We start from the raw sequence: 57,671 nt of genomic DNA, 5'->3' as shown, positions 1-57,671 counted from the left end.
AGGCATACGACCTAGAAGTGCTGATACTTCAGTACCTGCTAGTGTATAACGGTAGATGTTATCTACGAAGAATAGTACGTCACGACCTTCGTCACGGAACTTCTCAGCCATTGTAAGACCAGTTAGTGCAACACGTAGACGGTTACCCGGTGGCTCGTTCATCTGACCATATACTAGCGATACTTTGTCTAGTACGTTTGAGTCGTTCATCTCATGGTAGAAGTCATTACCCTCACGAGTACGCTCACCAACACCTGCGAATACTGAGTAACCGCTGTGCTCGATTGCGATGTTACGGATAAGTTCCATCATGTTTACGGTTTTACCTACACCCGCACCACCGAATAGACCAACTTTACCACCTTTAGCGAATGGACATACAAGGTCGATAACCTTGATACCAGTCTCTAGAAGTTCAACTGAGTTGCTCTGATCTTCGTATGATGGTGCTGCACGGTGAATAGACCAACGCTCTTCTTCACCAATAGGGCCTGCTTCATCAATTGCATCACCAAGTACGTTCATGATACGACCTAGTGTTGCTGTACCAACTGGAACCTTAATTGGCTCAGCTGTACCTTGTACTGGAGTACCACGACGTAGACCGTCAGTACTACCTAGTGCGATACCACGTACCACACCGCCACCTAGCTGCTGTTGCACTTCTAGTGTCAAACCAGCTAAGTCGCCTTCTGTAACTTTTAGTGCGTCATATACGGCTGGCACGTTGTCTTGTGGAAACTCGATGTCCACAACGGCGCCGATAATTTGGACGACCTTACCTAAACTCATGTCTATTCCTCTTATTAAACTTTGCCGAAGCGTTATACGGCAGCCGAACCGCTCACAATCTCACTAATTTCTTGTGTGATTGCGGCCTGACGTGCCTTGTTGTATACCAGCTGTAGCTCATCAATCAGGCCACCTGCATTATCTGTTGCGGCTTTCATCGCAACCATACGGGCAGCTTGTTCAGAGGCAGCATTCTCAACTACACCTTGGTAGACCTGAGACTCAATAAAGCGCACTAATAGTGTCTCTAAAATCGCCTCTGGGCTTGGCTCATATAGATAATCCCAAGCGTGAGCTGATACATCTTCTTCAGCTTTTGGCAAAGGTAATAACTGATCGATAACAGGCTCTTGTTTCATTGTGTTGACAAACTGGTTGTACACAACGAATAAGCGGTCAATTTTGCCTTCTTCAAATGCTTTAAGCATTACTTTTACAGGACCAATAATATCCTGAACTGAAGGCGTATCTCCTAACCCGGTCTTCTTGGCTTCTAGCTCACCGCCAAAACGCTTAAAGAAACCAGCAGCTTTGCTGCCTAGAGCTGCGAACGTTGCCTCAACCCCTTTGTCTTTCCACGCTTTTGCGTCTCTTACTACTTTTTTGAACTCGTTTGAGTTCAAACCACCACATAGACCACGGTCTGTAGAGATAACAATGTAACCAACTCGCTTCACTTCGCGTTCTTGTAAGAACGGGTGAGTGAAGTCAAGATTAGCCTGAGCAACACGACCGATCACTTTGCGTAAGTTTTCAGCGTATGGACGACTAGACGCTACGCGTTCTTGTGCCTTCTTCATTTTAGAAGCGGCAACCATCTCCATTGCGCTGGTGATCTTTTGAGTATTCTTGATACTCCCGATCTTGCTTTTTATCTCTTTTCCGCTGGCCATGACTCTCTCTCCGAATCTCGGTGAGTAGTTCCCTACTCACCTTAATAACACATTACCAAGTTTGCGTAGATTTGAACTTCTCTAGAAGTTCTTTAAGCTGCGCTTCGATCTCGGCGTTGTAGTTACCAGTTTCATTGATTTGAGCCATTAGCTCTGCGTACTCGCTCTTAGCAAATGCGATTAGGCTTGCTTCAAAATCAAGGATCTTGTTGATTTCGATGCCTTTTAAGAAGCCTTTCTCTACTGCAAATAGCGATAATGACATATCAGCAACAGACATTGGTGCGTACTGTTTCTGCTTCATTAGCTCTGTTACACGCTCACCGTGTTCAAGCTGTGCACGAGTTGCATCGTCAAGGTCAGAAGCGAACTGAGAGAACGCCGCTAGTTCACGGTACTGAGCTAGCGCTAGACGGATACCACCACCTAGTTTCTTAACAATTTTAGTTTGCGCTGCACCACCTACACGAGATACCGAGATACCAGCGTTAACCGCTGGACGGATACCTGCGTTGAACAAGTCAGTTTCCAAGAAGATCTGACCGTCAGTGATTGAGATAACGTTGGTAGGTACGAATGCAGAAACGTCACCACCTTGAGTTTCAATGATTGGCAATGCCGTCAATGAACCTGTTTTACCTTTAACTTCACCATTTGTGAACTTCTCAACGTAGTCAGCGTTTACACGTGACGCACGCTCTAGAAGACGTGAGTGAAGGTAGAATACGTCACCTGGGTATGCTTCACGGCCTGGTGGGCGCTTAAGTAGTAGTGAGATTTGACGGTAAGCAACAGCTTGCTTAGACAAATCATCATATACGATTAGTGCATCTTCACCACGGTCACGGAAGTATTCACCCATAGTACAACCAGAGAATGGCGCTAGGAACTGAAGTGCTGCTGATTCTGACGCCGAAGCAACAACAACAATCGTGTTCTCAAGTGCACCGTGCTCTTCTAGTTTACGTACTACGTTTGCAATTGTTGACGCTTTTTGACCAACCGCTACGTACACACACTTAACGCCTGTGTCTTTTTGGTTGATGATAGCATCGATTGCTAGTGCTGTTTTACCAGTCTGACGGTCACCGATCACAAGCTCACGCTGACCACGACCAACTGGGATCATCGCATCGATAGACTTATAACCAGTTTGTACTGGCTCATCTACTGATTGACGCTCGATTACGCCAGGTGCGATTTTTTCAACTGGTTCAAAACCATCGTTATCAACAGCGCCTTTACCGTCGATTGGCTCACCAAGTGTGTTAACAACACGACCAAGTAGACCACGGCCTACTGGTACTTCAAGGATACGACCAGTTGATTTAACTTTTACGCCTTCTTTAAGGTCTGCGTATGGACCCATTACTACAGCACCTACTGAGTCACGCTCAAGGTTTAGTGCGATAGCATAACGGTTGCCAGGAAGCTCAATCATCTCACCCTGCATACAGTCAGCAAGACCGTGGATGCGGATGATACCGTCGGTAACAGATACGATAGTACCTTCGTTACGCGCTTCACTTACAACTTCAAACTGTTCAATGCGTTGCTTGATCAGTGCAGAAATTTCTGTGGAATTAAGTTGCATGCTCTTTTTCCCAATTACGATTGTAGCGACGTCGCAAGACGATCTAACTTGCCGCGAACAGAACCGTCAATTACGGTGTCACCGGCTTTAATCACTAGGCCACTTACAATGGCTTCGTCGATGCTACAATTCAGCTTAACTTTGCGTGCGAAACGTTTCTCAAGTGCCGCGACCAATTTTGCTTGCGCATCATCCGCAAGCGCTGTTGCCGAAACCACATCTACTTCGATTTCTTTGTCATAATCTGCTTTAAATTCAGCAAACAATTCTGCAACAGCTGGAATGGCAGCTAAACGCTCATTTTCGGCCATCAGCTTGATAAGGTTTTGACCTTGTTCGTTGAGTTGCTCAGCACATAACTTGATAATGATTTCAGACTGCTGTGTTTCAGTAGCAATGCTACCTAGTAGTGCCTGAACCTGCTCATCGCTGGTAACTTGACCAGCGAAGAACAGCATTTCATTCCAAGCTTCAACTGTGCCTTTTTCAACGGCAAGTTCAAAAGCCGCTTTAGCGTATGGGCGAGCGATAGTAGTCAATTCAGACATGCTCATACCCCCTGCTTAAAGCTCAGCGACAAGTTTTTCAACGATGTCACTGTGTGTGGCTTGATTGATTTCACGTTCTAAAATCTTCTCAGCGCCTGCGATAGAAAGTGCAGCGACTTGTGAACGCAGCTCTTCTTTCACACGGTTGCGCTCAGACTCAATTTCAGAGTGTCCCTGAGCAATGATTTTTTCACGCTCTTGCTGACCACGAGTTGTCTCTTCGTCAACAATTAGCGCAGCACGCTTCTTAGCTTGTTCGATGATTTCAGCCGCTTGTGCTTTCGCTTCTTTGAGCTGTTCAGCGCCTTGTGCACGTACGCGCTCAAGTTCTTTTTCAGCTTCATCAGATGCTGCTAAACCATCTTCGATTTTCTTTTGGCGAGCTTCAATCGCACCATTTAGTGGTGGCCATACGAACTTCATACAGAACCATACGAAGACCACAAATGCGATTAATTCACCTATTAGAGTGGCGTTTAAGTTCACGACCGCTCCTCCTTACTTGACAGTTGTTCGTTTCAGGTATTTTGCAATATTAAAGAGCGAACAACATGTACATAGCGATACCTACACCGATCATTGCAACGGCATCGATAAGACCAGCTAGGATGAACATTTTAACTTGTAGTGAAGGCGCAAGCTCAGGTTGACGAGCACATGCTTCTAGGAACTTACCACCCATGTTACCGAAGCCTAGTGCAGTACCGATAGCACCAAAACCGATTAGTAGTGCAACAGCGATAAGTTTAATAGCAACTGCGATTTCCATTTTTATCTCCAAAGTTTCAATAGTAAATTAAAGTTAAAGTTTAAATTTAAGTATAAAAAATCTTTATTATTCAGCTGATTAGTGACTTTCTGTACTAGCCATGCTGAGGTAAACGATAGTTAGCATCATAAATACAAATGCTTGCAGTACGATTACCATAATGTGGAATACTGCCCACACGAAGTGCAGTGGTAACTGCATTAAACCAATTGCACCGATAAGGATGAAAATCATCTCACCAGCGTACAAGTTACCAAACAAACGCAGTGCTAGTGAGAATGGCTTAGCCACTAGTGCGATTGTCTCAAGTAACAAGTTAAATGGAATTAAGATTGCCATCATTAGCTTGTTCTTAGAGCTAAATGGGTGCAATGTTAATTCTGCAATAAAGCCACCGATGCCTTTGATTTTAATTGAATAACCGATCATCAGAATAAACACACCTAGCGCCAGTGCCGCAGTCATATTTAAGTCTGTTGTAGGTACAATCTTCATGTATACATCGTGTGAGTCCATACCAAATGCTTGTTCACCAACAAAGCCGGCAAATGCAGGTAGGAAGTCAACTGGAACTAAGTCCATCAAGTTCATTAGGAATACCCAAACGAAAATCGTTAGGGCCAAAGGTGCAACTAACTTGCTGTTACCGTGATAAGTATCGCGAACGTTGGCACCAACGAACTCAACAACCATTTCGATAAAGCACTGGAATTTACCAGGAACACCTATAGTGGATTTTTTAGCGGCACTTCGGAAGATCCATAAAAATATCAGACCTAAACCGATTGACCATGCGAGGGTATCTACATGCCATGTCCAGAAACCACTATCCGCACATGCTTTGTTGAAGGCAAGACCGGCATCGGTCGAGCACATCTTGGCATTGGTCAAGTGGTGCTGAATATGGCTTGATAGAGTAACTTCTTCTGCAGCCATGTTTTATCCCAAAAGTTAATGATTAAAAAAAATCAGGACTAACCATTGTGTTAGCATCACGAGCATATACACACCAAAGAATGGCAGCATCATTACTGAAAAATGCTTAAAAATCAGTGCAAAGAGCACAACAGTTAGCAAAAATTTTAATCCATTTCCTCGTTTTATCGAGGAATATACTTGATTTGCTTTGCTCGCGCCCATAAAACGAAAAGCATAAGCAGCAAATACAAAATTAGGGAGTACTAACACAGCCCCGCCAGCTAATGCTGAAACTCCGGCTTGTACTCCCCAACCCATAAAAACGATTACTGCAGCAATTAATGCTACGATACCCTGAATCAAAACACCTTTTAATGCGGCTCGCCGATATGGACGGGCTAACGAATGAGTCACTTTATATTAACCTTAATGACGTTAAATTTTATCAGGGTATGAAAACTGGCGAAATTATACTTGTTTCTGCTTAATTTGCAACTTGACGCGATGAAATGTGACGTTTTTTGGACTCCAAATAGGTCATATTTTGTTAAGTAAGAGCACGTAGATTGGTCGCACTTCGAAGGTAATTGCTTTTACAGCGAAGCTCTGTTGTTTGGGGCTGCACAATAAACTGTAAAGACGGTAATGTGATGTCTGACTCAACACCACATTACCAGTTAGGCTAGGGGGCTTAGCTAGTTGGACTCAAACACAAAAAATAGCAGTGCTTTTAGTCAACATTTTAATCTTAATTGGCATCGTTCATCTCAGGGTTAATACGCCCTAAGATACCATCGAGTTCATCTAAGCTCGCATAAGAGATAACCAGTTTACCTTTGCCTTTTTGGTTATAGTTAATCTCAACTTTTGCACCCAGGTTTTCCTGTAGTTGCTGTTCCAATAGCTTCACATCAGGATCTTTTTGCTTAACAGCTTTTTCCTCAACTGGTTCTAGAATTGTACGTACCAGTTTTTCGGTTTCCCTAACCGTTAACCCCTTAGCAACAGCCGTTCTAGCAGCTTCTGATTGGGCTTCACCACTGAGTGCTAACAAACAACGCGCGTGACCCATTTCAATATCACCATGCTCTAACAATACTTTTACATCGTCATTGAGATTGTTTAAGCGCAGTAAGTTAGTCACTGTGGTACGAGATTTACCCACAGCATCTGCCACTTGTTGATGTGTTAGCTCAAATTCATTTAATAACCTATCAAGTGCTATTGCCTCTTCCATCGCATTAAGATCTTCACGCTGAATGTTTTCGATCAATGCAATGGCAACCGCGGCTTCATCAGGAACATCTTTAACTAAGCAAGGGACTGTGTCTTGCTTGGCTAACTGCGCAGCACGCCAACGTCGCTCACCGGCGATGATCTCGAACTGTTGAGCTGACACTTTACGCACCACGATAGGTTGCAAAATTCCCTGAGATCGAATTGAGCTGGCAAGTTCTTCCAGTGCCTGTTCAGACATATCTTTACGCGGCTGGTATTTACCCGGCACTAGCCACTCTATGGGTAAACGTTGTAACTCTTGCTCGATAACTGGCTCTGCACTAGGTTCACTTTCGGCAGTCACCGGCTGCTCAGCGGCCGTAGCAGGTGCAGATGCACTTGGATTAGGTTTCGCCGAACTCAAAAGGGCATCCAACCCTCGGCCTAAACCTCGTTTTTTAACCGACATGTTCTTTTTATCCTCTTAGGCAACCGCAGCTGCTTGCTTTTCTTTGCGTCTTAACATTTCCCCTGCAAGAGCAAGATAGGCTTTTGCACCACTGGATGCTCTATCATAATACATCGCTGGAGCACCAAAACTTGGTGCTTCCGCCAAGCGCACATTCCGTGGGATCACAGTACGATACACTTTATCGCCAAAGTGCTGCTTTAGCTGTTCGGATACATCGTTTGCAAGGCGATTACGCGGATCGTACATGGTGCGTAAAATACCTTCAATTTGCAATCCAGGATTTACCAATTTGCCCAATTGAGTGATGGTATCCATCAAGGCGGTCAACCCTTCAAGTGCATAATACTCACACTGCATAGGCACTAACACCGCATCAGCTGCTGCCATCGCATTAACCGTGAGCATATTGAGAGAAGGTGGGCAGTCAATAAATATATATTCATATTTATCTTTGACGGTTTCTAACGCATTGCGCAATCTAACTTCACGGGCAAATAACTCCATTAGTTTGACTTCAGCTGCCGTTACATCGCCATTCGCTGCGATCAAATGATACTCACCGCTAGTTTCAGTTGAGATGACTTGATCGATAGGTGACTCTTCTATCAACAGATCATACACCGTCGCCACATCACCATATTTATCGACACCGCTTCCCATCGTTGCATTACCTTGAGGATCGAGATCGATCAGTAATACTTTACGTTTTGTCGCCGCCATGGACGCGGCCAAATTCACCGCAGTGGTTGTTTTACCAACACCACCTTTTTGGTTTGCTATTGCAATGATTCTTGCCACATTGTCCTCGACAATTAATCTTTAGAAAGAATGATTAAATGGCGCTCACCGTCTAGTTTAGGCACCACTAAGCTAATATCTTGCGATAAACTCACACCGTTTGGTAGCTTTTCTAGCTCATCAGCAGGGTACTGTCCCTTAAGCGCTAAGAATACACCTTGGTCATCGATTAAATGCGAGCACCACTGGATCATATCTTGTAGTGATGCAAAAGCACGGCTGAGTACACCGTCTAATTTAACACTTGGTTGATATTCTTCAACACGAGACTGCACAGGGGTGACATTATCAATGCCAAGCCCATGTTTTACCTGCATTAAAAATCGGACTCTTTTACCAAGGCTATCAAGAAGAACAAAATTGATGTCCGGTCTAGCAATCGCTAACACCATGCCAGGTAAACCAGGACCTGTGCCAACATCAATATAATTGCTACCTGTTAAATGCGGTGCGACGACTAAAGAATCCATGATGTGTTTCACCATCATTTCTTTAGGGTCTCGAACGGAAGTGAGATTGTAAGCTTTATTCCATTTATCCAGCAGTTGGACATAGTCGACCAACTGCTGCTTTTGTTGTTCGCTGAGCTCGATTGAGGTATCAGCGAGTAATTCATTCAATTGTTCTAATAACACAGTGTTCCACTGCTATTACGCCGACTTACGCAATAGCCCTTGCTTTTTCAGATACACTAATAATAGCGAAATAGCAGCAGGGGTGATACCAGAAATACGTGAAGCTTGGCCAATCGTTTGTGGACGCGCATCAGTTAGCTTTGCCACAACCTCATTTGACAGGCCACTTACCTGGCTATAATCAAAATCCACTGGCAATACTGTTTCTTCATGACGTAGCTGTTTATTTATCTCATCCTGCTGACGCGCAATGTAGCCTGCGTACTTAGTCTGGATCTCAACTTGCTCAAGAGCAGGGATGTTATCAAACTCAGATCCTAGCCCTTCTATTGACATGAGATCATGGTAATTAACTTCCGGGCGACGGATTAAATCTTCAAGACTGGCTTCGCGTACGAGTGGCTTTTTCAGCAGTTCGTTTACCGCATCAAGTGCTGGATGATCTTTATGGATCCAAGTGTTGCGTAAACGCTGTGCTTCTTGTTCCATGACTTCAAGCTTTTCATTGTAAGCTGCCCAGCGTTCATCATTAACAAGACCTAGCTCGCGGCCTTTTTCAGTTAATCGTAAATCTGCATTATCTTCACGTAATAACAAGCGGTACTCTGCACGGGAAGTAAACATACGATAAGGTTCTTTGGTGCCTAATGTTGCTAAGTCATCAATCAGCACACCGGCATAAGCTTCATCACGGCGAGGAGTCCATGCTTCACGACCTTGAACCTGAAGTGCCGCGTTCATACCCGCGATCAGGCCCTGAGCACCAGCTTCTTCATAACCAGTGGTACCATTGATTTGACCAGCAAAGAACAGGCCATTGATAAACTTTGTTTCTAGTGACTGTTTAAGGTCACGTGGATCGAAGAAATCATATTCTATTGCATAACCAGGACGGCAGATATGAGCATTTTCAAAACCTTGGATCGAACGCACGATCTCTAGCTGAATATCAAATGGTAAGCTGGTGGAAATACCATTTGGATATAACTCGTAAGAAGTTAGCCCCTCAGGCTCAACAAATATCTGATGCTTTTCTTTATCAGCAAAACGTACAATTTTATCTTCAATAGAAGGGCAGTAACGTGGACCTATACCTTCAATCACACCAGCATACATAGGTGAGCGATGCAAATTATTGCGGATCACTTCATGAGTTTTTTCATTGGTATAGGTGATATAGCATGGGATCTGTTTTGGATGATCAGACACTTTACCCATAAATGAGAAAACCGGAGTAGGGGTATCGCCTGGTTGCTCTTGCATCACTGAAAAATCAACCGTTCGTGCGTCGATACGTGGTGGTGTACCCGTTTTTAGACGATCAACGCGGAATGGCATTTCACGTAAACGTTCAGCTAGGGCAATAGAAGGTGGATCGCCAGCACGGCCGCCTTTAAAGTTTTCTAAACCAATATGGATCTGACCACCCAAGAAGGTACCAACCGTTAGCACCACAGAAGAAGCACTAAAACGTAATCCCATCTGTGTCACAACACCTTTGACCTGATCCCCTTCAACAATGAGATCATCACAAGATTGTTGGAAGATCTTTAAGTTATCTTGGTGTTGTAAAATATCTTGGATCGCGGCTTTATATAATGCGCGATCTGCTTGAGCCCGAGTTGCCCGTACCGCTGGACCTTTAGATGAATTTAATGTTCTAAACTGGATCCCACCTTTGTCGATAGCCGTGGCCATTGCACCGCCAAGTGCATCGATCTCTTTTACTAAATGACCTTTACCAATTCCACCAATTGCCGGGTTACATGACATTTGGCCTAAGGTATCCATATTGTGTGTTAACAATAAGGTATTCATACCCATTCGGGCTGCTGCGAGTGCAGCTTCTGTGCCTGCGTGTCCACCACCAACAACGATGACATCAAAATGTTCATGATAAATCATTTACGGGATCCTACTTAAAACAACCGAGCAAATTTAGAAAGGATGCGTATTCTACCTAGAATTAACCAGAAGTGAAATGGTTAAACTTTAGACAACGCAAAAAAGAGATCTCTTAAAATATATAAGGATCTTTTTAAAGATCTTTATTGATCTTACTATTACTGATCCTATGATCTGTGAATAGTTTTGTATTCCTTTTTAGATCCAACTGCTTAGCTTAGATCAATTGATGTGAATTAGATCGGATCAACAGGCTTAAAACCTTTGATCAACTTGGCACTTTATTCACAGGCTTAGATCTTGATTATTTTATCCAATGGATAAGTAACCTTAGATCTGCAGTTAGATCAGAGGTTATCCACAATGCGATCTAAAATAGACTAAATTTGTGTATAACTTCTGTGTATTTATGATCGCCTCATTAAGCGATGCTGTCGATAAACTTAGGTAGCCAAGCAATAGCGGTATCTTCTGGTAGATCAGGCTGTAATACATCGATCTTTTCCACGTCGACCAGCAATGTCGCTCCTTTCTCTTTTAACAAGGCTGCAAGATTAAGTGCTGCATAGTTAAAGGTGTCATAACTTGAGTCGCCAATCCCTATCACTGCAAAGCGCAGGCCTTGGAGATCTGTTGTATCGTTTAGGGCTGATATAAAAGGCAATAGGTTTTCAGGATAGTCTCCAGCACCATAGGTTGATGTGACCACCAGCCATAGTGTTTGTTGACATGCCTCAAGCTCTGGCTGCTCATGTAGGTTCACTGCAATGCCATGGGATTCAAGTGACTCTACTACTTGTTCTGCAACATATTCTGCTGACCCCATTTGACTACCAACGATCAGATCTAAAGTTTGCATTATTACCTTACCTAAGCTTCTAGTGCGCGACATCTTAGCGATTAACGTGAATATGTAAAGAGTAACACTTACGTTGTGGGAATTTTTTTTGCTCAAATTCTGTTTGATTTTTTAGTTTTTTAATTATGGCTATGAATTTAAAGAAGAAAATAAAATATTCCTTATGGTTTGTAGGTGATTTACTTGTGGATAATCTATGAGCCAGTTGAGTTTAACTGTACGTAGCCTAGGTGATGTTTTGCATTAATAAGTGGTTGATATCGCCATTATGGATGCAAGCAGTAAGGTTGTGGATTAGCGATTGTGGATAACGATCTAAATGGTTGAAGTTGATCGGTTTTTTTAGATCTATATAGTTAGATCCATATAATAAAAGAATCTAAAAAAACCGGGAGATCTAGCCATTAATTTAATTTGACTGCCATGTTATGCCGACAGAGTGTTCAAATAAGAAGTCAACTGTTGCTTCTTTAAGCATCCTTTTAGTTACTGACACCTGCTGCGCTATCACGTGATCGCTCAGTGCATTTCCGGATGAGATACGTTTGACGCCCAATTCTGTGAGCTGCTGTTTATCACTTAGTCCGAGCATCAACATTACGTTAACTGGAATCGAAAGTAGAGTAGTCAGGCGCTTTATCGTGACAAGTTCAGTTAAACCGGGAATAAAAAAGCCATCGCAACCCGCTTCTTGATAAGCGAGTGCACGTTTAAGTAATGCTGTTTCATTCCATTGTGGTTGTAAGCAAAGATCGCAACGTGCATTGATAAAAAAGTGTTTAAAACCAGCGTCACGTAATGCTTGCCTGATAGCATATAGTAATGACTGGTGTGCTTGAATATCACGTAAATCGTTCTGATGACTGGGCGTGTCTTCAATATTGATACCTGCAACACCAAGATCTGCCAATTGAATAATATGCTTGATGATCTGACTTTGATCCGCGCTGTAGCCTGCCTCAATATCAACGCTTAAGGGAATAGTGATCACCTTAAGAATGGCACTGACTATTTGTAGCACATGATCAAATGTGAGTTGTTCTCCATCTTTAAAGCCTTGGTGATTAGACATGCCCCAACTTGTTGTTGCAACTGCTTGGCCACCAGCTTGCTCAATAATAAGTGCCGATAAAGGATCCCAACAATTAGCAATAAAGAGGGGGTTGGGGTTTTGATGAAGGGCTTTAAAAATTGTTCGTTTATTCATTTTATTTCTCGTAAGTTTAAATACTTAGCATAAATATTCTTGTCAGAACAAACCGGCCACATTCGGCACTCAACATTTTTATACGTATTTTCACAAAAAAGTAAGGTGAGTCGCTTACTTGAAAAATATGTATGATTTTCATACATGTGAAGAAGTTTTCAACAATTCCCGTATTTTTATAAAATTTTATGTCATTGATAAATAAACTTTTTGTTTATTTTCTCATTATTTGTTATCCCATTCGCTTTGATGTTAATACTGATTGTGAATTGTACAAAATAGCAAGGATTGCTTTGGTAAACGTTTTTACTTTTACATCAAAACTGGATTTTGCTTGGGCAATGAGATGTTTTATCGATTTATTCTCATTCCAGATAAGTCGATATAAACAAGGTGCTTATTACTAGCCGTTACATAACCGTAAAGTTAAGGAAAAAACATGAAAAAATTAATTGAAAAAAGTGTGCTATCTAGTATTTCTGGTGGTAGTGGTGTTTTGGATCCATTAGACCCAGCGTCGTCTGTTTTACATCCTGTTAGACCTGAATCTTCAGTACTGCACCCAGTGAGACCTGAGTCTTCAGTATTACACCCTGTTAGACCTGAATCTTCGGTACTACACCCTGTTAAGCCCATCTAATACATAGATTTAATATCGTTGGTATATGTGTTGTTGCCAACGATATTACCTTATACTTTACTTTTTATTAATATAATTCAAAGACTTAATTTTATATGTTGTATTGACCTCATGATTAAGATTGGAAATAATGCTTTCGACTTTAAGGAACATTAAAAGGTAAAGCATGGAGAAGAAACTGCGCATCAGTGCCGCTAAAGATTGGTATTCATTTCGTATTAGCGCTTCTGGAGAGCTGGAATTTAAACGTGTTGCACTATGGGCCGCCGATAAACATGGTTCAGTAACAGGACTTGTCTCTGGTACTGTGAGCAAAAAGTTCGCCAACTATTTATACAAGTCATCATACACACATGGTGGTTATATTCATTGGGATGATATGACACCCGATCAACAGAAAAAGGCAAAGCAGGACTGCCAAATAGACGTCGACAGGTTAAAAGAGCTACAAGAGGACGATACTAGCTCGTAATCGACACCCGCTGCTTTTTAATATTTACTTGAAATCACCGCAGTTTACATAACTGTGCTTCATTATTTTTTCTACTCTATAGTCCGATTAGTGCGGCTATACGTTAAATCCAATTAGAAATAACGACATGAATCAATTCGATAAAAACCAGATTATCACGCTGGATATTCAAGACCCGCAACAAATCAAATTAGCATTAACACAATATAAAGCTTTATTAGATGAGGATAGGGCTTTTAGCGATAGTCAATTTGATATTGAATTTAAGCAACGGGGAAAAGACGGTGATCGCCGCCTACAACCACAAGACAGCGGCAACAACCTTAAGTTGCTACAATCTGCATTAAACTTAGGCCAAGAAGGTGGCTCTCACCACTATAATCATCCGATAGATGATGATACTGAAACTTATATTTCTGAGGTTATTCTGTTTGCAGCTGCGCTGCAATATTCCGAAATTAAAGAGGTTGTTGTAGAAACTGCCAAAGCCATCGTCGCTTATAGTCGACGCCAAAACAATACAGATGAAATGTGGCTAGATGATATGCGGGTATTTGGCGTAGAAGCATTATATATGCTTGCAAAGACAGATATACGATATGCCTACTTGCTTGCACAGTTTTTTGTGCCTTATTGGGATGATGAACATGCCTGCGGTTACGAAAGCTATTTAAGTTCGTTACTTCATGAGCATGGCTGGCACAATGAAATAATCAAAGCATTTATATGGTGTGACAACGATAGCTTTAGATCTGGTATGTTCCAAAATGATCAATATAGTGATGATTGTAGTCACCAGCCTCTGGGGGAATATTTATGCCAGCACCCGGAGTTCTATGAACCGTTTAAAGCGTTAGTTATTGCACGTTTCAAAGCTGAACCTGCATTACTTGAGCGTATCGATACTATGTGCGATGAAGGTGAAGAAGAAGACTTAAGTGCTTATCAACCCGTCGTGTCTCTATACCAATCGCTATTCCCTCATACCTGTTTTTATGACGATGAAGAAGCCAAAGATAGCTTTATGGCAATGCCGTTTTTTGGCAACACGCTCGAAAATGAAGCGTATGATTTACAGCAAAAAGTCCAATCACAGGTTGTAGGGCCGCTCGTTAAAATAGCACAAAGTGCTATTACTGCGCGTGCAAACTATCGCGCCTATCTCGCCAGAGACGAGAGAAAATATGAGCTTAACTACGGTAGCAATTTATTGAAGCCCTTAGTGCTAGCTATGCCACAAGGTGAGTCATTGTGGCGCTATATTGAAAGTGGTGAGCCACACACAGTGTTAGAAACACTCTGTGAAGTAGATGTATTTGAATTAGCAAAAGTGCATGCCAGTGATATGGCTGAGCATTTTGTTGATCAATTGGTTAGTTTCGAGCACAACAACCAAGGCATAGCCAACGAGTTGAAATCGGTGCTCAATCTTGTACGGGGCGATCTACTGACTGATCACTTCAGTGAAGAAGTTGAATGTACACAACCAAATGGTTTGGTATTGACGCTTACGGTACGCAAAGATACAGAAACTAACTTACTACAAGCTCGTGCTCAGCAATACTTGCGCGTGATTGACGTATTTTACCATGCTCTAGGCAAACGTGAGTTTAGTAAATATATGATGGCATCACTTACCGAAGGTGATGAGGCGCTACTTTCTAGAGAAGCCTATTATCAGCGCTACACTCAACTCTCCTTATCTGATATTGAAAGCGCAGTAGAAAGTGCTAAAGCCAAAAATATTCAATCGATATTTCGCCACTTTACTAATCACGATGAATTACTGTGTCGCAAGCATCTAAAGTTGGTTGACGAGCATTTTCGCTCATCTCGTGCGCTTTGCCATCCAGAGCAGTGGCCGCAATTGGATATGGGCTTAATGACACTGGCCAGTTATCACCTTCACAGTGATTACAATCAGCGTATTGGCGATGATATTACAGAGGCACTGGTAACTTATCTTAACGATAATCATATTTGGCAACTCGCTGCCCAGCACATAATTAAAAAATGTCATAAAAAGTCAGACCGTTATAACCCCGAAAATCTGGGATTATCTGAGGAGCAAATAGCGCGGATCTGCGAACACTTTACTGCAGACACGCCGCAAGATGATTTGACCAGTATATTGGCACTAGTACAGCCACACTTGTATCGAGATGAGTGCTGTCTCGGCGACCTTTACTTAAACAAATTTAGTGAGCAGCAACCCAGCTATCAGCTTTTTAAAGATCATGATGATGACTTTCAGCGCTTTACCTTAGCCGCATTTTGGTTGCGGCAATTACCTTTACCCTTACAAAATAAAGCAGATCGTTTGTGGCAATTTATTATTGCACTGGCGCCTGTTAGGGTTGCACGCAATGTGCTTCGTGCTTATTCAGATGATCATTGGGATATAGAGTTTAACAATATACTCGATGGGATTGATGTCTATGAGCACTTAACTAAAGCTGGAATAGATAGCGGTATTCTGAATGCCTATGAAATGAGTTATCAACGTTATGACTTCGGGCGTTACGTAAATTGGATAGAGATTTACAGCGAAATAGTCAGTGATGATACCAGTATGTTTGGCAGCATGGGGCGTAAAAAAGCCAAAGCCATGGAACGGGGACTTGCGTATATTAATGAGCGCACGAAAGTTGAGTTTTTACATCATGTATCACTCAAACATCCTGAAGTTGCAGTGGACTTTGATCATGACTTGCGCCGTACGATAGATATTTTTGTGCAATTAAATCTGCACTCTTGGGAGCATGCGCTGGCACATGAGTCAGGTAAGGATTGTCTGTATTTCGGTGAAGGTGAAAAGTTACCAAAGAAGCTGTATAAAACCATTGTGGCAGATAGCCTTTCAATACATGATAAACCTTGTCATGTTGATGGTCGAAGTTGGGAAGCCTGCACTGTGTTGCAGCAGCAAGGAGACAATTACGTGATTGTGATGGCCGATCATGAGGTGCCGCTTGCTTGGTATGAAGACAGACTGCCATCGGGACCCTTATTGGTATTCTCAGAGCAGGTTGAACGTGCTGCTATTGTAAAGCGCGTTGCTGAACTTCAAGTGCAGTGCAATCGTATTAACGGGATTGTTGAACAAACGATGGCTTATCTAGATAACGAAATAGAGTTTGACGCCATGGCTGCGCTGTTCAAAGAGCAAATATTCACCGAGTTTATGCGTATCGATGCCGATGAATACCACATGTATAGTCTGCGTCAATTTGTGTGGATGCTAGATGTTAAGCGTCGAAACAAACTGGTACGTCTGCTGCTCAATCATGACTATCGCGGCTTTAAATTAATTGAAGCGCAAATGGAGCAACCTTGGTTGTTACATCAACTGGCACACAATGAAATTGATTTTGAGACTTACCTATCAACCAGCGATGAGTATGAAGGTGAAGCATCCGAGACCGGTATGGCATTTTTACTTGCCTGGTTATTTGAGATCGGCATTAAACCTGAACACTTGGTGCTGTTTTGTATTAAGCGCAGCCATTTTGATGTGTGTCGTGAGTTTATTGTGGCACATGCCCGTGGCCAATATGGCAGTTTTAAACAGAGTTTGAGCTACTTACACGCAGGTCGCCGCGCTGAACTTCCTGAAATATTAAGCCAAGAAGCAGATGCTGAAGTATTGCTAGCTCCATTGAAAAAAGACAAATCTCGTAAGGTAAAAGAAGCAGTCAGCCATTACTGTAGCTAACCTGAGTTCAGCTCATTCCTTATCCAAACCTCAGGTTAGCTAGTGTGTAACCATACGCCCGAACATCGGGCGTATGGCGACTCAAATATTTGGATTATTTATCCGAAGCTCAGGTTATTTACCAATACAGAATGAACTAAAGATTTTGCCTAGCAAATCATCTGAGGTGAATTCGCCGGTGATCTCATTGAGGTATTGCTGGGTAAGGCGCAGCTCTTCTGCCAGAATTTCACCGGCAATGTGCATCTCTAGCTGAGTTTGGCCTATTTCTAGGTGCTCAGCAGCGCGTTCTAGGGCGTCTAAATGACGACGACGAGCCATAAAGCCACCCTCAGTTGCACCTGTGAATCCTATACAGGCTTTTAGGTGTTCTCTCAATAAATCAATGCCTTGAATATCCTTGGCACTCAGGCGAATAAGAGTATGGCCATCACTCGTGGTCGTGCCAATGGCTTCACCGCTCAAATCGACTTTATTGCGGATCACCGTAATCTCCATACCTTGCGGTAGTTGCTCAATAAAATCAGGCCAGATCTTCGCAGGATCGGTTTCGTGGGTTTCTGTGCCATCTACCATAAATAGTACATGATCGGCACCACGGATCTCTTCCCAAGCACGCTCTATGCCTATCTGTTCTACTTTATCTGGACTATCACGAAGTCCTGCAGTGTCGATAATATGAAGCGGCATACCATCGATATGAATGTGCTCACGCAGTACATCCCTTGTGGTACCTGCAATGTCTGTAACAATCGCGGCTTCACGGCCAGCTAAGGCATTGAGTAGCGATGATTTACCTGCGTTAGGACGACCTGCAATCACCACGCGCATACCTTCACGCATAATACTGCCTTGCTTGGCTTGTTTACGCACTTCAGCGAGTTGCTGAATAATGCTCTCAAGATCCCCTGCGACTTTACCGTCTGATAGAAAATCAATTTCTTCATCGGGGAAATCAATTGCAGCCTCTACATACATACGAAGGTGAATTACTTTTTCGACTAATGCGTTGATATGTTTAGAGAAGTCACCTTGCAGCGAATGTAGCGCACTTTTTGCAGCTTGCTCGCTGGTGGCATTGATCAAGTCTGCGATGGCTTCTGCTTGCGTTAAGTCTAGCTTGTCGTTCATAAAAGCACGTTCTGAAAACTCACCAGGCTTTGCCAAGCGCACTTGCTCGATTTGGCTTATCTCCTTTAGCAGCATATCAAGGACAACCGGGCCACCGTGGCCTTGTAGCTCAAGCACATCTTCTCCTGTGAATGAGTTTGGTCCTTGAAAGAACAGCGCAATGCCTTGGTCAAGCTGTTCACCTGCTAAGGTATTGAATGGCAGGTATTCGGCATAGCGAGTTTTTGGGCATTTACCTAAGATTTGCTCGGCGACCGCTTTGGCTTTACTACCTGATACGCGAATAATACCAACGCCACCGCGACCCGGAGCGGTAGCTTGTGCTGCTATGGTGTCTTGTGCAATCATGATGACTCTTTAGACTGTCTGGTTAATAGACATAATTGTACAGCAATTGATATATCTCAGGTATAGCTGCTAGATAATATCTACAAGTGTTGGTTCCCTTGCGATTTTGTTTTTGTTCTTCGGAGTGTACTGTGGCTATAGCGTTTGACTTGTCGCTTCGTGGTTCAAGCGATAATTGAGCGATATGGATTTGACCTGGTGTTGGTAACAATCAAGTTGGAAAGGTTGGCTTAACTTCATTTTAGCAGTTAGATGACTTTGCTTAGGATTAGTCGTGTTTGTTAGTTATAGTATAGGTACAATACTTACTGGATACTTCTGGTAATAGGTTTGTATAAGGGAAATAAACACCGTGTTGTACTTCTTACATTTTCGCTTTGATCCAATGACATTGTGCTTATATCGTGATGCTGTGCAAGTTCCATTGCGGCCAAAGGTTGCACAGCTATTGGCATATTTTTTAACGCATCCAAATCAAGTTGTTGCACGTGAAACATTACTAAGCAGCCTCTGGCAACATGGCGAGTTTAGAGAAACCGCACTCACTCAAAGCATTACAGAGCTCAGGCAAGCACTGAGCGACAGTCCCCAAAATCCAACGTTTATCAAAACTATCCCACAGCAAGGGTATTTGTGGATTTGTCCTGTTGAACAGCCGCATTCAAAAAGCCTAATTTCACATGTTACTAAGCTAGGGAAGAAAGCCACAATATTGCTCACTGCGGTTGGCTTAATAGCGATTGTTAGTACAGTCAGCTTATATTTTTTATCTGCACCAAAGCCGGTTTCAAGCAAGGCTAGTGTCACATTGCCGACACTTATTATCCCACCTATGGCTAATGAAACGGGTGTACAAGCAAATGCGTGGTGGGGGTATGCGTTGGAAGCCGCACTACGGCAACAGCTGCAATCTAGTTATCACTTAGTACCCAAAAGCCAGTATCCAGAGCTTTCTAACAGTGATAAAACTAAAAAGCTCACGCTTTCTCTTAAACCGTTACAACAACGATTTCTATTAACGGCTAGTTTAGCAAGCGAGCGCACCGAGCTGATAGTCGAACAGCTAGATGAAAACTTTACAGCTATTGCAATGCAAGTCATAACACAACTAGCACTTAAAACTGAAGCGATAGATATGGCTCCTTTTAATCGTGGTATGCGTGACTATTATCGCGGTGTCCAAGCGTTAAATGAGCAAGGTCCAAAGCTAGCTAAAGCATACTTTGAAGCGGCGGTTATGCAAATGCCAGATCATATAGAAAGTCAGCTTGAGCTTGCACAAATTTGCTGGTGGCTTGGGGATATACAGTCTGCACATAAGCAGTTTGAGCATATCTCACTGAGCACAGCATCTATCGCGACGCAGGCTCGCTATCACTTGTATTATGGCGAGTTTTTAAAAGCAACAGGACAAGCGCAGCAGGCCTTGCAACAAGCGAAATTGGCATTGGATGTTGCACAGCAAAGTCAACAGGTTGAATTAATAGCATCTGCTTATCAACTTCAGGCGGACGCCTATTGGAGCCTTCAGCGCTGGGATGAATATAAACAAGCAATGAATTCAGCGCATGTTTTGGTGGGGAGTCGCTCTTTTGCCTACAGCGAAGCGCAGCGCAGCTTTTATTTAGCTAATCCACCCGCAGCAGGGCCAATAGAAAAGACTTTACTCAACTTAGAAAAAAGTAAGCCAGTCCTTGCTCAAGCGATCACTTACTATCAGCAAACGGCACAAAAATTAAGCTTAATTAAGGCATTATTTGCTTACGGACAAAACTATTTAGTGCCTGTTAGTGAGAGTGAGCCAAGCTTATTAAACGCGTTGGAATTGGCGCAACAGGGCGGCTATCACCATCTAGAAATGCAAGTACTAACTTACTTGGGGTTTTTCTATATTCAGCTTCATCAAGGGGAAAAAGCGCTTGATTACCTAAAGCAAATTACACCCGAACCACGTTTTGTGCCTAGTTATGAACAGCAGCAATTACTGATAGGCATGGCGCAAATGGATATTGCACTGCAAACGGGTGATGAAGAAGCAATGCAAAGCGCAATTTTACAATACCAAGCATTGCTCAAAAGTGATGATATATCTGTCGTGACGCGGGCGAACGTTAAGTTATTACTCAGTTGGACATTGATAAAAGCAGGAGAGCTTGAGTCTGCCGAGCAGCTTTCATTGGAGGCTATGCAAGCGTATCAAACGCTACAACTACAGGAGGTTGAAACCTATGCGCTTTATACTCAAATGTATATACATCTTTTAAATGGTGAGCCACAACAAGCACTTGATATTATTAGTTCACAGCAACACCCCAGCTCGCATCTTTTGCTACTTTATGGTGCTGTAGCCGCTGATATGGCGAAAGAGGAAGCGTTACAGCAAGACTTTTCAGATAAACTCACTGAGCTTGAAAATAGTCAATTATTACAGTTGCAGTTGCAGCAGTTACGACAGCAAAGCCGCATCGATAAACGCTTTATTGCTGAGCTTATTGATGCGCCGTATAGCGTATATTGTCAAAGTAAATGGACGATAAATTAGCTCGAGATCTCCCTAAATTTACAATCTTGTTGAGCAGCCAGTCTTCGCTCAAGCTGGCTGCGACAGGGAATTAGTCTAGGCTCGGTGGTTGATTACCGCGATATACCACTTTGCCCTGTTTGTCTTGTACCAACCAATAAGGTAATTCTCGTACATCAAAAGTACTGAATACTTCATTGTGGTGATCGAACACAATATCGTGTTTGATATTAAAGCGCTTTTGATAGGCATAAGCACTTTGCTCGTCGACGTAAAATGGCTTAATTATCGTTAGCACGGGATAATCGCTGACTGCTGCGAGGTGATTATTCATTTCAATCTTCATTTCGCATGCTGGAATATGTTGAAATGGACATAAGCTATCACTGAAAAATAGCACTCGGTATTGGCTATTAACTGTTTCAATAGAGAAAGGCGTACCGGCTAATGTTTTTAAAGGGGTGTTTGTCTTTTCTTCTTTGCTGGCAACGGTTGCCGTAGACAATTGCTCTCGTTGGATAACTTTACCGTTTTCAACGAGTATGCGCATGGGGGTTTGCCTCACTGAAAACTGCAGCATTAACTGGTTTTGCTTATCAATTTTGATATTACCGTAACTAGGGTAAGCTGCTTTAAACTGCTCTAGACTTGCATCATCAATATTGATATCTGGCTGCAACATAACTCTCGGAGCTGATGGTGCGGGTAATGAGGTTGGCTGCACATACTCATCCCAAATATTGATAAAGATATACTCTTGTGTGCTCGCCTGCGCAGACATACTTAAATAGATGGTAATGGGCACAAGTAGTAATTTGATTAGTGACATTAGTTTACTCCTTGTAGTGTGTTTAGGTGCTGCTGTAGCTCATCGGTAAATAGTGCACTGCGATAAATTTCTTTACCGTTTTCATCAATTAAGATGTGCTGCGGTGTACCTAATACTTGAAACTGTTGGGTTATCTTACCGCTTTCATCAAATACCGTTGGAAATTGATAATTATGTTTATCAAGATAGGCTTTGATACCTTTTTCTGACTGATTGAAGCCGATATTAATGGCGATAACCTGATAGTGGTCATTGGCTTGTTGGTAGCTTTGTTCAAGTAGCGGCATCTCCTCAATACAGTAAGCGCACCAAGTTGCCCAAAATTTTAAATAAGTGATCTTCCCTTTGCTTGTAATCACATTGTTGGTCAGTGTACTAGCATTCAGTATGGGGTATTCCTTAGCCGTCGATGTGGTGCTCAATAAAGTGAGTAGCAAATAAAAAATGACTCTGTTCATGGTAGTTCCTTCACTGTTATAGCCAGCTTTTGCCAGCTTGAATAAGAAAATATTGCGCCATTGCGACTAAGAGTAGTGCTGTGACTGTGGTGATGTGATTAAGCCATGCCCCTGATTTTGGCAACTTATCTAAAAATCGTGTGCTAAACCCAGCAAGCAACAGCAAGGTGCTCATTCCCAGGGCAAAACTAAATAGCAACATACCGCCCAATAAGGGCTGCTGAGCATTGGCCACGAACAATAACAGACCGCCCAGCACAGGTGATGTGCAAGGTGCTGCAACAAAGGCGCTGGCCATGCCCATGAGTAGCGGAGCAGAGGCTGTATTACTGAAGGCTGTGGAGAATGCAGGCAAGGGGAGTAACCCTTTTGATACTGCTGCAAAGTAAAGTAGCAGATTTGCAAAAATCAGTAGCACCCAAGGGTTCGTGGCAATTTGGCCGAAAAAGCTACCTGTGAGTGCGGCTACGAACCCAAGTGCTGCATAGACAGCTGCAAAGCCAATAGCGTACAACATAGGTGCAAGGCGGATATGACGTTGCTGACTCAACGTAGCAAGAGTAATAGGTAAGATAGGATAGACACAGGGAGTAAAACTGGTGAGAACACCTATTAGCAAGGCGAGGGGGATTAACCACCAGCTTGTTTCCGCACTAGAAAGTGCCTGTAGTAACGTTGATTCAAACATCGTCTTCTCTTTGCGTGCTGTATTTGCAAATTAGCATGACGGATAGTGTCTATCTGACCTATCAAATTAGCATAAAATTACCATAAAATATTATCAAGTTATTGTTTTTAAGACATAAAAAAACGGCTCATTAGAGAGCCGTTTTTTCTGAATACGGGGAATTAACCGCGTACTTTCATGCCTTTTTTCTCCATACCACGGTAGATAATTAGCATCTGCGCGATAGAGATAAGGTTTGAAACCAACCAGTAAAGTACTAGACCTGATGGGAACCAGATAAAGAAGATAGAGAACACAACTGGCATGTAAGTCATCATCTTTTGCTGCATTGGATCAGTCACAGTCATTGGCTGTAACTTTTGAGTAAGGAACATACTTGCGCCAAATAGCACAGGTAGTACATAGTAAGGGTCCATTGCAGATAAGTCAGTTAGCCATAAGACAAATTCAGCATGACGTAACTCTGTTGACTCAAGGAAAACGTAAAACAGCGCAAGGAAGATTGGCATTTGTAGTAATAATGGGAAGCAGCCACCCATAGGGTTTACTTTTTCCTTACGGTACATCTCCATCATCGCTTGACCGAACTTCTGACGGTCATCGCCATAACGCTCTTTTAATGCCTGCATTTTTGGTTGCAGCATGCGCATTTTAGCCATTGAAGTGTATTGTGCTTTGGTCAGTGGATACAAAGCGGTTTTTACAATCAATGTAATCGCGATAATAGCCAGACCCCAGTTACCCAAAATACCATAAAGGAACTTAAGTAGTGTGAGTAATGGCTGTGAGATAAACCATAACCAGCCGTAGTCTACAGTTAGGTCTAAGTCTTCTTGAATAGCCTCTAGCGCCTCTGTGTCTTTAGGTCCCATATAATACGTTGCTGTAATCGTTGCAGCGGTATTTGCTTGAACATTGGTCGGTTCACTCTTCATGCCAATAATGCCGTTACCGTTTCTTAGTGTTGTGTACACAGTATTATTGGTTTGCTGATCAGGAACCCAAGCGCTTACAAAGTAGTGCTGTAGAAATGCGACATAACCACCTTGGGTATTTTTATTAAGGTTTGCTTCAGCCATATCTGAGAAGCTGTATTTCTCGTAAGGCTCTTCCGCTGTACCATAGGCTGCACCAAGGTAAGTTTGGTCAACCATGCTGCCTTTATCCTGACGAGTACGCTTGATTTGTGTGTAAAGCTGCACTTGTACGGGATCTGCCGTGGTATTGTTGACATGATACTCTAGGCCAACGTCATATTTACCAGCATTGAAGATGTAGGTTTTGGTGTACTGTACGCCTTTTTCATCAGTAAAAGTAAGAGGTACGCGTAATGTATCGCCTGCTAACTCATAGTGAGTTTGAGTTGACTTGTACACTGGGCGGCCTGATTTATTCGCGTCAGGGCCGTTTAAACCAATTAAGCCACTTTGTGAAATATACTGCTTAGCATCAAATTCACCAAGTAACAGGTAAGGCTGATCGCTGCCATGGGTTTCTGCATGTTGGAGTAATTTAGCTTCAACGATGTCGCCGCCTTTAGTATCAACTTTTACCGCAAGTACATCGGTAGTAATACTAATAACAGAACGTGTCGCCTGAGTTGCCACAACAGGCACATCGGATTGGCTAGACGCTGGAACATCAGTTTGATCTTCTGTTGGGGTTGAGTTCGCCACTTGATGTGCGGCGGCACTGGTACCAGTTTGAGGCTGGTTTTGTTCTTGTGTCCACTCTTGGAACAATAGGAACGAAACAAGCAACAAACCGATAAATAAAAACGTGCGTTGCGATTCCATAACAGCTCTTATTTCTCGTGTTGTTTAACTTTAGTTGACTTCACAGGTACAGGATCATCTCCACCTGCGCTCAAAGGGTGACATTTTAATATGCGTTTAACCGCTAACCAACTCCCTTTTGCAATTCCATGTAAATTAATTGCTTGAATTGCATAGCTCGAACAGGTTGGATTAAATCGACAATGAGGTCCAAGTAGGGGACTGATCCATTGTTGATAACCTCGTATCAGTAAAATAAGGAGATGCTTGGGTAGCGAACTCACTAATTTGAACTGACGCCTGATTTTGCCATGCCCTGAAGTTGAATTCATGGCATTGTAGATATCAATTTCCTCAATTTACTGCTTCAACCCAAGTGGGAAAAAACAGACTATTTTTCCATTGATATAGCTGATTAAAAGGTGAGCTAACCTTACCTTAATTGAGGTAAAATTACTACGTTGGCAAGGGTAAATGCGGCTTAAAAAGAAATGCGAAAAGCGAATTATTGCTTTTTCGCGTTCCCTTGAGGTTTTTTTGAACGCTTTTGCTGTCTTGGCTTAAAAGCAGGCTTTGGTGCTCCTGGTTTACAACGTTCATTTATTTTACGCCACATCTTAGTTAGCTGTTTTGTTAGCTCTTCATTAGATTGCTCATCAACACCGGTCTTGACCATCAACACAATATCGATGTTATCCAGTTTATGACGATTTAGACGAAAGCTTTCTCTGGCAAGACGTTTAATGCGATTTCGTTGACACGCTTTTTTACAGCGCTTTTTAGCAACTGTTAAACCGAGTCTGGGATGACCAACATCATTTGGTTTTGCAAGTAGAGTAAAATAAGGTGTAGCAGCGCGAGCTGGCTCTTGAAATATGCGGGAGTAATGCGAGGGAGTTAACAGACGTAACTCCCTGCTAAAGCTAAAGTCTTCCACTAAATATTAAGCAGAAAGTACTTTACGGCCTTTAGCACGACGACGTGCTAATACTTTACGACCGTTCTTAGTCGCCATGCGAGCACGGAAACCGTGAGTACGCTTGCGCTTAAGTACGCTAGGTTGAAAAGTTCTTTTCATAACAATTCCATCCGATCGGTTAAAAGTTAAAACATCCTATGCAGGTCGCGATCCTGGCACAGGTGCCATTGCGAGCGCGAGATATTAAAGCTGAGTACGTCTAAAGTCAATCAAAATCTGCTCTGTGTGGCTAAATATTCCACAGCAAGCGTTTTGTTGCCTTATATATAGAACAAACTGAGCAGCAGTATCGAACACACATAGATGATCCATATAAAGTAGGATCAATACGAAATCGATCTGCATAGATCTGATCCGACGGGCGGCATTATAGCATTTAGTAAGAATAGGAAAAGCTCTGGAAAACTAAATTTGATCTTAATTTTGGGGTGAGATCTGGTGGTTTTTTTGCTATGATCTTACTTGTGGGTAAAAAATAAAAATCTTTTAAAATCATGTGCTTGATTTTTTATTTTGATGAGATCTTACTTTTTCAAAAAGTCAATATTGAACTTGTGGATAAGATCACTTCATAATACCCCGCTTCCACCAGTGATTTTGTAATTATAAATAAGTATTTCCGGCGATCATCGTTTAGATCTAACTGTTCAGTTGATCTAAAACGTCTATTTTTGATTCCCGGGAATCAAAACCTATTGGAGTTCAGAGTGTATCTGTCGGTTTGGCAAAGTTGTTTATATGTTTTGCAGGATGAATTGCCATCTCAGCAATTTAGTATGTGGGTAAGACCGCTACAGGCAGAAAGTACTGATGATACGCTAACTATCTATGCGCCAAATCGTTTTGTATTAGATTGGGTGCGAGAAAAGTATCTCCATCGTATTAATGAGCTACTCATTGAAATTTGTGGTGACGAAGCGCCAGAATTACGCTTTGATGTTGGTAGTAAGCCGGTATTGGCGGCGCAACCAAATACTGCGCAAGAAAGGACACCGACAGTTGGTCATGCTCCAGAGCAGACTACAGCCTCACAAGGCGGACAAACTAGAGTTGCTGAGAAAGTGGAGCCGGCACCTAAATCAGCACATAAGTCCAATATTAAAGAAAACTATACCTTCGATAACTTTGTTGAAGGTAAGTCCAACCAACTTGCCAAGGCTGCTGCAACTCAAGTTGCCGATAATCCAGGATCTGCTTTTAACCCTGTATTTATTTATGGTGGTACAGGCTTGGGTAAAACGCACTTATTGCACGCCGTTGGGAATGGTATTATCGAGCAAAAACCAGATGCAAAAATTGTGTATATGCACTCTGAAAGGTTTGTTCAGGATATGGTTAAAGCATTGCAAAATAATGCGATAGAAGAGTTTAAACGCTACTATCGTAGCGTTGATGCACTCATGATCGACGACATTCAATTTTTTGCAAATAAAGAACGTTCACAAGAAGAGTTCTTCCATACGTTTAATGCTTTGCTTGAAGGTAATCAGCAAATTATTTTAACTTCTGACCGTTACCCCAAAGAAATTGAAGGGGTAGAAGATAGATTAAAATCTCGTTTTGGTTGGGGATTAACAATTGCCATAGAGCCACCAGAACTTGAAACTCGAGTTGCTATTTTGATGAAAAAAGCGCAGCAGAGTAATATCAATTTACCACATGAAGTTGCTTTTTTTATCGCTAAAAAACTTCGCTCAAATGTTCGAGAGCTGGAGGGCGCGTTAAACCGTGTGATCGCGAATGCCAATTTTACAGGTCGACCAATTTCTATCGATTTTGTAAAAGAAGCGCTACGTGACCTATTAGCGCTGCAAGATAAACTAGTCACCATTGATAATATTCAGCGCACAGTTGCAGAGTATTATCGTATTCGTGTTTCTGATTTATTGTCTAAACGTCGCAGCCGTTCAGTTGCAAGACCAAGACAAGTTGCTATGGCGTTGTCTAAAGAACTGACTAACCATAGTTTACCTGAAATTGGTGATGCGTTTGGTGGCCGAGACCATACCACCGTGTTGCACGCGTGCAGAAAAGTAAAAGAGCTTCGTGACGAAAGCCATGAAGTTAAAGAAGATTATCAAAACTTAATTAGAACGCTGTCTTCTTAAGGGTTAAATGATGCAAATAACTATTCCAAGAGAACTATTTTTAAAACCACTCGTGCAGGTTTCTGGCGCCATTGAGCGCAAGCATACACTGCCTATTCTGTCTAATGTATTACTTGAAGTAAAAAGTGGTGCGCTATATATGACAGGAACAGATTTAGAGATAGAGCTAGTTGCGTCAGTGACTTTAGAAAACAGTGTTCCAGATGCTAAGATCACGCTGCCTGCGAAAAAGCTGTTAGACATCTGTAAGAGCTTGCCGGATAACTCTGATTTAGTGTTAAGTGCCCAAGAGCATCAGTTGTTATTAACGAGCGGTCAAAGCCGATTCTCTCTGACAACGCTGGCTGCAGAAGACTTCCCTAATCTTGAAGAATGGGATGGCGAAGTTGAGTTTATGGTTACACGCTTAGAGCTTCGAAAACTCCTTGAAGCAACGCATTTCTCTATGGCTAATCAAGATGTGCGCTATTACCTAAATGGCATGTCCTTCGAAGTCGATAATAATGAAATAAAAACAGTGGCAACAGATGGCCACCGCTTGGCTATTGCGCAACAAACGCTACCAGAATCGTTAAATACACAACGACAGCTAATTATTCCGAGAAAGGGCGTGCAAGAGATAATGCGCTTGTTACCGGCGGATGATAATGCCGTTACTATTCAGTTTGGTGCTAATCATGTGCGTATTATAGATAGTGAGTTCACTTTTACCAGTAAGCTGGTGGACGGACGTTTTCCTGATTATCGTCGAGTTTTACCACGTGGTGGAGACAAGCTAGTTACGGCAAATCGTGATTGGCTACGTAGTGCATTTCAACGTGTTTCTATTTTATCCAATGAGAAATTCCGTGGAGTTCGATTAAATCTAACCAATGGACATTTGAAGATCAGTGCTAACAACCCAGAGCAAGAGCAAGCGGAAGAGGTTGTAGAGGTAGGCTATCAGGGTGATGATCTAGAGGTTGGCTTCAATGTGTCTTACCTGCTAGATGTATTGAATACTATCAAATCGGAAGATGTCCAATTTACATTATCTGATGCGAATAGCAGTGCGCTCATTGAAGCGGTTGGCGATGAAAATGCAATGTATGTAGTCATGCCGATGCGCCTATAGATATATGAGTTTAACTCACCTCAGCCTCAATACGTTTCGCAACATTGAGGCTATAACACTTTCACCTAGTCATGCCGTTAACATCATTCTTGGTGAAAATGGCAGCGGTAAAACAAGCTTGCTTGAAGCCATCTATTTTCTCTCCAGCGGTAAATCTTTTCGTACTAACTTACAAAAGTTAATGATCAAGCATGAGGCTTCTCATTGCGTTGTACATGCTAAAAAACAACTACATAACTTGTCTATACCTCTTGGTATTAGTAAATACATGAGTGGCGAAACTAAGTTGAGAATCCAAGGGCAAGCAAGTCGGAAAGTTGCTGAACTCGCCCAAGTGCTGCCTGTTCAAGTGATAACTCCAGAAAGTTATGAGTTGTTTTTTGGTGGGCCAAAAGAGCGAAGAAAGTTTCTTGATCTAGGGGTGTTCCACGTGGAACACCAGTTTTATTCTGCTTGGAAGATGTTTAACCAAGTACTCAAACAACGAAATGCACTTCTTAAGACCAAGCCCAGAGATTTTCAGTCCCAATTAAGCTATTGGGATAAAGAATTTGTTCGACTTGCTGAACAAATAAATATACTAAGAGAAGCGTATATAAGTAGGTTTCAGGCGCATTTTTTTGATAAGATAGGGGATATAAGCCCTATCTTTAAAGGCCTTGAAATTCGCTTTCAAGCGGGCTGGAAGGGAGAACTGGCAGAAGTACTTGCCAATCAATTAGAGCGTGACATAAAACTTGGCTATACAAGTAAAGGGCCGCACAAGGCGGACTTTAACTTTTATACTCAAGGGCACAGTGTGGAACATATTTTCTCTCGGGGACAGTTAAAGCTGCTGCTGTATGCTTTAAAAGTTATGCAGAATAGTTTGATTGACCAAGAGAGTAATAAGCAATCTGTATTGCTTATTGATGATTTACCTTCGGAGCTCAGTGATGAGACTAAGGGGGCGGTATCGCGTTTACTCGCACAATGCCAGTCTCAACTGTTTATTACTGCAATTACTCCAGAAAGTATTGCCGCCGTTATTGAACCTATGGAACGTGAAATTAAAATGTTCCACGTGGAACATGGCAGCTTAATAACAAAATAATTGGAAGAAACCATGTCGGAAAATTACGATTCGTCGAGTATTAAAGTACTTAAAGGATTGGATGCTGTAAGAAAGCGTCCGGGAATGTATATCGGTGACACAGATGATGGCACTGGTTTGCATCACATGGTGTTTGAGGTCGTTGATAACTCAATCGACGAAGCACTAGCAGGATATTGTGACGATATTTTCGTAACAATTCATACTGATGGCTCCGTGTCTGTTAGAGATAATGGTCGTGGTATCCCAACTTCAATACATGAAGAAGAAGGGGTATCAGCAGCAGAAGTTATCATGACAGTACTACACGCTGGTGGTAAATTTGATGATAACTCATATAAAGTATCGGGCGGTTTGCATGGTGTAGGTGTATCGGTTGTAAATGCACTTTCTGAAAAACTACAATTAACAATTCGCCGCGATGGCAAAGTGCACCAACAAAAATACACCATGGGTGTTCCTGATGCGCCCTTAGGTATTATTGGTGAAGCTGAAACTACAGGTACTGAACTGAGATTTTGGCCAAGTGCTGAGACATTCTCTGACACAAACTTCCACTATGATATTCTTGCAAAACGTCTACGTGAACTCTCATTCTTAAACTCAGGTGTGAGTATCATTCTTAGCGATGAGCGTGAAGAGAACAAGCAAGACCACTTCAAATATGAAGGGGGTATTCAAGCCTTTGTTGAATACCTCAACCGCAAAAAGACACCAGTTCATCAAAGTGTTTTTCACTTTTCGACTGAGCGTGAAGACGGCATTAGTGTTGAAGTGTCGATGCAGTGGAATGATGGTTTCCAAGAAAATATATACTGCTTTACGAACAACATTCCACAACGTGATGGTGGTACTCACTTAGCTGGTTTCCGTGCAGCATTAACACGTACACTAAACACTTATATGGAAAAAGAGGGCTTTAACAAGAAGCATAAAACGAATGCTACTGGTGATGATGCCCGTGAAGGTTTAACTGCTGTAGTTAGTGTTAAAGTTCCTGATCCTAAGTTTTCTTCACAAACCAAAGATAAGCTTGTTTCAAGTGAAGTGAAAGGTGCCGTTGAGCAAATGATGGCGGAAAAGCTCACCGAGTTCTTGCTTGAAAACCCTGGTGATGCAAAAACCGTTGTAAACAAAATCGTTGATGCGGCGCGCGCGCGTGAAGCTGCACGTAAAGCACGTGAAATGACTCGTCGTAAAGGTGTGATGGATTTAGCTGGTCTGCCGGGTAAACTTGCAGACTGCCAAGAACGAGATCCTGCTCTTTCTGAACTATATATAGTGGAGGGTGACTCGGCAGGTGGTTCTGCTAAGCAAGGTCGTAACCGTAAAAACCAAGCTATTCTACCACTCAAAGGTAAAATTCTTAACGTAGAAAAAGCACGTTTTGATAAGATGCTTTCTTCTCAGGAAGTGGCAACACTAATCACTGCGTTAGGTTGTGGTATTGGCCGTGATGAATACAACCCTGAAAAGCTAAGATACCACCGCATTATTATCATGACCGATGCGGACGTGGATGGTTCACACATCCGTACGCTGCTACTGACTTTCTTCTATCGTCAAATGCCAGAGATTATTGAACGCGGTTATGTGTATATTGCTCAGCCGCCACTATATAAAGTGAAGAAAGGTAAGCAAGAGCGTTATATTAAAGATGATAATGCACTAACTGCGTATCTAACGACATTGGCACTTAACGATGCTGCACTATACCCAGCTGAAGGTGCGGAACCAATTTCTGGTAACAAGCTAGAAAACTTAGTACATGATTATCAGAATACGATAGATATCATTGAGCGTTTAAAGCGTAAGTATCCGTCTTCAATTATGAACCGTTTGCTTTACCATCCTGAACTGACCGAAACAGACTTATCTAATGAGTCAACAGTAACAGCATGGACTGAAGGCTTAGTTGCTGATCTTGTGAAAAAAGATGAAGATGCCACTATTTTCAACGCTGAAGTTGCATTTGATGAAGAGCGTAATATGTATTACCCAGTGGTCAATATTCGCCAGCACGGGGTAGATAAAGCGCACACATTAAACTTCGATTTTATTACTTCAAAAGACTATGTCCGTATTGCAAATACAGGACGTCAAATTGGTAACTTAATTTCCGAGGGCGGTTACGTCCAGCGTGGTGAAAAGACTCAGGCAATTGATTACTTTGAAACTGGCCTTGAGTGGCTAATTTCGGAGTCTAAGCGTGGCTTGTATACACAACGCTATAAAGGACTAGGTGAGATGAACCCTGATCAACTTTGGGAAACCACCATGGATCCAGATGCGCGTCGTATGCTACGTGTGACCATTGAGGATGCCATTGCTGCAGACCAATTGTTCGCAACCCTAATGGGTGACCAGGTAGAACCTCGTCGAGAGTTTATCGAAACAAATGCCTTGCGCGTAGTTAACTTAGACGTATAAATACAACCATCTAATAAAAAGGAGGGGTTTTCCCTCCTTTTTTTATGCTTTAAAGCTTAAAACCCTAAAGCGCTCGCGGTATACTGAGCATAATTTTCAATCATTGAATCTAGCGTGAGCGCGGAAAGCACAGTGTTCACACACGATAAGTACCAGATAAAAATAAGCCAACTATGCAAAAATACGATATCAAAACCTTCCAAGGTTTGATCCTGGCTTTACAGGATTACTGGGCGCAGCAAGGCTGTGTTGTAGCTCAACCTTTAGATATGGAAGTTGGTGCGGGTACATTCCACCCGATGACCTTCCTAAAGTCCATTGGTCCTGAACCAATGTCGAGCGCGTACGTGCAACCATGTCGCCGTCCGACAGATGGTCGCTATGGTGAAAACCCGAACCGTCTTCAACATTACTACCAATTTCAAGTGGTACTGAAGCCATCACCTGAGAACATTCAAGAATTATACTTAGGCTCGTTAGCTGCACTAGGTATCGATACTCTGACTCATGAAGTTCGTTTTGTCGAAGATAACTGGGAGTCACCAACTTTAGGTGCCTGGGGGCTTGGTTGGGAAGTTTGGTTAAACGGTATGGAAGTGACACAATTTACTTACTTCCAGCAAGTTGGTGGTATTGAATGCTCGCCAGTAACCGGTGAAATTACTTATGGTTTAGAGCGTCTTGCAATGTATATACAAGGCGTGGATAGCATCTATGACTTAGTTTGGACAGATGGGCCAATGGGACGTGTCACTTATGGTGATGTGTTCATGCAAAATGAAATTGAGCAGTCGACATATAACTTTGAACATGCAGATGTAGATGCGCTATTCAAACAGTTTGACCAGTGCGAAAAAGAAAGTGAAAAACTGATTGAAGCAGGGCTACCATTACCAGCGTATGAGCAAGTGATGAAGGCGTCCCATGCTTTTAACTTGTTAGACGCGCGCCATGCTATTTCTGTAACTGAGCGTCAGCGCTATATCTTGAGAGTTCGCGCTTTATCAAAAGCCTGTGCACAGGCGTACTATGATGCACGTGAAGCTCTTGGCTTCCCGCTTTGTAAGGATTAATAATGTCGACTGAAAACTTACTTGTAGAAATTGGCACAGAAGAATTACCACCAAAGGCTTTGCGTAATCTTGCTGAATCGTTTGCAGAGAATACCAAGCTGGAACTAGCAGCACTGGAACTTGGTCATGAAGGCGTTAGCTGGTACGCATCACCTCGTCGTTTAGGTATTCAAGTTAAGGCACTACAGACACAACAGGCAGACAAGGTTGTTGAAAAGCGTGGCCCTGCAATCCAAGCTGCATTTGACGCAGAGGGTAACGCTACAAAGGCTGCACTAGGCTGGGCGCGTGGTTGTGGTATTGATATAAATGATGCTGAGCGTTTAAAGACTGATAAGGGCACTTGGTTACTACACAAAGCAAAAGTAGAAGGCCAGCAGACTTTAGCGTTACTAAGTGATGTGATCAACAAAGCACTAGCTAAGTTACCTATTCCTAAGCCGATGCGTTGGGGTGCGAACAAGACGCAATTTATCCGCCCTGTACATACCGTGGCAGCACTACTTGGTAGTCAACAAGTCCAAGGTGAAGTACTAGGTAAAGCGATTGGCAATGAGCTACAAGGACATCGTTTCCATCACCCTGAGCGTGTACGTGTAACACATGCTGATGACAGCCACCAAGTATTAAAAGACGCTTATGTCATTGCGGATTATGAAGCACGTAAAGCGCTAATTCGTAGTCAGATTGAGACTGAAGCGCAAAAGCTAGGCGCACAAGTGGCGATGGATGAAGATTTACTTGAAGAAGTTACCTCACTCGTTGAGTGGCCTGTGACTTTAGTTGCATCCTTCGAAGAAGCATTTTTACAAGTGCCTGATGAAGCTCTTATCTACACCATGAAAGATGACCAAAAATACTTTCCACTGTTAGACAAACAAGGCAACTTGATCAACAAGTTCTTATTTGTTTCTAACATTGAAAGTAAAGATCCAAGTGTAGTGATCTCGGGTAACGAGAAGGTGGTTCGCCCACGTCTGGCAGACGCGCAATTCTTCTTTGAAACGGATAAGAAGAAAACGCTAGAAAGTCGTCTTGAGTCACTTGATTCAGTATTGTTTCAAAAGCAGCTTGGCACACTTAAAGACAAATCAGAGCGTATCTCTGCATTGGCAGGTTTTATAGCCGAACAACTTGGTGCCGATAAAGCCTTGGCTGAACGTGCTGGCCTACTCAGTAAAACGGATCTAATGACTGAGATGGTGATGGAGTTTACCGACGTTCAAGGTGTAATGGGAATGCACTATGCACGTATTGATGGTGAAGCCGAAGAAGTTGCATTAGCACAAAACGAGCAGTACATGCCGCGTTTTGCTGGAGATAATTTACCATCCAACCCAATCAGTTTTGCCGTGGCGCTCGCTGATAAGTTTGACACTTTAGTGGGTATTTTTGGTATTGGTCAGACGCCAAAAGGGGATAAAGACCCATTTGCACTGCGTCGTGCTGCAATTGGTGCATTACGGATCATGGTAGAAAAAGCGCTACCTCTCGATATTCAGGATATTGTCGCTAAAGCAATGACCTTATTCGGAGATAAGCTGAGCAATGCAAATGTCGCTGAGGATGTTATTGAGTTTATGCTTGGGCGCTTCCGTGCATGGTACCAAGATGAAGGGATCAGCGTTGATGTTATTCAAGCGGTACTGGCTAGACGCCCAACCAGCCCAGTTGACTTTGATCGTAGAGTAAAAGCGGTAAGCCACTTTAGAACGCTAGCAGAAGCAGAAGCATTAGCTGCTGCCAATAAGCGAGTAAACAACATTTTAGCTAAGAACAATGTTGCCTCTGAAGCTTTGGTGGATACTTCACTATTACAAGAAGAAGCTGAAAAAACATTGGCCGCACAAGTTGCTGCGTTAACTGCTGAGCTTGCACCTGTTTACGCTAAAGGCGATTATCAAACAGCGCTCACACGGTTAGCGAACCTGCGTGAAGCGGTGGACAACTTCTTTGACAACGTAATGGTGATGGCGGACGACGAAGCCATTAAGGCGAATCGTCTAGCATTATTGAGTCAGTTGAGTAAGCTGTTCTTAAACACTGCTGATATTTCAGTGTTACAAAATTAAGTGTGAATACAAAAGCCAGCGGTTGCTGGCTTTTTGTTAGTTCATCATTAGCAAGTAAAAAGGTTGTTCGCTATGATAAAAAAACAAGGGGCACTGGCATTTGCACTGTTGGCACTTACCGCTTGTAGCAGTAACTTACAGTTACCTGCTGAATCGACCTCATCAACGGTAGTTGGCAAGTTAGATAAAACACTATATTTACGTGGCGATTTTACCTTGTGGGATGCTGAACCTCAGTATCGTATGGAAGAGACGCAACCTGGGATTTATATCACCAAAGCCAAATTTATGAGCCCGGGAAAAGTATACGAGTTTAAAATTGCCGACGAACAATGGAGTGAAGGCTATAACTGTGGTTATCAAACTGAAGGGCAGCTGACACTGGGTCAGCCCTTAATTGCTGATTGCAATACGGTATATAATTACTTTAGTTTTAAGCCGAGTAAAAAGGGCTGGTATGAGATCCGTTTGGACTATCGAAACCCTAGAGTACCAAAAGTCGTCATTGTAAAATCTTAAAAAAGCGGCAACCGCCGCTTTTTTACCATTACTGACCTTTTTTAATTACATATTTATATGGCAACTCAGCCACCGCTTTAGCAATTAAGGTGTGATCCATAAATTCGCAGAAACTTGGAATATCTCTTGTTGTTGACGGATCGTCTGCAATCACTAACAAAGTTTCACCTAAGTTCATCCTTCTTACCATGCCTCTTATCATCATTACGGGCTCAGGGCAACGCAAACCTACAGCATCTAGGGTATGGTCGGTATTATCAAAACTCATTGTGGGTGGCCTTGTTGGTTACGTTATTAGTTAGGAAAACTGCTATTTTAACCGCATGTTGTAAGTAAGCTCAAGTTTGGATAACTCAAGTATGATACCAATTAGTCTTAATACTTGCTCAATTTGAAGGAGCAAATCTGACGCTAACTGCGTTAAAAATTTCTCATTTAGAACAACTAAATAGCAAAATATTTGCCTTGTTATCGACAAAATTTTCTCGCCTCAAAATAGACCACTTAATTAAGATAATTGGTATTAGCCAACCGAGGTAAGGTAATACAGGAAACAAAAAAGGCAAAACAGCTGAGCCGTTTTGCCTTGGTCACCAAGTTGAAGTTGTTTGCTGGCACTGTATAAGACAACCCAGCACCAGCTGGTTGGAGTTAGTTATCTACACGCTCGAATACGGTAGCGATGCCTTGGCCTAAACCAATACACATGGTAGCAAGGCCGTATTTTGCGTCTTTCTCTTCCATTAAGTTAATAAGCGTTGTGCTGATACGTGAACCAGAACAGCCCAGCGGGTGACCCAGTGCAATTGCACCACCGTTAAGATTCACTTTCTCATCTACTTTGTCTAATAGACCAAGGTCTTTTAGTACTGGTAGAGACTGTGCTGCGAAGGCTTCATTCAGTTCAGCAACATCAATATCATCGATGGTAATGCCTGCTTGTTTCAATGCTTTTTGCGAAGCAGGTACTGGACCGTATCCCATGATTGAAGGATCGCAACCTGCAACTGCCATCGACTTAACGCGAGCACGAATTGGCAGGCCAAGCTCTCGTGCTTTAGACTCACTCATGACCAACATCGCAGAAGCACCGTCAGACAGCGCTGAAGAGGTACCCGCAGTTACTGTACCAGACGCTGGGTTAAATACCGGACGTAACTGGCCTAAGCCTTCTAGGCTTGTTTCTGGGCGGATAACTTCGTCATGCTCGACAAGTACAGGTGTACCATCAGCATCATGACCTTCCATTGGCAGGATTTCTTTGGCAAAACGTCCTTCAAGGGTTGCTGCATGGGCACGTTGATGTGAGCGTACGGCAAATTCATCTTGCTGCTCACGACTAATACCGTGCATTAGCGCTAAATACTCAGCTGTTAACCCCATCACACCGGCAGCTTGAGCAATTGATGTAGAAAGTCCAGGGTGGAAATCATTCCCATGTGTCATTGGTACGTGACCCATATGCTCAACACCACCGATGAGGTATGTGTCGCCAGCACCAGTCATGATTGCGCGAGCTGCGTCATGAAGCGCTTGCATAGATGAGCCACACAGTCTATTGACTGTTACCGCAGGCACTGTGTGTGGAATACCAGCTAATAAAGCAGCATTACGGCCAACGTTAAAGCCTTGCTCTAAAGTCTGCTGTACACAGCCCCAGTAAATGTCATCAATAGAGTCTGGTGCCACTTGCGGGTTACGCTCAAGTAAGCCTTTCATCAAATGTGCGCTAAGATCTTCTGCACGCTTATGTTTAAATACACCGCCTTTTGAGCGACCCATTGGGGTGCGAATACAATCTACGATTACCGCGTTTTCCATGTTACTTGCCCTCCACTTGATAGAACACTTTACCTTCATTAGCCCACTGTCTTGTTTGTTCAGAGACTTGGTAAATTTCACCAAGGTGAGCATACTTATCAGCCATAGCAACAAAGTTTGCTAGGCCAATTTGGTCTAGGTAGCGGAATGCACCGCCTCTAAATGGAGGGAAGCCAATACCGTAAATGAGAGCCATGTCAGCTTCTTGTGGTGAAGCAACGATGTTTTCTTGAAGACACAGTAATACTTCGTTGATCATAGGCACCATACAGCGCTCAATAATCGTTTGCTTGTCAAATTCAGTTGGTGCGTCACAAATACTGCTCAGTAGCTCAAGTGCGCTGTCGTCTTTACTCTTCTTCAAGCGACCTTTGCGATCTGGTGCGTATTGGTAGAAGCCTTTTTGATTCTTCTGACCAAAGCGATCAGCACCTGCTAACACGGCGACAGGATCTTTGTCTTTACGCGCCATACGAGTAGGGAAGCCATCAGCCATCACGCCTGTACAATGATTTGCTGTATCAATACCGACTACGTCTAGTAAGTAAGCAGGACCCATTGGCCAACCGAAGACATTTTCCATGACTTTATCCACTTTTGCGAAGTCAGCACCTTCAACGACAAGTTGACTGAAGCCTGCAAAGTAAGGGAATAGTACCCGGTTAACGAAAAAGCCTGGGCAGTCATTAACAACGATAGGAGATTTACCTAGTTTTAAGGCGTAATCAACAACGGCAGCAATGGTTTCATCCGATGATTGCTCACCACGGATAATCTCTACCAAAGGCATTTTTGGCACAGGGTTAAAGAAGTGCATGCCACAGAAGTTTTCTGGTTTTTCCAGTGCGGTTGCCAATTCATCAATGCGAATGGTTGATGTGTTTGAGGTGAGAATTGTACCTTCAGGTAGCTGTGATTCAAGACTCGCCAAGACTGATTTTTTGATCTTTGGATTCTCAACAACGGCTTCAACGATAATATCTGAGTCTTGCAGATCTTGGTCGTTAAGTGTTGGTTTGATTTTACCTAAAGTGGCAACCATTTTATCCATCGACATGTGGCCGCGCTGTACTTTCTTACCAAGTAATTTTGCAGCTTCGCCCATACCAAGGTCTAGGGCACCTTGCTGGATGTCTTTCATGACGATTGGTGTGCCTTTGTATGCTGACTGGTAAGCGATACCGCCACCCATAATACCAGCACCTAACACAGCGGCTTGCTTAATCTCTGTGTTGCTTTGCTTTGCTTGTTTCTTGGCTACTGTTTTGATGTATTGATCTGCCAAGAAAATACCAGTTTGCGCTGCGGCTTCTGCGGTCTTAGCAAGCTTGGCAAAGTTTTGGTTTTCAAGTGCCATTGCTTCGCTGCGGCCAAGATTTGCGGCTGCTTTGAGTGTTTGTACAGCCATCATAGGTGCAGGGTAGTGACCTTTAGTTTTGGCCATTACCATGCCTTCAGCCATACCAAAACTCATGCCTTGCTCAACACGGTTCATCTTCAAAGGTTCAAGCTTAACTTGGCGTTTTGCACGCCAATCTAGTTTACCTTCGATAGCTTGTTCTAATGTGCGAATAGCGGCTGCCATTAATTTGTCAGCAGGCACTACACCGTCAACTGCACCGACTTTCAATGCGTCGTTTGCGCGGTTTTCTTTACCTGTGGTGATCCACGTCATCGCATTGTCAGCGCCGATTAAGCGAGGAAGCCTTACGGTACCACCAAAGCCTGGCATGATCCCGAGTTTTACTTCAGGTAAGCCAATCTTGGCACTGTCTGAGGCGATACGATAATCGGTAGCTAATAACCACTCACAGCCACCACCAAGTGCTAAGCCGTTGACAGCTGATAATGTTGGGAAGGGCAAGTCTTCTATCGCATCGAAGACATCGGTTGCATCCTTAATCCAGCCAACCAGTTCTTCTTCTGGACGTTGGAAGGTAGGCAGGAATTCGAAAATATCAGCGCCAACGATAAAATGGTCTTTGTCGCTGCTAAAGATTAGACCTTGAATATCATCGCGCTTACTCAACTCGATTAGCGCTTCATGGCTTTCTTTAAGTACTTGCTGAGATAATTTATTGACTGAGCCTGGTAGGCAAAATTTAAACTCAGCGATATTGCCTTTGCAAAAATCAACTACAAAGGACTCGCGTTTGATTAACATACATGTTCTCCCGTGCTATACACTGGTACGATGAGTTGTAATTTCAATCAGTGTGGATCCTTTGGCGGCAAATTGCAATGAAAAATTTACCGCACATTTACTGAAATACCTGAGTCGGTTTGCTATGGTGGCTTAACACACCGCGTATTATATGTAGTTTGCGAGCTGAACCGCAAATTACAAGCCAAAGTAGCCGTTGTTTTACGCCGCCTTTAGATAAGCATACTTTGGCTGTATTTCAATTTCGGTGTGAATTGTTTTTAGCAGATTGAAAAGGGTTTGCATGACACATTGGTTACGTCGCCTAGCTGTGGGCAGTTTATGTTTCGTAAGCTGTCTTGGTGCAGCTCAGAGCACTCATGATGAATTTAAACAGGCTGAGCGTATTGCTTGGTCTGGCAACTATAACAATTTTACAGCAGCCATAGCGCAGCTTGACCATCCGCTTAAGCCTTATGTGGAAATGGCATTTTATCAGCGCCATCCTAGGTTGAAATATCAACAAGAAATCCAGCACTTTCTAACTATATACGAGCACACACCACTCGAGTGGCCGGTGCGTTCGGCTTGGTTGGAGTATCTAAAGCGACACAAAAAGAAAGCGCGCTTTATCGAGTTTTACCGAGAGACAAGTGATGTGGAGCTGAAGTGTACTTATTTGTCTTATCAGCTTGATTTAGGTGCACCGAAAAAGGCAATCTTAGATCAAGTTGCCGATATTTGGACTGTTGGAAAATCCCAGCCAAGAGCATGCGATGGGCTTTTTAGGGCGTGGCAAAAAGCCGGGTATAGAACCTCAGAGCGGGTGTGGCAGCGAGTTTCTAATGCTGCACAGTCAGGGCAAACATCCCTGTTGGACTATCTTCAAAAGTTACTACCAAAGCACGAAGCCTACTTAGCCCAGCTATATAAAACGGTACGTCAAGACCCTAGTGCGGCGGCGGGCTTGTACCGCTTTAAAAAGCGCACCGTAAAAGAGTCTGAAATAGCGGTATACGGTGTCCGCAGACTGATTTGGCGCGATCCTGACTTGGCGCTGCGAGCATGGCAGAAAATGCAAAACATGTTCAGTTTCTCGCAGCAACAAAAAGACAGTGTGGCATATCGCTTTGCATTGGCGCTGGCGTCAAAAGGTCACAAAGACGCACGGTTTTGGTTGAATAAGGTGCCAAAGTCACTACAGGATAAAAAGCTCTTGCAATGGCTGATGAGCAATATGCTAAAAGAGCAGGACTGGGAAGGTATTTCGGCGTTATTTGTGGGCCATGAGCAACTCAGTAACGCACAGCAATATTGGTTGGCTTTTAGCTTGTCAAAGCGAGGAGATATTGCTGGCGCAAATGTGATTTGGCAGCAACTTGCCAAGGAGCGTGATTACTACGGATTTTTAGCTGCTGCGCGATTGGGTTTACCCGTATCTTTAAATGAGCTGCCGCTAGAAATTGACGCTGCTATTGTTGATCAAGTATCTCAAGCGCCAGGGTTTAAACGTGCTAAAGCGTTGTATGAGTTAGAACGTTATACTCAAGCGCGAAGAGAGTGGAACTACTTAACCAATACCTCAAGTAAAGATGAAAAGCTCGCAGCATCTGTATTGGCTGCCGAGTTCGATTGGTATGACAGCACCATTTTTACGCTAGCCCAAATCAAAGCTTGGGATTATGTGGATTTACGCTTCCCGATGGCATTTAAAGACCTATTTTCAAAGTACAGTAAACGCCATCGCGTTGACCTTGCTTGGAGTATTGCGATTGCGCGTCGAGAGAGTTCCTTTGCACCTGACGCTCGCTCTAGCGCCGATGCCCATGGCTTAATGCAGTTACTTCCAAGTACGGCAAAGTACGTTAACAACCGTAAACGCGTGACAAAAAAGCGGCTTTATCAACCTGCAACCAATATCCGCCTTGGGACTAGTTATTTGGAGTACTTAAAGCGTAAAAATGCCGGTAATGAGATTTTAGCAACCGCATCTTATAACGCAGGCTACCACCGAATAAAACGTTGGTTACCTTCAGAGGCTATGCCTGCTGAGCTGTGGATAGAGCTAATTCCGTATAAAGAAACACGAGATTACGTGAAAAATGTGATGGCATATCGACAGGTGTATCACACTCGCCTTGGTCGAGATGGCAATATCTTAGCTGATATTTTAGAGATGAAAATTGTGAAGTAACCGCACATGGCTGGTATTAGACTCAGTTCGTCGTTTTTAGGTAACAGCTATGATAGACTCGAAAGCATGTGAATTTTTGAAAATGGGTAACCCATGGATAAGTTAGCAAATTTATACGCAGAGCATATTGCCACTTTGCAACAGCGTACAAAAACGATAGTAGACAGAGAAGGACTTGATGGGCTTGTGATCCACTCTGGTCAAGCTAAGCGTCAGTTCCTTGATGATATGTACTATCCGTTTAAAGTTAACCCACAATTTAAAGCTTGGTTACCTGTTATTGATAACCCGCATTGCTGGATTGTGGTTAACGGCAATGATAAACCTAAGCTTATCTTCTATCGTCCGGTTGATTTTTGGCACAAAGTGCCAGATGAGCCAAGAGACTTCTGGGCTGAGTATTTTGATATTCAGCTCTTAGTTAAGCCGGATCAAGTTGAGCAGTTATTGCCTTACGACAAAGCAAATTATGCCTACATCGGTGAGTATTTAGAAGTTGCACAAGCGCTAGGCTTTACTCAGGTGAACCCTGAGCCGGTAATGAACTTTCTACATTATCATCGTGCTTATAAAACCCAATACGAAATGGCATGTTTACGTGAAGCAAGTCGCCTAGGTGTGCTAGGTCATGTGGCTGCACGAGAAGCGTTTTTTGCTGGTGGCTCTGAGTTTGAAATCCAACAAGCGTATCTCAATGCGACTCAACACATGGAAAACGATACACCTTACGGTAATATCGTCGCACTGAATGAAAACTGTGCCATCTTGCACTATACCCATTTTGAACGTAAAGCGCCGAGTCAGCATTTATCGTTTTTGATTGATGCAGGAGCTAACTACAATGGCTATGCCTCTGACATTACGCGAACCTATGATTTCGCTAAGCAAGGTGAATTTGCCGAGTTGGTGAAAGTCATGAACGATCACCAAATTGAGTTGGGTAAAGCATTACAACCGGGCAAACTATACGGTGAGCTGCATATCGATTGTCATCATCGTGTGGCGCAAGTACTTAGTGACTTTGATATTGTTAAGCTAGATGCACAAGCGATAGTTGAAAAAGGCATTACATCAACATTCTTCCCTCATGGTCTCGGTCACCACATAGGTCTACAGGTACACGATATGGGCGGGTTTATGGCGGATGAAGCGGGCACGCATCAAGCGCCACCCGAAGGTCACCCATTCTTGCGCTGTACCCGTAAAATTGAAGCAAATCAAGTATTCACCATTGAACCTGGCCTATACTTCATTGATTCATTATTAGAAGATTTGGCGCAAACAAACAACAAACAGTACATTAATTGGGATAAAATTGATGCGCTGAAACCATATGGTGGTATCCGTATTGAGGACAACATCATTGTTCATGAAGATAGGCTAGAAAATATGACCAGAGATCTCGGTCTAGAGTGATCTGCTAGCGAGTACTAACTATCAGTATATTTGGGAGCCAATTGGCTCCCTTTTAGTTTGGAGCAGTATGTCAGAATATTTCATCCCCAGTGAAACAATTAGTCATCACGAAGAAATAAAGAAAAGCGCGTTTATTGTCCATTTGGCGCATACCCCAACTATTGAGGATGCCAAAGCATTTATTAAACACATCAATGAGCAGTATCCAGATGCGCGTCACAACTGTTGGGCGCACATTGCTGGGGCACCAGGAGGAAGTCATATATTAGGTTTTTCTGATGATGGCGAGCCAAATGGCACTGCGGGTAAGCCAATGCTAAATGTTTTGTTGGGTTCTGGCCTTGGAGAAATAACGGCAGTAACCACACGATATTTTGGTGGTATCAAGCTAGGCACAGGCGGTTTAGTAAGGGCATATGGTGGAACCCTCAATAATGCTTTGGCTATACTCAAAACAAGCAAAAAAGTACCTGCTTCTATCATTGTTGGCCAGAGTGATTACCATCTTCAGGGGGTGATAGAGCAGTTGTTACAAAGCCAATTTACGGTGCTACACAGTGATAAAACGTATGGTGCCAATATTGCGTGGCAGCTTTCTGTCGATAGTCGACAGACACAACAAATTATTGATGCTATTTATGAATTAACCAATGGTGTTGTATTATTTAAACACCTCAAGGAGTAGGCTCTACTTCTTTACATTTACTCATTAACCTCTGGTTAAATAACAAAAGTGCAGCGTACAAAATGCAATTTCGTACCATAATAAAAATTCTCGGACAATTAGTTGCCCTGTTTAGTATCACTATGGTGCCACCGGCCATTGTCTCTTTGATATACAAAGATGGTGGTGGTGTACCTTTCGTCCTAGCGTTCATCTTTAGTGTGTTAATGGGACTGTTCGCGTACTATCCAAATCGCAAGGAAAACGGCGACCTTAAGGCCAGAGAAGGGTTCTTAATCGTTGTATTGTTCTGGTTAGTACTGGGAACATTCGCGTCCTTACCTCTCATTTTCCTCGATAAACCGAATCTTTCACTTGCAGATGCCGTTTTTGAAGCCTTTTCTGGGCTAACCACAACGGGGGCAACAGTACTGACAGGTATTGAGCACTTGCCAAAATCTGTACTCTTTTATCGTCAGCAATTGCAGTGGCTAGGCGGTATGGGGATCATTGTTTTAGCGGTGGCTGTACTGCCTATGCTTGGTGTTGGTGGTATGCAGTTGTATCGAGCCGAAACGCCAGGGCCCGTAAAAGACTCTAAAATGACACCGAGAATAGCCGATACTGCAAAGCATTTGTGGTATATCTATGTTTCACTCACAGCGGCTTGTACAGTTTCCTATTGGCTTGCAGGAATGAACTGGTTTGATGCTATCTGTCATGCTTTTGCTACTATAGCGATAGGCGGCTTTTCAACCTATGATGCTTCTATTGGTTACTTTGATAACCCTCTAATTAATGTTATTTGTGTGATCTTCTTGTTGATTGCTGCAATTAACTTTTCATTGCATTACGCTGCGGTCTCAAGCCGCAATATCAAGGTCTACCTGCGAGATCCGGAGTTTAAAGTTTTTCTATTTATTCAACTCGCACTTGTGGTGATCTGCTTTGCGGTATTGTCATCAAATAATGTTTATGAAACGGGCGACGAAACTTTGGATCAGGCACTTTTTCAAGCAGTGTCAATTAGTACTACCGCAGGGTTTGCCACTGATAGCTTTTCAAGTTGGCCTTTGTTTCTTCCTATTCTGCTGATTTTTTCAAGCTTTATTGGTGGGTGTGCAGGCTCTACGGGAGGTGGCATGAAAGTGGTGCGAGTCTTCTTACTCTATTTACAAGGGATCCGTGAGCTGAACCGCTTGGTTCACCCAAGGGCTATTTACTCAATTAAACTGGGCCGTAAAGCCCTACCAGATAAAGTCGTCGAAGCCGTATGGGGATTCTTTTCCGCTTATGCGCTGGTTTTTGTCATTATTATGGTCGCATTACTTGGTACTGGTCTGGATAATATCACCGCCTTTTCTGCAACGGCTGCTTGTCTAAATAACCTCGGTCCCGGCCTTGGCGAGGTGGCAGCGCATTACGGTGATATTAGCGATTCTGCAAAGTGGATACTGACCTTAGCGATGGTATTTGGTCGATTAGAGATATTTACATTATTGGTGTTGTTTACACCTACCTTCTGGCGCGGATAGCCGACAAATAACGATGGGCTTGTACTGACAACGCCCATCTCACCTTATACCCACACCAAGTGTTTTTGCCTTACGATTTCATCCTTAAGAAAGAAAAAGTTAATAAAAATACTAAAAACTCGGATTTTCGGGGTTTTCAAATGTCAGTATTTTTACAACGATTTAACTTTGAGGTGACGACTTTGCTTGCCACACGCTTTTCAGATAAAGGGTTTAGAGTCATTGAAGGATTTGCCGCAAGCCATGAGCAAGGTTCTGGAATGCAGCTTATAGAACGAAGCGTAACACAGTTAAACAAGCTGATAAGGGATATTGGTTATTTATTACAAGCGGAGCAAGACTTACCAACGGCTCCCAAGGCATATGACTTATATCATCAAATTGGTTGTGAAAGTGGTGCTCGGTTTGTTGTACAAGTTGTGTCTGAAAATGAGCTTTGGCAAAAGCGTCAAATACCCGCAATACTCGATACAATTGTGCCAAATCATACTGGTTGTTTGTTTCAACATGATGTATCCGGGATTTTATTCGTCGCAAAACGTAATAGTGAGCCGATGATGCTTTTTATTGAAGCTGAAGAATTGGCGATGCCACAAAGTTCGCTTGAGATCCAAAGCAGGATGATGACATTAAGAGACGGTGCAATGATGTTAAAAAGCCATTTTTTGATTAAGTGACCTAAGTTTGCTTTTAACACTTGTGCTGTCGCCTTGACCATAAAATGGATTTTATTGGCAAGTGCGGTGAAAGAGAGGCTACATCAATTAAGGTCAAATTATAGCTGAGAGCATTGATGGCGAACGTGTTGTAATTCACCTTAATTCAGTTTTAAATGACCCTTCGCTAAAACTGCTACAATACAAAAGCAGTAGAGTTAAACTCAGGAAGGGTTAGGATCATGTTAAGAACTCGAGAGGTTGGGCAGGAAAGTTTGCTCACAGCCATCAGCGCAGGCAGTCTCGTTGATATAGAAATTTGCTTACCGGCGAACAGTAAAAGAATAAAAACAGAATATGTCGGTCTGCTCCAAGGAGCATTTTTAATTCTAAACCATCCCAACCCTAAGCGATTAGGCGCGGCGCTGGACTTTGTTATGGAAGGAACCACTGTCATTGTTAGAGCATTGCTCGAAAATGGTGATGGTCAGGTTATTGCTTTCAGATCGCAGATTAAGGCGGTTTCAGTCCATCCCGCGCGGCTTATTTTCCTCTATCCCCCGGAAAAGATTCAAACTTACAAGCTACGTGCGCAAAGTCGCGTACCAACGCTTATTCCTGCTCACTTTCAATACAGTAATAAAAACGAAGTAGGTGTCATCAAAGATATTTCCCTATCAGGGTTACAGCTTGATTTAACGTCAGCTGATATGCCTGATTTGCAAGAAGGTGCAAAATGTAGCGTACTGATTGAGGGCAAAGAAGGAAACCAAATTACCTTAGAGGGTGATGTGCGAAAGATACGCCAACATGATGATATTTTGTCTTTGGGTATTCACCTGACTTCGGAGCCAGGCGTGATCCGTGGTGTGTTAAAGGATTACCTGATAGATTTATCGATTTTTCAAGATCACCGCGATACGTAAACTATGGCGCTTTACACAAATAAAGCGCTGACCTGAAAGAGCTTCTCTACGACACCAATTTGTTTTTTATCGATTAAGAACATGATCACGTGGTCGCCAGATAGAATAATGGTGTCGTCATGTGCAATGAGTACATCTTCATCGCGTACGATTGCGCCTATCGTTGCGCCAGGGGGTAGCTTAATATCTCGAACCGTACGACCAACGACCTTAGAGGTGTTTTCGTCACCATGTGCTACAGCTTCAATTGCCTCTGCTGCGCCTTTGCGCAGTGAATAAACATTTACGATATCACCACGACGTACGTGTGTGAGTAGCGCTGAAATGGTGGCTTGCTGTGGTGAGATTGCAATATCAATATCACCCCCTTGAACGAGGTCGACGTAGGCACCACGTTGGATCAGCGCCATGGTTTTTTGTACTCCCATACGTTTAGCCAGCATCGCGGCCATGATATTGGCTTCATCATCATTGGTTACGGCAATAAAGACATCGACTTGCTCGATATGCTCTTCTGAAAGTAACTCTTGATCAGAGGCGTCACCACAAAACACCACAGTATTATCTAGGGTTTCAGACAGCTGGGTAGCACGCGCTTGATTACGCTCAATCAATTTAACACTATGATTCTTATCTAGTGAGCTTGCCAACCCAGCGCCGATGTTACCACCACCGGCTATCATTATTTTTTTATAGGAACGTTCAAGCTTTTGTAGCTCATTCATTACTGCCCGAATATGCTTGGTAGCGGCAATAAAGAACACTTCATCATCGGCTTCGATCACTGTTGTGCCTAGCGGTTTGATGGCTTTCCCTTGGCGATAAATTGCAGCAACCCGAGTATCGACGTTAGGAATGTGTTCCTTCAGGGCAGAGAGTGCATAGCCTACAAGTAAGCCTCCGTAATATGCTTTTACGGCAACAAGGGAGAGCATACCTTCGGCAAATTGGAGTACTTGTAGGGCACCCGGATAATCAATCAGGCGACGGATATATTGCGTGACCAGCTGTTCGGGAGCAATATAGTGGTCGACTGGTAAATCATCGTTATGAAAAAGCTTTTCTCTATACTTTAAATATTGCTCGGAGCGGATCCGAGCAATTTTCGTTGGCGTATTAAAAATACTGTAAGCAACCTGACACGCTATCATATTCACTTCATCTGAGCTGGTTACTGCGATGATCATATCTGCGTCTTCAGCTCCAGCCTGACGCAAGATATCGGGGTGTGCACTGTGTCCCGTCACGCCCTGTAAATCATATTTATCTTGTAGCTCTCTTAAGCGCTCGCCGTCGATATCAACAACGGTAATTTCGTTTTCTTCACCGACAAGGTTTTCTGCCAGTGTTCCGCCGACTTGTCCGGCACCTAAGATAATGATTTTCATATGTATTGCGTCGAGTTATATTATTTTTTTATCAACTTAGCATAATAAAACCCATCGCTCAGTCCGGGTAATAATTGCAAGCCTGGTTGTGCTTTGGTGTCTGCATCATGTAAAGGAACAAGCTCAGCATCAGGTGTCGCAGAAAGAAAGCGTGCGATCTGTTGCTGGTTTTCTTGTGGTAATACCGAGCAGGTTGCATAAACTAGTGTGCCACCGGGCTTGAGTAATGGCCAGATTTTATCAATAATTTGTGCCTGTAACGTCACCAAGTTATCAATGTCAGAAGCTCGCCTCAGCCATTTGATGTCCGGGTGTCGTCTAATAACACCAGTAGCTGAACAAGGTACATCCAACAAGATACGATCATATAATTCGCCGTCCCACCAGGCTTCAGGGTCACTAGCATCGCCCTCAAGGCATTTGGCCGACAATCCGATCCGTTCAAGGTTTTGCTCCACACGTGCTAAGCGTGCGCCATCAGCATCAATTGCGGTCACTTTAGCGCCAGCTAACTCTAAAATATGGCAAGTCTTACCACCAGGGGCGGCACAAGCATCAAGAATATTTTCACCTTTTCGTGGAGATAGTAATCTTGCTGCTTTTTGAGCTGCAGCATCTTGCACTGAGCAAGCGCCAGTGGCAAATTGTGGTAAGGCATAGACATCAATTGGACTATCAAGCAGTATGCCGTCTGGGTATTCACCATGAAGCTGATAGGCGACACCCGCCTGGTCTAACATAGCTGCATAATCTGAGGTGGAAAACTGTGATTGGTTAACACGCAGCCACATTGGTGCCTGTTGTTGATTCGCTTCTAAAATAGTCTGCCACTGAGTTGGGTAAGCTGCTTTTAGTTGATTAATAAACCAGCCTGGGTGGTTGTATAAGCAAGCTGGGATCTCGGTAGCACTGGTTTCTAGCTCGACTTGATGGCGCTGGAAGTTACGTAAAATCGCATTAACCAAGCCTTTCATGCCAGGCGCTCTAAGCGGCGTTAATGCGTTTACTGTCTCAGCAACCGCGGCGTGAGCAGGGACACGCATATGTTGAAGTTGGTAAATACCCACATACAACAAAAACTGGAAAACACGTCGCTTACCTTTTAGGGGCTGATCTAACAGTTGCTGGCAGTAATGCTCTAAAGACGGTAAATATCTCAATACGCCATAGCAAATCTGTTGTAGCAAAGCTCTATCTTTACCGTCTAACTGGCTGGTGGCAAGTGGCAATTGCGCACTTAACGATGCACCTTTATCGACAACTTGAAACAGGGTTTGGGCAGCGAGTGCGCGAACATTACTCACGCTTCACCAACCTTAGCGCCAATTGCTACCCAATCAGCTCGACCATTTAAAAAGTCTTGTGCAGACATTGGCTTCTTTCCTTGAGGCTGCAAGGTGTGGATCTCTAATGCCTGTGTGCCACAGGCAATAACGATACCGTGCTTATCTGCGCGAAGTACGTGTCCTGCATCACCTTGTTCGTCAACAACCTTTGCCTGCCAAATTTTGACACTGTTACCTGCCATGCTGGTAAAGCAAACCGGCCATGAATTAAATGCGCGGATGTTACGTTCAATTTGCTCAGCGTCCATTTGCCAATCAATGTTAGCTTCTTCTTTGCTCAGCTTCTTAGCATAATTGGCTAGCGTATCGTCTTGCTTTTCTGGCGTGATCTCACCAGCAGACAAGCGTGTTAGCGTCTCGATAAGCGCATCGGGGCCGAGCAGCGCAAGTTTGTTGTATAAATCGGCACTCGTATCTGTTGCGGTTATAGGGCAGCGAGCAATATGTAGCATATCGCCAGTATCTAGACCTTCGTCCATTTGCATTATCGTCACACCGGTTTCACTGTCTCCAGCCCAAACGGCGCGTTGGATTGGAGCGGCTCCTCGCCATCTTGGTAAGATCGAACCATGTACATTAAGACAGCCTAGTCGAGGTGTATCTAAAATAGCCTTCGGAAGCAGCACACCATAGGCAACAACAATCATGACGTCGGCATTTAATGCCGCAAGTTCAGCCTGTGCCTCTGGTGTTTTAAGCGATTGTGGTTGCAATACTGGAAGGTCATGTTTTTGTGCTAACACTTTTACTTCACACGCTTTTAGCTTTTTACCACGCCCAGCAGGGCGATCTGGTGGACAGTATACTGCCACAACGTCATGGTGTGATTGAATAAGAGCGTCAAGGTGGCGCGCTGCAAAATCAGGCGTGCCTGCGAAAACGATACGCAAAGGATTACTCACGAAATACCCTAAAGTCAGTTAGTTGGTAATGGATTAGGCTTGCTTTGCAGCGAGCTTAGCTTCTTTTTCGAGCTTCTTACGAATACGATTACGCTTGAGTGGCGATAGGTAATCGATAAATAGCTTACCAACTAAGTGGTCTAATTCATGTTGAATGCACACGGCTAGTAAGCCTTCGGCGTCTATTTCATACGTTTCGCCTTGCTCATTCATTGCTTTCACTGTGACTGTTTCAGCACGGTCTACTTTTGCGTATGAATATGGCACCGATAGGCAGCCTTCTTCGCTCACGGTAGACCCATCGCGCTTGATAATTTCTGGGTTAATTAATACGCGCGGTTCATCGCGCTCTTCTGAAACGTCAATAACAACAATGCGTTGATGAATGTTCACTTGCGTAGCCGCAAGGCCGATACCATTCTCATCGTACATAGTTTCCAACATATCTTTAACGATTTGTCGTACTTCGTCATTAACCTCTGCTACTGGTTTTGCAACGGTACGCAAACGTTCATCTGGAAACTTTAAAACTTCTAATATGGCCATGATTACCCTAAATCAATTAATCGTGTAAGCTGATGTAAGCTAGTGTATGGTCTTATTTTAGCCATTCAAGTTCCCCTTTAACAGGTTTTGATGGATAATAAGCAAAAATAACCACAAGGAAGCCATCATGAAATATCCGATTGCTGCAATAATGATCGCTAGTTGTACTGTTTTTTCAGTAAAAGCAGAGCCCTTGACAGTGAAAGCTGATGCACCGCAACATTATGTGGTGAAAAAAGGCGATACTTTGTGGGATATTTCTAAAATGTACCTGCGCTCCCCATGGAAGTGGAAGCAGCTATGGCAGTGGAATCCAAATATTGCAAATCCTGATTTAATCTATCCTGGTGATAATCTTAAGTTGCAGTACGATGCACACGGAAATCCAATGTTGATATTGGATAAAGGGATAAAAAAGCTCTCTCCACATGTGCGTGTTATCAACCAAAAGTCGACAGCAATTCCAACTTTACCTCTACCAATGATGGAGCCTTTTTTGCGGTTTGAGCAAACTCTGTCTGAATCCAAGTTTGCCCAAAGCCCTATTGTATTAGGTGCCGACCGAAATGTGAAAAATGCGTCGCCTGGTCACCTACTTTATGTCAAAGCGGATTTAGTCAAAGGCGGTCATTATGCTATCTATAGGCGCGGTGACACATATCGGGCATTGGATAGTAATGAAACGCTAGGTTTAGAAGCTGTGCTAGTAGGAAGTGGTCATGTTGTTGAACAGGGTAATATGAAAGCCGGAAGACCAGCTAAGCTTCATCTCGAAGTGGCTAAACAAGAAGTACGAGCTGGTGATATTGTTTTACCTATCGCCAGTGGGCAAAGCTATCCCGCGCAGTTTTCAATGGCCCGTCCAAAACAACAGACAAGTGGCCGTATTATTGCGAGTGACAATAAGCTTAGAGAGTTTAGTACCATGAGTGTTGTGGTGCTTGATGTTGGCAGCAAAGCGCAGCTTAAAGAGGGCAACGTGCTTGATATTGTTAGACAATCGCCTACAGTTATAGAAAGTCAACATGGACCTCGCTACATTGAAGATGCGTCTCGACTCGACAAAATGATCACCCAAATGGGGTCTTGGTTTGGTGAGGAAAATGATGACAGTAGCATCGTATGGCATATGCCCAAAGAAAAGGTAGGAGAAGTTATGGTCTTTAAAGTTTATGAAGACCTCAGCTATGCCATGGTTGTGGCGACTTCCGAACCAATAAGAGTCGGTGACTACGTACAAGCGTTCAAGGAAATGGCTGACAATTAGCAGCTCAACTTCTCCTTGAATGAAGCAATAAACTCAAGGAGAGAGTATGAAATATTCAGAACAAAAATGTGTTCTGGCACTGGCTTTATGCCAAGGTCTTGGCGTAAAAACGGTGCTTGCTTTACTGAAAAAGTTGTCACTTAATGAGCTGTTTACCCTAGGTAAACCTGAACTGTGTGCCTTAGGACTCAGTGAGCAAGTGGCGAATAACTTGCTTCATACGGATTGGTCAAAAATAGACAGTATTAGCACGTTTTGTCAAAACCAGCAGATCCATATCCTCACTATATTTTCTTCCGCTTACCCAACTCAACTAAAAGAAATTTGTAACCCGCCGATTGTACTTTTTTGTAAAGGTAACGTCTCATTACTAGCGCAACCACAAGTCGCAGTGGTTGGTAGTCGTAGCTCTACTCGAACGGGACTTGAATTGGCGAGTGAATTTGCAAATGGGCTGAGTCGCTCCGGTCTGGTTGTAACCTCTGGCATGGCCAGAGGAATTGATGGTGCAGCACATCAAGGTGCTCTTGATGCTGGTGGGAGCACAATTGCCGTGCTTGGTACTGGGGTTAATGTGGTTTATCCCAAGCGTCATCAACGACTCTACGATGATATTGTTCAGCGTGGTCTGGTTATCAGTGAGTTTTTGCCTAACACCTCCGCGAACAGTACACACTTCCCGCGGAGAAATCGCATAATCTCTGGACTTGCTTTGGGTGTACTACTTGTTGAAGCTGAGATAAAAAGCGGCTCGTTAATTACCGCACGCTATGCACTGGAGCAAAATAAAGAAGTGTTTGCGATCCCAGGTTCAATTAAAAACCGATTAAGTAGCGGTTGTCATTATTTGATAAAGCAAGGGGCCAAGCTTACCGAGAATATTGAGGATATTTTGGAAGAAGTGAGCTTTTTTTGTGAAAACAGTCTATATAGTATAGAAATAGATAGGCAAAAAGAGGAACTGTGTCCTGTATTAGAAAACCTTGGCTTTGAAGTGACTTCCGTTGACACTTTAACGCAAAGGACCCAGTGGCCAGTAGAGCAGGTGGTTGCCAGACTACTGGACCTAGAACTCGAAGATAAAGTAGAGCGTGTATTAGACGGCTACATAAAACTCGCGAGGGGTTAAGAAGATGTTTGATATTCTAATGTATTTATTTGAGAACTATATTCATAGTGAAGCAGAAATTTTTGTCGAACAAAATGAACTGACCGATGAACTCCTTCGCGCAGGCTTCAATCAAGGTGAAATATATAAAGCGCTTGATTGGTTAGAACAGCTTGCAGATTTACAACACAGTGATGAATACCCCTACTTAAATGCCAAGCCCGACCATGCCACACGTATTTACACGGATAGCGAGTGTAATATGCTAGATGTAGAGAGCAGAGGCTTTTTGATGTTTGTAGAACAAGTTGGTGTGATTGACAGTACAACCAGAGAGATGGTGATGGATAGGTTGTTTGCTCTGGACAAAACCTACATCAGCTTGGATGACCTTAAGTGGGTTATCTTGATGGTACTATTTAATGTACCAGGTAAAGAGCATGCTTATGCGCAAATGGAGGATCTTATTTTTACAGAGCCTGCATCAGTTGTGCATTAACAGAGTAATCGAACGGTTTTACTCTACCATGGCAAGCAAAGGTCGTTGGATGTGCTTTAGGTGCAATGACGACCTCTACCATCTATTTTGTCTGAGCTTTGTAGATAATTGGTGTAACTCATGTCTTTCTCACAGCTCGTTTTCGCTCTATGGAGATTGGACTTAAAAACAGTAAGTCTGCTCAATTTGAACTCAGAATAATAACTTGTTCTCTAGTCGCTGTTGCCCCTTACTACTGCGTTAGATTTGTTCGTAATAGGCTAGTTACTGACGCACAAACAACGCACAAATTTGCCAGGTATTAGGAAATAACTTCTGACTAGCGTGATATTGCGTTTCTTGAGTTTGATACCGCGAGTTCAAGTTTACTCAGTTATTGTCCAAATCCTAAGATATTTATTCAAAGCGATTTGTTATCATTTCCTTGACCCCAAAACCAAGGTGATTATATTAAGCGCATACTTGCACAAAGGGCGGTAATAGAGCCATGAGTAAAATTGATCATGCGTTATTCAATGCAAAGAAGCATGCGTTAGAAAAAGAATATGAAGTATGCCCCGACTGTGGCTCCGAGCTGGTGATAAAAAACAGTAAAAAGGGGCCATTTATTGGCTGTGCTAGCTATCCTACCTGTGAATATATCAGGCCTTTGGCGCATCATGATAGCCATGTTATTAAAGTACTTGAAGGTGTAGCTTGCCCCGAATGTAGTAGAGATTTAGTCATCAAAAATGGTCGCTACGGCATGTTCATTGGTTGTACCGGTTATCCTGAGTGCCATTATATTGGGCATGAGGATGCGTCTGACTCGCAGGAATTACCAGATTGTCCTAAGTGTAAAAAAGGGAAGCTAACACAGCGAAAAAATAAGTTTGGTAAACACTTCTATAGTTGTAATAGTTATCCAAGTTGCAAATATACTTTGAATGCTAAGCCTATCGAGCATGCTTGCCCTGATTGCAATTGGCCGGTGCTGGTGGAGAAAACCAGAGCTGGTAAAGCTGTGTTACAATGCCCGCAGAAGTCATGTCAATCGATAGTGGAAATACCGTGAAAAATGACGATAAAGCGGAAGCTTCGATAATAACCTCGCCCGAATCAGCATTGCAAGCTGGTGAGGTGATCTGTTATCCCACCGAAGCTATTTTCGGATTGGGGTGTGATCCTGATAACGAAGAGGCCGTAGCTAAACTGCTGGAGATTAAATCGCGACCAATAGCAAAAGGGTTAATCTTAATTGCAGATAACTACGGTCAGTGTTTAGCCTATGTGGATGATAACAAAATTCCAATGGATAAACGCGCTGAGATATTTTCAGCATGGCCTGGCGCTATTACCTGGTTACTCCCTGCGAAACCAGAGACACCGCATTGGTTAACTGGTGGCCACGATACTATCGCGGTGCGTGTGACCGATCACCCTATTGTTAAACAAATCTGTCAGCGCTTTGGTAAGCCGATTGTTTCTACTAGCGCCAATATTACAGGTGAAACACCGGTAGCCTCTTTGTTGCACGCGCGCAATCAGTTTGGCAATCAAATAGGCTATTATGTTGACGGTGAATTAGGCACAAACCGTTCCCCAAGTGTAATTAAACATGCCATAACAGGCGCTGTTATCCGAGGATAAAAACCATGAGTAAAGTAAACTTAGAGACCGTAAAAGCCTTTTTACTACAATTACAAGATAACATCTGCAAAGGCTTAGAGGCTGCTGATGGTAAGGCTCAGTTTGTTGAAGACGCCTGGGAGCGTGCGGAAGGAGGTGGTGGTCGTACCCGTGTCATCCGCGATGGTAATGTGATTGAACAAGGTGGGGTAAATTATTCGCATGTTTTTGGGGCGTCTATGCCTGCATCTGCCACCGCTCATCGGCCTGAGTTGGCAGGAAGAAGCTTCCACGCTTGTGGCGTATCCTTGGTTATCCACCCCAAAAATCCACATATTCCCACAAGCCATGCCAATGTGCGCTTTTTCATTGCAGAAAAAGAGGGTGAGGAGCCTATTTGGTGGTTTGGTGGCGGCTTTGATTTAACACCGTTTTATCCAGTATTAGAGGATGTGAAGCACTGGCACCAAGTGGCAAAAGACGTGTGTACACCATTTGGTGACGAGGTATATGGTGATTATAAGAAGTGGTGTGATGAATATTTCTATTTAAAGCATCGCGATGAAACGCGAGGTGTGGGCGGTCTATTTTTTGATGACCTCAATCAGTGGGGTTTTGAAAAAAGTTTTGCCTTTATGCAAGCGGTGGGCAGTGGGTTTCTTGATGCTTATCTGCCAATTATTGAAAAACGTAAAGATACGCCTCATACCGAACAAGAGCGTCAATTCCAGTTATATCGTCGCGGTCGTTATGTAGAGTTTAATTTGGTGTGGGATAGAGGCACATTGTTTGGCTTGCAGACCGGTGGTCGCACCGAATCTATTCTCATGTCAATGCCACCGTTGGCGCGTTGGGAATATGATTTTCAACCCGAGGCTGGCTCTAACGAAGCAAAGTTGTATGAGTACCTCACCCCAAAGAACTGGTTATCAATGTAATAAAAAGGAGCCTAGGCTAATGCTGATCAGTTAAGAAGTTGATCGGTTGACCGATCAAAATGATCATGCACAATCCGTAGCTAGGCAACTAACTACGGATTTTTTGTGAATATAGAACAAGCTCTTCATTCAGCTTTTGAA

Annotated in this window: 52 protein-coding genes (1 of these 52 running past the window's edge); 23 read left to right on the top strand and 29 right to left on the bottom strand. The window is 43.1% G+C overall.

Annotation, left to right across the window (positions count from 1 at the left end; genetic code table 11):
- The 14 genes from atpD to F9Y84_RS10950 all read right to left on the bottom strand — a co-directional run.
- Positions 1–792 carry the 5' portion of a F0F1 ATP synthase subunit beta gene (gene atpD / locus F9Y84_RS11015; RefSeq protein ID WP_128732332.1) on the bottom strand. It extends 594 nt beyond the left edge of the window, so 792 of the gene's 1,386 nt are visible here — the first part of the coding sequence; the start codon lies at positions 790–792; its stop codon lies beyond the left edge, outside the window.
- Between the two features lie 32 nt (positions 793–824).
- A complete protein-coding gene (atpG, locus tag F9Y84_RS11010; RefSeq protein WP_125253643.1) occupies positions 825–1,685 on the bottom strand; it encodes a F0F1 ATP synthase subunit gamma in 861 nt (286 codons plus the stop codon).
- 52 nt (positions 1,686–1,737) lie between these two features.
- Positions 1,738–3,279, bottom strand: a complete 1,542-nt coding sequence (gene atpA / locus F9Y84_RS11005; RefSeq protein ID WP_125253644.1) for a F0F1 ATP synthase subunit alpha — start codon at positions 3,277–3,279, stop codon at positions 1,738–1,740.
- Between the two features lie 14 nt (positions 3,280–3,293).
- Positions 3,294–3,827: a F0F1 ATP synthase subunit delta gene (atpH, locus tag F9Y84_RS11000; protein ID WP_125253645.1), complete on the bottom strand. Its 534-nt coding sequence runs from the start codon at positions 3,825–3,827 to the stop codon at positions 3,294–3,296.
- Between the two features lie 15 nt (positions 3,828–3,842).
- Positions 3,843–4,313 carry a F0F1 ATP synthase subunit B gene (atpF, locus tag F9Y84_RS10995; protein ID WP_010376882.1) on the bottom strand — a complete coding sequence of 157 codons (471 nt, stop codon included), beginning with the start codon at positions 4,311–4,313 and terminating at the stop codon, positions 3,843–3,845.
- A gap of 49 nt (positions 4,314–4,362) precedes the next feature.
- Positions 4,363–4,596: a F0F1 ATP synthase subunit C gene (gene atpE / locus F9Y84_RS10990; RefSeq protein ID WP_010376881.1), complete on the bottom strand. Its 234-nt coding sequence runs from the start codon at positions 4,594–4,596 to the stop codon at positions 4,363–4,365.
- Positions 4,597–4,674: 78 nt separating this feature from the next.
- Positions 4,675–5,532, bottom strand: coding sequence for a F0F1 ATP synthase subunit A (atpB, locus tag F9Y84_RS10985; protein WP_125253646.1), 858 nt, complete (start codon positions 5,530–5,532; stop codon positions 4,675–4,677).
- A 15-nt stretch (positions 5,533–5,547) separates the two neighbouring features.
- Positions 5,548–5,928 (bottom strand): ATP synthase subunit I, encoded by a 381-nt coding sequence (locus F9Y84_RS10980; protein ID WP_125253647.1) that lies wholly within the window; start codon positions 5,926–5,928, stop codon positions 5,548–5,550.
- 334 nt (positions 5,929–6,262) lie between these two features.
- Entirely contained in the window at positions 6,263–7,201 is a 939-nt protein-coding gene (locus tag F9Y84_RS10975) for a ParB/RepB/Spo0J family partition protein (protein ID WP_147388758.1), read from the bottom strand.
- Between the two features lie 15 nt (positions 7,202–7,216).
- The gene (locus F9Y84_RS10970) at positions 7,217–8,002 is read right to left on the bottom strand and encodes a ParA family protein (protein ID WP_147388759.1); all 786 of its coding nucleotides are present in this window, start codon (positions 8,000–8,002) and stop codon (positions 7,217–7,219) included.
- A 14-nt stretch (positions 8,003–8,016) separates the two neighbouring features.
- Positions 8,017–8,637, bottom strand: a complete 621-nt coding sequence (rsmG, locus tag F9Y84_RS10965; protein ID WP_125253650.1) for a 16S rRNA (guanine(527)-N(7))-methyltransferase RsmG — start codon at positions 8,635–8,637, stop codon at positions 8,017–8,019.
- Between the two features lie 15 nt (positions 8,638–8,652).
- Complete coding sequence (gene mnmG, locus F9Y84_RS10960) at positions 8,653–10,542, bottom strand: tRNA uridine-5-carboxymethylaminomethyl(34) synthesis enzyme MnmG (protein ID WP_147388760.1); 1,890 nt, start codon at positions 10,540–10,542, stop codon at positions 8,653–8,655.
- Positions 10,543–10,963: 421 nt separating this feature from the next.
- Positions 10,964–11,401 carry a flavodoxin domain-containing protein gene (locus F9Y84_RS10955; RefSeq protein ID WP_147388761.1) on the bottom strand — a complete coding sequence of 146 codons (438 nt, stop codon included), beginning with the start codon at positions 11,399–11,401 and terminating at the stop codon, positions 10,964–10,966.
- Between the two features lie 409 nt (positions 11,402–11,810).
- Complete coding sequence (locus F9Y84_RS10950) at positions 11,811–12,608, bottom strand: isocitrate lyase/PEP mutase family protein (protein ID WP_147388762.1); 798 nt, start codon at positions 12,606–12,608, stop codon at positions 11,811–11,813.
- A gap of 439 nt (positions 12,609–13,047) precedes the next feature.
- On the opposite strand from F9Y84_RS10950, the gene F9Y84_RS10945 reads away from it, so the two are divergent.
- From F9Y84_RS10945 to F9Y84_RS10935, 3 genes are all read left to right on the top strand, one after another.
- Positions 13,048–13,248, top strand: coding sequence for a hypothetical protein (locus F9Y84_RS10945; RefSeq protein ID WP_128732327.1), 201 nt, complete (start codon positions 13,048–13,050; stop codon positions 13,246–13,248).
- 166 nt (positions 13,249–13,414) lie between these two features.
- A complete protein-coding gene (locus tag F9Y84_RS10940; protein WP_125253655.1) occupies positions 13,415–13,720 on the top strand; it encodes a hypothetical protein in 306 nt (101 codons plus the stop codon).
- Positions 13,721–13,847: 127 nt separating this feature from the next.
- Complete coding sequence (locus F9Y84_RS10935; RefSeq protein ID WP_147388763.1) at positions 13,848–17,435, top strand: hypothetical protein; 3,588 nt, start codon at positions 13,848–13,850, stop codon at positions 17,433–17,435.
- A 114-nt stretch (positions 17,436–17,549) separates the two neighbouring features.
- Here F9Y84_RS10935 and mnmE read toward each other — a convergent pair whose 3' ends face one another.
- Entirely contained in the window at positions 17,550–18,914 is a 1,365-nt protein-coding gene (gene mnmE / locus F9Y84_RS10930) for a tRNA uridine-5-carboxymethylaminomethyl(34) synthesis GTPase MnmE (RefSeq protein WP_125253657.1), read from the bottom strand.
- Positions 18,915–19,266: 352 nt separating this feature from the next.
- Here mnmE and F9Y84_RS10925 point away from each other — a divergent pair, with 352 nt between their 5' ends.
- Positions 19,267–21,456 carry a winged helix-turn-helix domain-containing protein gene (locus tag F9Y84_RS10925; RefSeq protein WP_192503235.1) on the top strand — a complete coding sequence of 730 codons (2,190 nt, stop codon included), beginning with the start codon at positions 19,267–19,269 and terminating at the stop codon, positions 21,454–21,456.
- A 70-nt stretch (positions 21,457–21,526) separates the two neighbouring features.
- Here F9Y84_RS10925 and F9Y84_RS10920 read toward each other — a convergent pair whose 3' ends face one another.
- The 7 genes from F9Y84_RS10920 to rpmH all read right to left on the bottom strand — a co-directional run bounded on the left by F9Y84_RS10920 (position 21,527) and on the right by rpmH (position 26,263).
- Positions 21,527–22,264: a TlpA family protein disulfide reductase gene (locus tag F9Y84_RS10920; RefSeq protein ID WP_147388764.1), complete on the bottom strand. Its 738-nt coding sequence runs from the start codon at positions 22,262–22,264 to the stop codon at positions 21,527–21,529.
- Positions 22,264–22,722: a TlpA family protein disulfide reductase gene (locus F9Y84_RS10915; RefSeq protein WP_147388765.1), complete on the bottom strand. Its 459-nt coding sequence runs from the start codon at positions 22,720–22,722 to the stop codon at positions 22,264–22,266. Before F9Y84_RS10915 ends, F9Y84_RS10920 begins: the two co-directional genes overlap by 1 nt.
- A 16-nt stretch (positions 22,723–22,738) precedes the next feature.
- Entirely contained in the window at positions 22,739–23,410 is a 672-nt protein-coding gene (locus F9Y84_RS10910) for a cytochrome c biogenesis protein CcdA (protein ID WP_147388766.1), read from the bottom strand.
- A gap of 161 nt (positions 23,411–23,571) precedes the next feature.
- Positions 23,572–25,206 (bottom strand): membrane protein insertase YidC, encoded by a 1,635-nt coding sequence (gene yidC / locus F9Y84_RS10905; RefSeq protein WP_128732034.1) that lies wholly within the window; start codon positions 25,204–25,206, stop codon positions 23,572–23,574.
- A gap of 8 nt (positions 25,207–25,214) precedes the next feature.
- Positions 25,215–25,517, bottom strand: a complete 303-nt coding sequence (gene yidD / locus F9Y84_RS10900) for a membrane protein insertion efficiency factor YidD (RefSeq protein WP_211091617.1) — start codon at positions 25,515–25,517, stop codon at positions 25,215–25,217.
- Between the two features lie 173 nt (positions 25,518–25,690).
- Positions 25,691–26,122, bottom strand: coding sequence for a ribonuclease P protein component (gene rnpA, locus F9Y84_RS10895; RefSeq protein WP_128732033.1), 432 nt, complete (start codon positions 26,120–26,122; stop codon positions 25,691–25,693).
- A 6-nt stretch (positions 26,123–26,128) separates the two neighbouring features.
- Complete coding sequence (gene rpmH / locus F9Y84_RS10890) at positions 26,129–26,263, bottom strand: 50S ribosomal protein L34 (RefSeq protein WP_010376846.1); 135 nt, start codon at positions 26,261–26,263, stop codon at positions 26,129–26,131.
- A gap of 608 nt (positions 26,264–26,871) precedes the next feature.
- On the opposite strand from rpmH, the gene dnaA reads away from it, so the two are divergent.
- The 7 genes from dnaA to F9Y84_RS10855 all read left to right on the top strand — a co-directional run bounded on the left by dnaA (position 26,872) and on the right by F9Y84_RS10855 (position 36,573).
- Positions 26,872–28,272 (top strand): chromosomal replication initiator protein DnaA, encoded by a 1,401-nt coding sequence (gene dnaA / locus F9Y84_RS10885; RefSeq protein WP_128732032.1) that lies wholly within the window; start codon positions 26,872–26,874, stop codon positions 28,270–28,272.
- Between the two features lie 10 nt (positions 28,273–28,282).
- Complete coding sequence (gene dnaN / locus F9Y84_RS10880; RefSeq protein ID WP_147388769.1) at positions 28,283–29,386, top strand: DNA polymerase III subunit beta; 1,104 nt, start codon at positions 28,283–28,285, stop codon at positions 29,384–29,386.
- Between the two features lie 4 nt (positions 29,387–29,390).
- Complete coding sequence (gene recF, locus F9Y84_RS10875) at positions 29,391–30,479, top strand: DNA replication/repair protein RecF (protein WP_125253664.1); 1,089 nt, start codon at positions 29,391–29,393, stop codon at positions 30,477–30,479.
- A 12-nt stretch (positions 30,480–30,491) separates the two neighbouring features.
- The gene (gyrB, locus tag F9Y84_RS10870; protein WP_125253665.1) at positions 30,492–32,909 is read left to right on the top strand and encodes a DNA topoisomerase (ATP-hydrolyzing) subunit B; all 2,418 of its coding nucleotides are present in this window, start codon (positions 30,492–30,494) and stop codon (positions 32,907–32,909) included.
- Between the two features lie 173 nt (positions 32,910–33,082).
- Positions 33,083–33,982 (top strand): glycine--tRNA ligase subunit alpha, encoded by a 900-nt coding sequence (gene glyQ, locus F9Y84_RS10865; protein ID WP_125253666.1) that lies wholly within the window; start codon positions 33,083–33,085, stop codon positions 33,980–33,982.
- 2 nt (positions 33,983–33,984) lie between these two features.
- Positions 33,985–36,054, top strand: a complete 2,070-nt coding sequence (glyS, locus tag F9Y84_RS10860; RefSeq protein ID WP_147388767.1) for a glycine--tRNA ligase subunit beta — start codon at positions 33,985–33,987, stop codon at positions 36,052–36,054.
- Positions 36,055–36,126: 72 nt separating this feature from the next.
- Positions 36,127–36,573: an early set domain-containing protein gene (locus tag F9Y84_RS10855; RefSeq protein WP_128732030.1), complete on the top strand. Its 447-nt coding sequence runs from the start codon at positions 36,127–36,129 to the stop codon at positions 36,571–36,573.
- Between the two features lie 28 nt (positions 36,574–36,601).
- Here F9Y84_RS10855 and tusA read toward each other — a convergent pair whose 3' ends face one another.
- From tusA to fadB, 3 genes are all read right to left on the bottom strand, one after another.
- A complete protein-coding gene (gene tusA, locus F9Y84_RS10850) occupies positions 36,602–36,841 on the bottom strand; it encodes a sulfurtransferase TusA (protein ID WP_128732029.1) in 240 nt (79 codons plus the stop codon).
- A 383-nt stretch (positions 36,842–37,224) separates the two neighbouring features.
- Positions 37,225–38,394 (bottom strand): acetyl-CoA C-acyltransferase FadA, encoded by a 1,170-nt coding sequence (gene fadA, locus F9Y84_RS10845; RefSeq protein ID WP_147390602.1) that lies wholly within the window; start codon positions 38,392–38,394, stop codon positions 37,225–37,227.
- Position 38,395: 1 nt separating this feature from the next.
- Positions 38,396–40,558, bottom strand: coding sequence for a fatty acid oxidation complex subunit alpha FadB (fadB, locus tag F9Y84_RS10840; protein ID WP_147390601.1), 2,163 nt, complete (start codon positions 40,556–40,558; stop codon positions 38,396–38,398).
- Positions 40,559–40,841: 283 nt separating this feature from the next.
- On the opposite strand from fadB, the gene F9Y84_RS10835 reads away from it, so the two are divergent.
- The 6 genes from F9Y84_RS10835 to F9Y84_RS10810 all read left to right on the top strand — a co-directional run bounded on the left by F9Y84_RS10835 (position 40,842) and on the right by F9Y84_RS10810 (position 47,928).
- Entirely contained in the window at positions 40,842–42,731 is a 1,890-nt protein-coding gene (locus F9Y84_RS10835) for a transglycosylase SLT domain-containing protein (RefSeq protein WP_147390600.1), read from the top strand.
- Between the two features lie 93 nt (positions 42,732–42,824).
- Complete coding sequence (gene pepQ, locus F9Y84_RS10830) at positions 42,825–44,147, top strand: Xaa-Pro dipeptidase (protein ID WP_128732401.1); 1,323 nt, start codon at positions 42,825–42,827, stop codon at positions 44,145–44,147.
- Positions 44,148–44,214: 67 nt separating this feature from the next.
- Positions 44,215–44,832: a YigZ family protein gene (locus F9Y84_RS10825; protein ID WP_147390599.1), complete on the top strand. Its 618-nt coding sequence runs from the start codon at positions 44,215–44,217 to the stop codon at positions 44,830–44,832.
- A 62-nt stretch (positions 44,833–44,894) separates the two neighbouring features.
- Positions 44,895–46,346: a TrkH family potassium uptake protein gene (locus tag F9Y84_RS10820; RefSeq protein WP_125253675.1), complete on the top strand. Its 1,452-nt coding sequence runs from the start codon at positions 44,895–44,897 to the stop codon at positions 46,344–46,346.
- Positions 46,347–46,486: 140 nt separating this feature from the next.
- Positions 46,487–47,023 (top strand): hypothetical protein, encoded by a 537-nt coding sequence (locus F9Y84_RS10815; protein ID WP_225740643.1) that lies wholly within the window; start codon positions 46,487–46,489, stop codon positions 47,021–47,023.
- Positions 47,024–47,244: 221 nt separating this feature from the next.
- The gene (locus F9Y84_RS10810) at positions 47,245–47,928 is read left to right on the top strand and encodes a flagellar brake domain-containing protein (protein ID WP_147390598.1); all 684 of its coding nucleotides are present in this window, start codon (positions 47,245–47,247) and stop codon (positions 47,926–47,928) included.
- A gap of 11 nt (positions 47,929–47,939) precedes the next feature.
- On the opposite strand, the gene trkA is transcribed toward F9Y84_RS10810, so the two are convergent.
- Genes trkA through def form a run of 4 tightly spaced genes read right to left on the bottom strand, consistent with a single transcriptional unit; the run spans position 47,940 to position 52,110 of the window.
- Positions 47,940–49,316, bottom strand: a complete 1,377-nt coding sequence (trkA, locus tag F9Y84_RS10805; RefSeq protein WP_125253677.1) for a Trk system potassium transporter TrkA — start codon at positions 49,314–49,316, stop codon at positions 47,940–47,942.
- A gap of 20 nt (positions 49,317–49,336) precedes the next feature.
- Positions 49,337–50,620 carry a 16S rRNA (cytosine(967)-C(5))-methyltransferase RsmB gene (gene rsmB / locus F9Y84_RS10800; RefSeq protein WP_147390597.1) on the bottom strand — a complete coding sequence of 428 codons (1,284 nt, stop codon included), beginning with the start codon at positions 50,618–50,620 and terminating at the stop codon, positions 49,337–49,339.
- Positions 50,617–51,564 (bottom strand): methionyl-tRNA formyltransferase, encoded by a 948-nt coding sequence (gene fmt / locus F9Y84_RS10795; RefSeq protein WP_147390596.1) that lies wholly within the window; start codon positions 51,562–51,564, stop codon positions 50,617–50,619. Before fmt ends, rsmB begins: the two co-directional genes overlap by 4 nt.
- Positions 51,565–51,597: 33 nt before the next feature.
- The gene (def, locus tag F9Y84_RS10790) at positions 51,598–52,110 is read right to left on the bottom strand and encodes a peptide deformylase (RefSeq protein WP_125253680.1); all 513 of its coding nucleotides are present in this window, start codon (positions 52,108–52,110) and stop codon (positions 51,598–51,600) included.
- Between the two features lie 127 nt (positions 52,111–52,237).
- Here def and F9Y84_RS10785 point away from each other — a divergent pair, with 127 nt between their 5' ends.
- From F9Y84_RS10785 to hemF, 6 genes are all read left to right on the top strand, one after another.
- The gene (locus tag F9Y84_RS10785) at positions 52,238–53,377 is read left to right on the top strand and encodes a LysM peptidoglycan-binding domain-containing protein (RefSeq protein ID WP_128732397.1); all 1,140 of its coding nucleotides are present in this window, start codon (positions 52,238–52,240) and stop codon (positions 53,375–53,377) included.
- A 46-nt stretch (positions 53,378–53,423) separates the two neighbouring features.
- Positions 53,424–54,506, top strand: a complete 1,083-nt coding sequence (dprA, locus tag F9Y84_RS10780; RefSeq protein ID WP_125253682.1) for a DNA-processing protein DprA — start codon at positions 53,424–53,426, stop codon at positions 54,504–54,506.
- 4 nt (positions 54,507–54,510) lie between these two features.
- Positions 54,511–54,984 carry a DUF494 family protein gene (locus tag F9Y84_RS10775; RefSeq protein WP_125253683.1) on the top strand — a complete coding sequence of 158 codons (474 nt, stop codon included), beginning with the start codon at positions 54,511–54,513 and terminating at the stop codon, positions 54,982–54,984.
- A gap of 487 nt (positions 54,985–55,471) precedes the next feature.
- The gene (locus F9Y84_RS10770) at positions 55,472–56,038 is read left to right on the top strand and encodes a DNA topoisomerase family protein (RefSeq protein ID WP_147390595.1); all 567 of its coding nucleotides are present in this window, start codon (positions 55,472–55,474) and stop codon (positions 56,036–56,038) included.
- Positions 56,035–56,613 carry an L-threonylcarbamoyladenylate synthase type 1 TsaC gene (gene tsaC / locus F9Y84_RS10765; protein ID WP_125253695.1) on the top strand — a complete coding sequence of 193 codons (579 nt, stop codon included), beginning with the start codon at positions 56,035–56,037 and terminating at the stop codon, positions 56,611–56,613. Before F9Y84_RS10770 ends, tsaC begins: the two co-directional genes overlap by 4 nt.
- Positions 56,614–56,618: 5 nt before the next feature.
- The gene (gene hemF / locus F9Y84_RS10760; RefSeq protein ID WP_147390594.1) at positions 56,619–57,530 is read left to right on the top strand and encodes an oxygen-dependent coproporphyrinogen oxidase; all 912 of its coding nucleotides are present in this window, start codon (positions 56,619–56,621) and stop codon (positions 57,528–57,530) included.
- The last annotated feature ends 141 nt before the right edge of the window (positions 57,531–57,671 follow it).

The sequence above is a fragment of the Pseudoalteromonas peptidolytica genome, from assembly GCF_012641745.1.
Classification (GTDB): Bacteria; Pseudomonadota; Gammaproteobacteria; order Enterobacterales; family Alteromonadaceae; genus Pseudoalteromonas; species Pseudoalteromonas peptidolytica.
The sequence above is the reverse complement of the archived record's forward strand: the minus strand, read 5'-3'. Positions and strand labels throughout refer to the sequence as shown.

Excerpts from the sequence above, each read along its gene's own strand:
- mnmE (WP_125253657.1), bottom strand. The coding sequence starts at position 18,914 with ATGATTGCACAAGACACCATAGCAGCACAAGCTACCGCTCCGGGTCGC.
- glyQ (WP_125253666.1), top strand. The coding sequence starts at position 33,083 with ATGCAAAAATACGATATCAAAACCTTCCAAGGTTTGATCCTGGCTTTA.
- mnmG (WP_147388760.1), bottom strand. The coding sequence starts at position 10,542 with ATGATTTATCATGAACATTTTGATGTCATCGTTGTTGGTGGTGGACAC.
- hemF (WP_147390594.1), top strand. The coding sequence starts at position 56,619 with ATGAGTAAAGTAAACTTAGAGACCGTAAAAGCCTTTTTACTACAATTA.
- F9Y84_RS10945 (WP_128732327.1), top strand. The coding sequence starts at position 13,048 with ATGAAAAAATTAATTGAAAAAAGTGTGCTATCTAGTATTTCTGGTGGT.
- F9Y84_RS10810 (WP_147390598.1), top strand. The coding sequence starts at position 47,245 with ATGTTAAGAACTCGAGAGGTTGGGCAGGAAAGTTTGCTCACAGCCATC.
- F9Y84_RS10935 (WP_147388763.1), top strand. The coding sequence starts at position 13,848 with ATGAATCAATTCGATAAAAACCAGATTATCACGCTGGATATTCAAGAC.
- rpmH (WP_010376846.1), bottom strand. The coding sequence starts at position 26,263 with ATGAAAAGAACTTTTCAACCTAGCGTACTTAAGCGCAAGCGTACTCAC.
- F9Y84_RS10910 (WP_147388766.1), bottom strand. The coding sequence starts at position 23,410 with ATGTTTGAATCAACGTTACTACAGGCACTTTCTAGTGCGGAAACAAGC.
- tusA (WP_128732029.1), bottom strand. The coding sequence starts at position 36,841 with ATGAGTTTTGATAATACCGACCATACCCTAGATGCTGTAGGTTTGCGT.
- F9Y84_RS10785 (WP_128732397.1), top strand. The coding sequence starts at position 52,238 with ATGAAATATCCGATTGCTGCAATAATGATCGCTAGTTGTACTGTTTTT.
- yidD (WP_211091617.1), bottom strand. The coding sequence starts at position 25,517 with ATGAATTCAACTTCAGGGCATGGCAAAATCAGGCGTCAGTTCAAATTA.
- fadA (WP_147390602.1), bottom strand. The coding sequence starts at position 38,394 with ATGGAAAACGCGGTAATCGTAGATTGTATTCGCACCCCAATGGGTCGC.
- atpE (WP_010376881.1), bottom strand. The coding sequence starts at position 4,596 with ATGGAAATCGCAGTTGCTATTAAACTTATCGCTGTTGCACTACTAATC.
- F9Y84_RS10920 (WP_147388764.1), bottom strand. The coding sequence starts at position 22,264 with ATGTCACTAATCAAATTACTACTTGTGCCCATTACCATCTATTTAAGT.
- F9Y84_RS10955 (WP_147388761.1), bottom strand. The coding sequence starts at position 11,401 with ATGCAAACTTTAGATCTGATCGTTGGTAGTCAAATGGGGTCAGCAGAA.
- atpA (WP_125253644.1), bottom strand. The coding sequence starts at position 3,279 with ATGCAACTTAATTCCACAGAAATTTCTGCACTGATCAAGCAACGCATT.
- trkA (WP_125253677.1), bottom strand. The coding sequence starts at position 49,316 with ATGAAAATCATTATCTTAGGTGCCGGACAAGTCGGCGGAACACTGGCA.
- F9Y84_RS10855 (WP_128732030.1), top strand. The coding sequence starts at position 36,127 with ATGATAAAAAAACAAGGGGCACTGGCATTTGCACTGTTGGCACTTACC.
- def (WP_125253680.1), bottom strand. The coding sequence starts at position 52,110 with ATGGCCATATTAGAAGTTTTAAAGTTTCCAGATGAACGTTTGCGTACC.
- dprA (WP_125253682.1), top strand. The coding sequence starts at position 53,424 with ATGAAATATTCAGAACAAAAATGTGTTCTGGCACTGGCTTTATGCCAA.
- F9Y84_RS10915 (WP_147388765.1), bottom strand. The coding sequence starts at position 22,722 with ATGAACAGAGTCATTTTTTATTTGCTACTCACTTTATTGAGCACCACA.
- F9Y84_RS10820 (WP_125253675.1), top strand. The coding sequence starts at position 44,895 with ATGCAATTTCGTACCATAATAAAAATTCTCGGACAATTAGTTGCCCTG.
- glyS (WP_147388767.1), top strand. The coding sequence starts at position 33,985 with ATGTCGACTGAAAACTTACTTGTAGAAATTGGCACAGAAGAATTACCA.
- gyrB (WP_125253665.1), top strand. The coding sequence starts at position 30,492 with ATGTCGGAAAATTACGATTCGTCGAGTATTAAAGTACTTAAAGGATTG.
- F9Y84_RS10815 (WP_225740643.1), top strand. The coding sequence starts at position 46,487 with ATGTCAGTATTTTTACAACGATTTAACTTTGAGGTGACGACTTTGCTT.
- F9Y84_RS10775 (WP_125253683.1), top strand. The coding sequence starts at position 54,511 with ATGTTTGATATTCTAATGTATTTATTTGAGAACTATATTCATAGTGAA.
- atpB (WP_125253646.1), bottom strand. The coding sequence starts at position 5,532 with ATGGCTGCAGAAGAAGTTACTCTATCAAGCCATATTCAGCACCACTTG.
- atpG (WP_125253643.1), bottom strand. The coding sequence starts at position 1,685 with ATGGCCAGCGGAAAAGAGATAAAAAGCAAGATCGGGAGTATCAAGAAT.
- F9Y84_RS10975 (WP_147388758.1), bottom strand. The coding sequence starts at position 7,201 with ATGTCGGTTAAAAAACGAGGTTTAGGCCGAGGGTTGGATGCCCTTTTG.
- F9Y84_RS10940 (WP_125253655.1), top strand. The coding sequence starts at position 13,415 with ATGGAGAAGAAACTGCGCATCAGTGCCGCTAAAGATTGGTATTCATTT.
- atpH (WP_125253645.1), bottom strand. The coding sequence starts at position 3,827 with ATGTCTGAATTGACTACTATCGCTCGCCCATACGCTAAAGCGGCTTTT.
- pepQ (WP_128732401.1), top strand. The coding sequence starts at position 42,825 with ATGGATAAGTTAGCAAATTTATACGCAGAGCATATTGCCACTTTGCAA.
- F9Y84_RS10770 (WP_147390595.1), top strand. The coding sequence starts at position 55,472 with ATGAGTAAAATTGATCATGCGTTATTCAATGCAAAGAAGCATGCGTTA.
- F9Y84_RS10835 (WP_147390600.1), top strand. The coding sequence starts at position 40,842 with ATGACACATTGGTTACGTCGCCTAGCTGTGGGCAGTTTATGTTTCGTA.
- F9Y84_RS10950 (WP_147388762.1), bottom strand. The coding sequence starts at position 12,608 with ATGAATAAACGAACAATTTTTAAAGCCCTTCATCAAAACCCCAACCCC.
- fadB (WP_147390601.1), bottom strand. The coding sequence starts at position 40,558 with ATGTTAATCAAACGCGAGTCCTTTGTAGTTGATTTTTGCAAAGGCAAT.
- dnaN (WP_147388769.1), top strand. The coding sequence starts at position 28,283 with ATGCAAATAACTATTCCAAGAGAACTATTTTTAAAACCACTCGTGCAG.
- recF (WP_125253664.1), top strand. The coding sequence starts at position 29,391 with ATGAGTTTAACTCACCTCAGCCTCAATACGTTTCGCAACATTGAGGCT.
- yidC (WP_128732034.1), bottom strand. The coding sequence starts at position 25,206 with ATGGAATCGCAACGCACGTTTTTATTTATCGGTTTGTTGCTTGTTTCG.
- F9Y84_RS10825 (WP_147390599.1), top strand. The coding sequence starts at position 44,215 with ATGTCAGAATATTTCATCCCCAGTGAAACAATTAGTCATCACGAAGAA.